The sequence below is a fragment of the Polynucleobacter sp. 30F-ANTBAC genome (genome assembly GCF_018882385.1).
GTDB lineage: Bacteria > Pseudomonadota > Gammaproteobacteria > Burkholderiales > Burkholderiaceae > Polynucleobacter.
The window spans coordinates 853120-910195 of sequence record NZ_JACVON010000001.1 but is presented as its reverse complement, the minus strand read 5'-3'; the positions used below and the strand labels follow the sequence as shown (position 1 = coordinate 910195).

Annotated in this window: 59 protein-coding genes and 1 pseudogene (2 of these 60 running past the window's edge); 39 read left to right on the top strand and 21 right to left on the bottom strand. The window is 43.3% G+C overall.

What is annotated here, in order from left to right; translation table 11 throughout:
• The 3 genes and pseudogenes from ICN28_RS04230 to ICN28_RS04220 form a co-directional block, all read left to right on the top strand.
• Positions 1–2171, top strand: the 3' portion of a protein-coding gene (locus ICN28_RS04230; RefSeq protein WP_216286452.1) for a ribonucleoside-diphosphate reductase subunit alpha. Its footprint begins 781 nt before the window's first position; the window shows 2171 of its 2952 coding nt (coding positions 782–2952); its start codon lies off the left edge, out of view; it ends in the stop codon at positions 2169–2171.
• Between the two features lie 56 nt (positions 2172–2227).
• The gene (locus ICN28_RS04225) at positions 2228–3418 is read left to right on the top strand and encodes a ribonucleotide-diphosphate reductase subunit beta (protein WP_216286450.1); all 1191 of its coding nucleotides are present in this window, start codon (positions 2228–2230) and stop codon (positions 3416–3418) included.
• Positions 3419–3774: 356 nt separating this feature from the next.
• A pseudogene (locus ICN28_RS04220) lies at positions 3775–4250 on the top strand (histone H1-like DNA-binding protein).
• Positions 4251–4384: 134 nt separating this feature from the next.
• Here the strand turns inward: ICN28_RS04220 and ICN28_RS04215 are convergent.
• The 6 genes from ICN28_RS04215 to ICN28_RS04190 are packed head-to-tail and all read right to left on the bottom strand — an operon-like array spanning position 4385 to position 9313.
• Complete coding sequence (locus tag ICN28_RS04215; protein WP_216286448.1) at positions 4385–5344, bottom strand: carbohydrate kinase family protein; 960 nt, start codon at positions 5342–5344, stop codon at positions 4385–4387.
• Positions 5345–5366: 22 nt separating this feature from the next.
• Positions 5367–5987, bottom strand: a complete 621-nt coding sequence (locus tag ICN28_RS04210) for a DUF3426 domain-containing protein (RefSeq protein WP_216286446.1) — start codon at positions 5985–5987, stop codon at positions 5367–5369.
• Positions 5948–6862 (bottom strand): 50S ribosomal protein L11 methyltransferase, encoded by a 915-nt coding sequence (gene prmA / locus ICN28_RS04205; RefSeq protein WP_216286445.1) that lies wholly within the window; start codon positions 6860–6862, stop codon positions 5948–5950. The genes ICN28_RS04210 and prmA overlap by 40 nt, the downstream gene beginning before the upstream one ends.
• 30 nt (positions 6863–6892) lie before the next feature.
• The gene (gene accC, locus ICN28_RS04200; RefSeq protein WP_216286444.1) at positions 6893–8263 is read right to left on the bottom strand and encodes an acetyl-CoA carboxylase biotin carboxylase subunit; all 1371 of its coding nucleotides are present in this window, start codon (positions 8261–8263) and stop codon (positions 6893–6895) included.
• A gap of 24 nt (positions 8264–8287) precedes the next feature.
• The gene (gene accB, locus ICN28_RS04195) at positions 8288–8752 is read right to left on the bottom strand and encodes an acetyl-CoA carboxylase biotin carboxyl carrier protein (protein WP_216286443.1); all 465 of its coding nucleotides are present in this window, start codon (positions 8750–8752) and stop codon (positions 8288–8290) included.
• A 21-nt stretch (positions 8753–8773) separates the two neighbouring features.
• Complete coding sequence (locus tag ICN28_RS04190; protein ID WP_216286442.1) at positions 8774–9313, bottom strand: redoxin family protein; 540 nt, start codon at positions 9311–9313, stop codon at positions 8774–8776.
• Between the two features lie 63 nt (positions 9314–9376).
• Between ICN28_RS04190 and mpl the strand changes: the two genes are divergently transcribed.
• The 6 genes from mpl (at position 9377) to mtgA (ending at position 16299) form a co-directional block, all read left to right on the top strand.
• Positions 9377–10816, top strand: coding sequence for a UDP-N-acetylmuramate:L-alanyl-gamma-D-glutamyl-meso-diaminopimelate ligase (gene mpl / locus ICN28_RS04185; RefSeq protein WP_216286441.1), 1440 nt, complete (start codon positions 9377–9379; stop codon positions 10814–10816).
• Positions 10817–10881: 65 nt separating this feature from the next.
• Positions 10882–11631 carry a 3-oxoacyl-ACP reductase FabG gene (fabG, locus tag ICN28_RS04180; RefSeq protein ID WP_216286903.1) on the top strand — a complete coding sequence of 250 codons (750 nt, stop codon included), beginning with the start codon at positions 10882–10884 and terminating at the stop codon, positions 11629–11631.
• Positions 11631–13799, top strand: a complete 2169-nt coding sequence (locus tag ICN28_RS04175) for a ribonuclease catalytic domain-containing protein (protein ID WP_216286440.1) — start codon at positions 11631–11633, stop codon at positions 13797–13799. The genes fabG and ICN28_RS04175 overlap by 1 nt, the downstream gene beginning before the upstream one ends.
• A complete protein-coding gene (locus ICN28_RS04170; protein WP_216286439.1) occupies positions 13774–14604 on the top strand; it encodes an energy transducer TonB in 831 nt (276 codons plus the stop codon). The genes ICN28_RS04175 and ICN28_RS04170 overlap by 26 nt, the downstream gene beginning before the upstream one ends.
• Before the next feature lie 45 nt (positions 14605–14649).
• Entirely contained in the window at positions 14650–15594 is a 945-nt protein-coding gene (aroE, locus tag ICN28_RS04165; RefSeq protein ID WP_370626438.1) for a shikimate dehydrogenase, read from the top strand.
• 9 nt (positions 15595–15603) lie between these two features.
• Positions 15604–16299: a monofunctional biosynthetic peptidoglycan transglycosylase gene (gene mtgA, locus ICN28_RS04160; protein WP_216286437.1), complete on the top strand. Its 696-nt coding sequence runs from the start codon at positions 15604–15606 to the stop codon at positions 16297–16299.
• 1 nt (position 16300) lies between these two features.
• Here mtgA and ICN28_RS04155 read toward each other — a convergent pair whose 3' ends face one another.
• From ICN28_RS04155 to pyrF, 3 genes are read right to left on the bottom strand one after another with little or no spacing between them, the layout of a single operon-like run.
• Positions 16301–16762, bottom strand: coding sequence for a CinA family protein (locus tag ICN28_RS04155; protein WP_370626457.1), 462 nt, complete (start codon positions 16760–16762; stop codon positions 16301–16303).
• Positions 16763–16802: 40 nt separating this feature from the next.
• A complete protein-coding gene (locus ICN28_RS04150) occupies positions 16803–17348 on the bottom strand; it encodes a phosphatidylglycerophosphatase A (RefSeq protein ID WP_216286435.1) in 546 nt (181 codons plus the stop codon).
• A gap of 17 nt (positions 17349–17365) precedes the next feature.
• Positions 17366–18220, bottom strand: coding sequence for an orotidine-5'-phosphate decarboxylase (gene pyrF, locus ICN28_RS04145; RefSeq protein WP_216286434.1), 855 nt, complete (start codon positions 18218–18220; stop codon positions 17366–17368).
• A gap of 165 nt (positions 18221–18385) precedes the next feature.
• Here pyrF and corA point away from each other — a divergent pair, with 165 nt between their 5' ends.
• The gene (corA, locus tag ICN28_RS04140; RefSeq protein ID WP_216286433.1) at positions 18386–19351 is read left to right on the top strand and encodes a magnesium/cobalt transporter CorA; all 966 of its coding nucleotides are present in this window, start codon (positions 18386–18388) and stop codon (positions 19349–19351) included.
• 11 nt (positions 19352–19362) lie between these two features.
• On the opposite strand, the gene thiL is transcribed toward corA, so the two are convergent.
• On the bottom strand, positions 19363–20391 hold the full coding sequence (gene thiL, locus ICN28_RS04135; protein WP_216286432.1) for a thiamine-phosphate kinase: 1029 nt from the start codon (positions 20389–20391) through the stop codon (positions 19363–19365).
• 236 nt (positions 20392–20627) lie between these two features.
• Here thiL and ICN28_RS04130 point away from each other — a divergent pair, with 236 nt between their 5' ends.
• Positions 20628–22949: an NADP-dependent malic enzyme gene (locus ICN28_RS04130; protein ID WP_216286431.1), complete on the top strand. Its 2322-nt coding sequence runs from the start codon at positions 20628–20630 to the stop codon at positions 22947–22949.
• Between the two features lie 125 nt (positions 22950–23074).
• Positions 23075–23617, top strand: coding sequence for a barstar family protein (locus tag ICN28_RS04125; protein WP_216286430.1), 543 nt, complete (start codon positions 23075–23077; stop codon positions 23615–23617).
• Between the two features lie 81 nt (positions 23618–23698).
• Here ICN28_RS04125 and ICN28_RS04120 read toward each other — a convergent pair whose 3' ends face one another.
• On the bottom strand, positions 23699–24451 hold the full coding sequence (locus tag ICN28_RS04120; protein ID WP_216286429.1) for a 16S rRNA (uracil(1498)-N(3))-methyltransferase: 753 nt from the start codon (positions 24449–24451) through the stop codon (positions 23699–23701).
• A 119-nt stretch (positions 24452–24570) separates the two neighbouring features.
• Here ICN28_RS04120 and tkt point away from each other — a divergent pair, with 119 nt between their 5' ends.
• Both tkt and gap read left to right on the top strand, forming a co-directional pair.
• A complete protein-coding gene (gene tkt, locus ICN28_RS04115; protein WP_216286427.1) occupies positions 24571–26550 on the top strand; it encodes a transketolase in 1980 nt (659 codons plus the stop codon).
• A 71-nt stretch (positions 26551–26621) separates the two neighbouring features.
• Positions 26622–27635 (top strand): type I glyceraldehyde-3-phosphate dehydrogenase, encoded by a 1014-nt coding sequence (gene gap, locus ICN28_RS04110; RefSeq protein WP_216286898.1) that lies wholly within the window; start codon positions 26622–26624, stop codon positions 27633–27635.
• Between the two features lie 94 nt (positions 27636–27729).
• Here gap and fur read toward each other — a convergent pair whose 3' ends face one another.
• Positions 27730–28185 carry a ferric iron uptake transcriptional regulator gene (gene fur, locus ICN28_RS04105; RefSeq protein ID WP_216286425.1) on the bottom strand — a complete coding sequence of 152 codons (456 nt, stop codon included), beginning with the start codon at positions 28183–28185 and terminating at the stop codon, positions 27730–27732.
• 37 nt (positions 28186–28222) lie between these two features.
• On the opposite strand from fur, the gene ICN28_RS04100 reads away from it, so the two are divergent.
• From ICN28_RS04100 to holA, 5 genes are all read left to right on the top strand, one after another.
• A complete protein-coding gene (locus tag ICN28_RS04100; protein ID WP_216286423.1) occupies positions 28223–28795 on the top strand; it encodes an outer membrane protein assembly factor BamE in 573 nt (190 codons plus the stop codon).
• A gap of 77 nt (positions 28796–28872) precedes the next feature.
• Positions 28873–29682 carry a 4-hydroxy-tetrahydrodipicolinate reductase gene (gene dapB, locus ICN28_RS04095; RefSeq protein ID WP_216286897.1) on the top strand — a complete coding sequence of 270 codons (810 nt, stop codon included), beginning with the start codon at positions 28873–28875 and terminating at the stop codon, positions 29680–29682.
• 70 nt (positions 29683–29752) lie between these two features.
• On the top strand, positions 29753–32404 hold the full coding sequence (gene leuS / locus ICN28_RS04090) for a leucine--tRNA ligase (RefSeq protein WP_216862363.1): 2652 nt from the start codon (positions 29753–29755) through the stop codon (positions 32402–32404).
• A 32-nt stretch (positions 32405–32436) separates the two neighbouring features.
• Positions 32437–33069 (top strand): LPS assembly lipoprotein LptE, encoded by a 633-nt coding sequence (lptE, locus tag ICN28_RS04085; protein WP_216286421.1) that lies wholly within the window; start codon positions 32437–32439, stop codon positions 33067–33069.
• A gap of 12 nt (positions 33070–33081) precedes the next feature.
• A complete protein-coding gene (gene holA, locus ICN28_RS04080; RefSeq protein WP_216286419.1) occupies positions 33082–34164 on the top strand; it encodes a DNA polymerase III subunit delta in 1083 nt (360 codons plus the stop codon).
• Positions 34165–34168: 4 nt separating this feature from the next.
• Here holA and ICN28_RS04075 read toward each other — a convergent pair whose 3' ends face one another.
• Positions 34169–35218 carry a Fic family protein gene (locus ICN28_RS04075; protein ID WP_216286417.1) on the bottom strand — a complete coding sequence of 350 codons (1050 nt, stop codon included), beginning with the start codon at positions 35216–35218 and terminating at the stop codon, positions 34169–34171.
• Between the two features lie 212 nt (positions 35219–35430).
• Here ICN28_RS04075 and ICN28_RS04070 point away from each other — a divergent pair, with 212 nt between their 5' ends.
• From ICN28_RS04070 to hemL, 9 genes are all read left to right on the top strand, one after another.
• Positions 35431–36726, top strand: coding sequence for a glutamate-5-semialdehyde dehydrogenase (locus ICN28_RS04070; RefSeq protein WP_255536117.1), 1296 nt, complete (start codon positions 35431–35433; stop codon positions 36724–36726).
• Positions 36727–36816: 90 nt separating this feature from the next.
• On the top strand, positions 36817–37275 hold the full coding sequence (locus tag ICN28_RS04065; protein ID WP_216286416.1) for a CopD family protein: 459 nt from the start codon (positions 36817–36819) through the stop codon (positions 37273–37275).
• Positions 37276–37340: 65 nt separating this feature from the next.
• Positions 37341–38777 (top strand): class I SAM-dependent RNA methyltransferase, encoded by a 1437-nt coding sequence (locus ICN28_RS04060; RefSeq protein ID WP_216286415.1) that lies wholly within the window; start codon positions 37341–37343, stop codon positions 38775–38777.
• Between the two features lie 140 nt (positions 38778–38917).
• Complete coding sequence (locus ICN28_RS04055; RefSeq protein WP_216286414.1) at positions 38918–39379, top strand: coiled-coil domain-containing protein; 462 nt, start codon at positions 38918–38920, stop codon at positions 39377–39379.
• A gap of 95 nt (positions 39380–39474) precedes the next feature.
• On the top strand, positions 39475–39645 hold the full coding sequence (locus tag ICN28_RS04050) for a rubredoxin (protein WP_088812539.1): 171 nt from the start codon (positions 39475–39477) through the stop codon (positions 39643–39645).
• 184 nt (positions 39646–39829) lie between these two features.
• A complete protein-coding gene (locus ICN28_RS04045; RefSeq protein WP_216286413.1) occupies positions 39830–40147 on the top strand; it encodes a hypothetical protein in 318 nt (105 codons plus the stop codon).
• Positions 40148–40237: 90 nt separating this feature from the next.
• Positions 40238–40474, top strand: a complete 237-nt coding sequence (locus ICN28_RS04040; RefSeq protein ID WP_216286412.1) for a CopG family ribbon-helix-helix protein — start codon at positions 40238–40240, stop codon at positions 40472–40474.
• Entirely contained in the window at positions 40431–40748 is a 318-nt protein-coding gene (locus ICN28_RS04035) for a type II toxin-antitoxin system RelE/ParE family toxin (protein WP_216286411.1), read from the top strand. The genes ICN28_RS04040 and ICN28_RS04035 overlap by 44 nt, the downstream gene beginning before the upstream one ends.
• A 33-nt stretch (positions 40749–40781) precedes the next feature.
• Positions 40782–42074: a glutamate-1-semialdehyde 2,1-aminomutase gene (gene hemL, locus ICN28_RS04030; protein ID WP_216286410.1), complete on the top strand. Its 1293-nt coding sequence runs from the start codon at positions 40782–40784 to the stop codon at positions 42072–42074.
• Here the strand turns inward: hemL and ICN28_RS04025 are convergent.
• Both ICN28_RS04025 and ICN28_RS04020 read right to left on the bottom strand, forming a co-directional pair.
• A complete protein-coding gene (locus ICN28_RS04025; protein ID WP_216286409.1) occupies positions 42057–42344 on the bottom strand; it encodes a hypothetical protein in 288 nt (95 codons plus the stop codon). The genes hemL and ICN28_RS04025 overlap by 18 nt on opposite strands.
• Before the next feature lie 11 nt (positions 42345–42355).
• Complete coding sequence (locus ICN28_RS04020; RefSeq protein WP_216286408.1) at positions 42356–42610, bottom strand: hypothetical protein; 255 nt, start codon at positions 42608–42610, stop codon at positions 42356–42358.
• Positions 42611–42703: 93 nt separating this feature from the next.
• Between ICN28_RS04020 and ICN28_RS04015 the strand changes: the two genes are divergently transcribed.
• Complete coding sequence (locus ICN28_RS04015; RefSeq protein WP_216286407.1) at positions 42704–43537, top strand: symmetrical bis(5'-nucleosyl)-tetraphosphatase; 834 nt, start codon at positions 42704–42706, stop codon at positions 43535–43537.
• Between the two features lie 67 nt (positions 43538–43604).
• Here ICN28_RS04015 and ICN28_RS04010 read toward each other — a convergent pair whose 3' ends face one another.
• From ICN28_RS04010 to ICN28_RS03995, 4 genes are all read right to left on the bottom strand, one after another.
• Positions 43605–45113: a deoxyribodipyrimidine photo-lyase gene (locus tag ICN28_RS04010; RefSeq protein WP_216286406.1), complete on the bottom strand. Its 1509-nt coding sequence runs from the start codon at positions 45111–45113 to the stop codon at positions 43605–43607.
• A gap of 133 nt (positions 45114–45246) precedes the next feature.
• Positions 45247–46521: a type II toxin-antitoxin system HipA family toxin gene (locus ICN28_RS04005; RefSeq protein WP_216286405.1), complete on the bottom strand. Its 1275-nt coding sequence runs from the start codon at positions 46519–46521 to the stop codon at positions 45247–45249.
• Positions 46518–46805 carry a helix-turn-helix domain-containing protein gene (locus ICN28_RS04000; RefSeq protein WP_216286404.1) on the bottom strand — a complete coding sequence of 96 codons (288 nt, stop codon included), beginning with the start codon at positions 46803–46805 and terminating at the stop codon, positions 46518–46520. Before ICN28_RS04000 ends, ICN28_RS04005 begins: the two co-directional genes overlap by 4 nt.
• Positions 46806–46971: 166 nt before the next feature.
• Positions 46972–47319 carry a helix-turn-helix domain-containing protein gene (locus tag ICN28_RS03995; protein WP_216286402.1) on the bottom strand — a complete coding sequence of 116 codons (348 nt, stop codon included), beginning with the start codon at positions 47317–47319 and terminating at the stop codon, positions 46972–46974.
• A 261-nt stretch (positions 47320–47580) separates the two neighbouring features.
• Here ICN28_RS03995 and ICN28_RS03990 point away from each other — a divergent pair, with 261 nt between their 5' ends.
• The 5 genes from ICN28_RS03990 to ICN28_RS03970 all read left to right on the top strand — a co-directional run bounded on the left by ICN28_RS03990 (position 47581) and on the right by ICN28_RS03970 (position 51476).
• On the top strand, positions 47581–48183 hold the full coding sequence (locus tag ICN28_RS03990) for a YqgE/AlgH family protein (RefSeq protein WP_216286400.1): 603 nt from the start codon (positions 47581–47583) through the stop codon (positions 48181–48183).
• Entirely contained in the window at positions 48183–48554 is a 372-nt protein-coding gene (gene ruvX, locus ICN28_RS03985; RefSeq protein ID WP_216286398.1) for a Holliday junction resolvase RuvX, read from the top strand. Before ICN28_RS03990 ends, ruvX begins: the two co-directional genes overlap by 1 nt.
• 130 nt (positions 48555–48684) lie before the next feature.
• Positions 48685–49899: an ATP-binding protein gene (locus ICN28_RS03980; RefSeq protein WP_216286396.1), complete on the top strand. Its 1215-nt coding sequence runs from the start codon at positions 48685–48687 to the stop codon at positions 49897–49899.
• A gap of 32 nt (positions 49900–49931) precedes the next feature.
• The gene (gene pyrR, locus ICN28_RS03975; protein WP_216286394.1) at positions 49932–50447 is read left to right on the top strand and encodes a bifunctional pyr operon transcriptional regulator/uracil phosphoribosyltransferase PyrR; all 516 of its coding nucleotides are present in this window, start codon (positions 49932–49934) and stop codon (positions 50445–50447) included.
• 54 nt (positions 50448–50501) lie between these two features.
• Positions 50502–51476: an aspartate carbamoyltransferase catalytic subunit gene (locus tag ICN28_RS03970; protein WP_216286392.1), complete on the top strand. Its 975-nt coding sequence runs from the start codon at positions 50502–50504 to the stop codon at positions 51474–51476.
• Positions 51477–51570: 94 nt separating this feature from the next.
• On the opposite strand, the gene ICN28_RS03965 is transcribed toward ICN28_RS03970, so the two are convergent.
• Complete coding sequence (locus tag ICN28_RS03965; protein ID WP_216286390.1) at positions 51571–51939, bottom strand: hypothetical protein; 369 nt, start codon at positions 51937–51939, stop codon at positions 51571–51573.
• 210 nt (positions 51940–52149) lie between these two features.
• On the opposite strand from ICN28_RS03965, the gene ICN28_RS03960 reads away from it, so the two are divergent.
• From ICN28_RS03960 to ICN28_RS03950, 3 genes are all read left to right on the top strand, one after another.
• Positions 52150–52962, top strand: coding sequence for a YdcF family protein (locus tag ICN28_RS03960; protein ID WP_216286388.1), 813 nt, complete (start codon positions 52150–52152; stop codon positions 52960–52962).
• Between the two features lie 128 nt (positions 52963–53090).
• A complete protein-coding gene (locus tag ICN28_RS03955) occupies positions 53091–53936 on the top strand; it encodes a Wzz/FepE/Etk N-terminal domain-containing protein (protein ID WP_216286386.1) in 846 nt (281 codons plus the stop codon).
• A gap of 114 nt (positions 53937–54050) precedes the next feature.
• Positions 54051–54560 carry a transcriptional activator RfaH gene (locus tag ICN28_RS03950; RefSeq protein ID WP_216286384.1) on the top strand — a complete coding sequence of 170 codons (510 nt, stop codon included), beginning with the start codon at positions 54051–54053 and terminating at the stop codon, positions 54558–54560.
• 193 nt (positions 54561–54753) lie between these two features.
• Here the strand turns inward: ICN28_RS03950 and ICN28_RS03945 are convergent, their stop codons facing one another.
• Positions 54754–55851: a glycosyltransferase gene (locus ICN28_RS03945; protein WP_216286382.1), complete on the bottom strand. Its 1098-nt coding sequence runs from the start codon at positions 55849–55851 to the stop codon at positions 54754–54756.
• A gap of 409 nt (positions 55852–56260) precedes the next feature.
• Between ICN28_RS03945 and ICN28_RS03940 the strand changes: the two genes are divergently transcribed.
• Complete coding sequence (locus tag ICN28_RS03940) at positions 56261–56653, top strand: MarR family EPS-associated transcriptional regulator (protein WP_216286380.1); 393 nt, start codon at positions 56261–56263, stop codon at positions 56651–56653.
• Positions 56654–56724: 71 nt separating this feature from the next.
• Positions 56725–57076: the start of a mannose-1-phosphate guanylyltransferase/mannose-6-phosphate isomerase gene (locus ICN28_RS03935; protein WP_216286378.1), read on the top strand. 1103 nt of this gene lie beyond the right edge of the window; the window shows 352 of its 1455 coding nt (coding positions 1–352); it begins with the start codon at positions 56725–56727; its stop codon lies off the right edge, out of view.

Sequence of the window (57076 nt, the reverse complement as noted above, 5' to 3'; positions counted from 1 at the left end):
CCATGGCAGCTGAATATGTGACTTATTTCCCGCAATACATCAAGCAAGGTGTGGATGCTGAGTTATTGGATCAAAAGTTATTAACATTTGATTTGGTTAAGTTGGGCGCCGCATTGAAGGCCGATCGTGATCTACAGTTCAACTACTTGGGCCTACAAACTTTGTATGACCGTTATTTCTTGCACATTGAAGATCACCGTATCGAAATGCCTCAGGCTTTCTTTATGCGTGTGGCAATGGGCTTGGCTTTAAATGAAGTTAACCGTGAAGAGCGCGCTATCCAGTTCTATGAAATCCTTTCTTCATTCGATTTCATGTCTAGCACGCCAACATTATTTAACTCAGCAACATTACGTTCACAGCTATCAAGCTGCTACCTAACGACTATTCCAGATGACTTGGATGGTATCTACGAGGGTTTGAAAGAAAACGCCTTGTTATCTAAGTTTGCGGGTGGTTTGGGCAATGACTGGACAAGCGTACGTGCTTTGGGCAGTCACATCAAAGGTACTAACGGTAAGTCACAAGGTGTTGTGCCATTCTTGAAGGTGGTGAATGACACGGCTGTTGCTGTGAATCAAGGTGGTAAGCGTAAAGGTGCTGTTTGCGCCTATTTGGAAACATGGCACTTGGATGTGGAAGAGTTCCTAGAGTTGCGTAAGAACACAGGTGATGATCGCCGTCGTACGCATGATATGAACACTGCGAACTGGATTCCTGACTTGTTCATGAAGCGAGTGATGGAAAACGGTGAGTGGACATTATTCACACCATCAACTTGCCCAGACTTGCATGATAAGTTTGGTGCTGACTTTGAAAAAGCCTATATTGCTTACGAGCAAAAGGCAGCCAATGGTGAATTGAAGCCATTTAAGAAAGTTAATGCACTCGATATGTGGCGCAAGATGTTGGGCATGTTGTTTGAAACAGGCCATCCATGGATCACGTTCAAAGATCCATGCAACATTCGTAGCCCACAGCAGCACGTTGGCGTTGTTCACTCATCTAATTTGTGTACAGAGATTACTTTGAATACGAATGAGTCAGAGATCGCGGTTTGTAACTTAGGTTCTGTGAACTTAACAGTTCATATGAAGACAGATGCGAATGGTCAATTGGTTCTGGATCATGAGAAATTACAGAAAACGATCCGTACAGCGATGCGCATGTTGGACAATGTGATTGATATTAACTATTACGCTGTTGCTAAGGCGCGTAATTCAAATATGAAGCACCGTCCAGTGGGTATGGGCATTATGGGCTTCCAGGATTGCTTGCATATGTTGCGTATCCCCTACGCGAGTGATGCAGCTGTTCAGTTTGCTGATGAGTCAATGGAAGCTGTTTGTTACTACGCTTATCTTGCATCAACAGAGTTGGCCGAAGAGCGTGGCACTTACCAGACTTACAAGGGTTCATTATGGGATCAGGGCATCCTTCCACAAGACTCAGTCAAGCTATTGGCGCAAGAGCGCGGTGGCTATGTTGAGGTGGATATGTCTTCTAAGATGGATTGGACAATGGTGCGTAATCGCATCAAACAGTTCGGTATGCGTAACTCCAACTGCGTAGCGATTGCTCCAACAGCCACCATTTCAAACATTATTGGTGTTTCAGCTTGTATTGAGCCAACCTATCAAAACCTTTTTGTGAAATCTAACCTTTCAGGTGAGTTCACAGTGGTTAATGACTATTTGGTGCGCGATCTGAAGGCTCGTGGTCTTTGGGATGAAGTCATGATTGCTGATTTGAAGTATTTTGATGGTTCATTGTCAAAAATTGATCGTATTCCACAAGATTTACGTGCTTTGTATGCCACCGCATTCGAAGTTGAGCCTTTGTGGTTGGTGGAAGCTGCGTCACGTCGTCAAAAATGGATCGATCAGGCTCAGTCACTCAATATTTACATGGCTGGCGCTTCTGGTAAGAAGTTGGACGACACCTACAAGTTGGCTTGGTTGCGTGGATTAAAAACGACTTACTACTTGCGTACGATTTCTGCCACTCACGTTGAGAAGTCAACGGTTAAAGGCGGTGCCTTGAATGCTGTTTCAAACGGTGACCCAACTTTAGCCGCGGCGGCTGCAGCTGCAGCTGCTGAGGCGGATGGTCCGGTTTGTACGATGCGTCCAGGCGATGCTGGCTTTGATGAATGCGAAGCTTGCCAATAAGTCGTATGATTAACGGATAAATAAAAGCAATACACAAAATAAATGGAGAACAAATTATGTTGACCTGGGAAGAAGAAACCCCCGCAGCGGCAACGCTTAATCAACCAGCACCCGTGACAACACCAAGTGCTGCGATGGAAAGCAGTTTATTGCCGAATCGCCCAATGCCGATGCCAATGTCATCTGCTTCTGCACCTTCAGCCACGATTGATCCTGAAGATGCAGTTGCGCGCCGTGTCAACGTGGCGGATAAACGCATCATTAACGGTTCAACGGATGTGAACCAATTGGTGCCATTTAAATACAAATGGGCTTGGGAGAAGTATTTGGCAGGTTGTGCCAATCACTGGATGCCACAAGAGATCAATATGACGCGAGATATCGCTCTTTGGAAGGATCCTAATGGTCTAACCGATGACGAGCGTCGCATCATCATGCGAAATCTAGGTTTCTTTGTAACAGCAGACTCTTTAGCGGCCAACAACATCGTTTTAGGTACCTATCGTCAGATTACAGCTCCAGAATGCCGTCAATATTTGTTGCGTCAGGCGTTTGAAGAGGCGATTCATACTCATGCATACCAATATATTGTGGAATCATTGGGCCTAAACCAGGCTGAAATCTTCAATGCTTATCATGAAGTACCTTCGATTCGCGCTAAAGATGAGTTTTTGATCCCATTCATTGATGTTTTGACAGATCCTTCATTCAAAACAGGCACTTTAGAGAATGATCAGAAGTTGCTTCGCTCATTGATCGTATTTGCTTGCATCATGGAAGGTTTGTTCTTTTATGTTGGTTTTACGCAAATCTTGGCAATGGGTCGTCAAAATAAAATGACCGGTGCTGCTGAGCAGTATCAGTACATCTTGCGTGATGAATCATTGCACTGCAATTTTGGTATCGACATGATCAATCAGATCAAACTTGAGAACCCACAATTGTGGACTGCTGAGTTCAAAGAAGAGTTGCGTAGTTTATTTGAGCAGGCAGTTGAACTTGAGTACCGTTACGCTGAAGACACCATGCCTAGAGGGGTTCTGGGTTTGAACGCTCCAATGTTCAAAGGTTACCTGCGTTACATTTGTAATCGTCGTTGCATGCAAATTGGTTTAGATGCAATGTTCCCGAATGAAGAGAATCCGTTCCCATGGATGAGTGAAATGATCGACTTGAAGAAGGAAAGAAACTTCTTTGAGACTCGCGTTATTGAATATCAAACTGGTGGCGCGTTGAACTGGGAGTAAATTTTTTTAAAATATTTAATGACAACGCTTCTCTTAAGTTGTACTATCACGAAAGTTATAGAAACACTAGGAGAAAAAACTGTTGATAAGTAGTAGCCAACAACGCGTGAATAAATTAAATACTCTGAGTCATCGGAGTAAGTTGTTATCTATTTCTTTTGATAGTTCTAAACGTTCTTCATACGTATTTAAAAAGCCGTCACCTGCAGAGGTCACGGCTTTTTTTCCAAGATTCATTAGCGTGCGACGTGTAGTGAGTGGCGCGCCGATGAATGGCTCGCTCACACGAAATTGGTGTGGTCGGGTTTCTTTAATCAGTAATGTAATTAAATCACTCTCACGTGAAGGAGTTTAATATGGCAATCGCCAAGAAAAAACCTGCTGCAAAGAAACCAGCTGCTAAAAAAGTAGCTGCTAAGAAACCAGCTGCTAAGAAAGTAGCTGCTAAGAAGCCTGCTGCTAAAAAAGTAGCTGCTAAGAAGCCTGCTGCTAAAAAAGTAGCTGCTAAGAAGCCTGCTGCTAAAAAAGTAGCTGCTAAGAAGCCTGCTGCTAAGAAAGTAGCTGCTAAGAAGCCTGCTGCTAAGAAAGTAGCTGCTAAGAAGCCTGCTGCTAAGAAAGTAGCTGCTAAAAAGCCTGCTGCTAAAAAAGTAGCTGCTAAAAAGCCTGCTGCAAAAAAAGCTGCTAAAAAAGTAGTAAAAAAAAAGTAAGTAAGCCTGCTGCTAAAAAACCAGCAGCAAAAAAGCCAGTTGCTAAAGCTGCCTCTGCTTCAACAGCAAAGACAGTATTAAATCCAGCAGCTGCTTGGCCTTTCCCAACAGGTTCACGTCCTTAATCTAATTAGGGACTGATTCCTGAAGGGAATCAAACCCGCTAAAGCTTAATTGCCTTAGCGGGTTTTTTCTTGTCTATATTTTTAGGGGTAGCCTATTGCTAAGTGCCTCCCTTGAGAAAGGCACCACAGATCAATCAATAGCTATAGGCGAAGGCTTGTTTAAATTGTGCTTGAATCTCTGCTTGGCTGGGCTCGTGATTTTGCGGACCTTGGCTGGAAATTTTGATAGAGCCCATCAGACTAGCTAATCTGCCAGTTGTTTCCCAATCAAAACCTTGTTCCAAGCCGAATAATAATCCGCCTCTGAAAGCATCACCACACCCAGTTGGATCTATTGCTTGGTTAACGGGCACTACTGGAATGTCATATTTTTGACCTTTGGCATGAATTTCTGCACCTTGGGCACCTTTGGTGACAATTAAGGCTTCTACACGCTCTGATATTTGTGGGAGTGTTAAGCCTGTCCGTTTTGAGAGCATCTCACCTTCGTAGTCATTTACGGCAACGTAGGTTGCTTGTTCGATGAAGCCTAGAAGTTCTTGACCATCAAACATCGGTAAGCCTTGACCTGGATCGAAGATAAAAGGGATGTGAGCATCGGCTAATTGCTGGCAGTGTTCAACCATACCTTGCCTGCCATCGGGCGCCACAATTGCAATCTTAGGTTGGCTTAAATTCTTAGCCTGTCGATGAGCTAGCACATCAGCCACAATATTCAGGTGTGATTCACCCATGGCACCAGGGTGAAACGCTGTAATTTGGTTATTGTCACGATCCGTGGTGATCATGGCTTGAGCAGTGAAAGCAGTAGGGATCTCACGAATATGATCTGCTGTGATCTTGTATTTAGCCAATTGATCATAATAAGGGCCTGCATCACCGCCGACGGTTGCCATAATCACAGGGTCTCCACCTAATAGTCGGTGGTTATACGCAATGTTGCCGGCACATCCGCCAAACTCTCGGCGCATGCTGGGTACCAAAAATGCCACATTCAGAATATGGATTTGGTCAGCCAAGATTTGATCTTGAAAGCGACCTTCAAAAGACATGATGGTGTCGTAAGCGATTGAGCCGCAAATTAAGCTAGACATAATTTTTCCAAAGGTTAAGTGATTAATGAGGGAGTGTTTTGGGGCTATAGCTTAATCGAACACGATAGCCGGCAGCACTTTCGGGTAAGGAAAGAGGTAGATTGCTCGCTACTTCTTGCAAGGGAGATGCTCTGACTTCTTCCAATGCCGATAGATTGGCGTCCTTCGGCAACCAGTCTTGAGGTTCCAGAAGAATTTCACCAATCAAAGCATCATTGATATCTGTAATCGACAAAATAACAGAGGGCCAGATCACAGGATTATTCAGTTGGTTTCTGATTTGAAGTTTAAGAAGACCTGTGACGGAGGACGTCTCCTTATCTTTTGAAGCGTCAATTTCTAAATGGGCAAACTCAATTGACCATGCTGAAAAATCACGTAGGGCCTCATCATGACAAGGCAATAACTGGCATATGGCTCGATCGATTGTTGAAAATGCCAGTCTAGCGGGCTCTTGGATACTTGGAGGCGCTTTGGCAATTATGTGGTGAATTGTGTTTCTACCAAGATAGCTGATTTGAGCAAATACTAAAAATACCAAAAGAAGAGCTGTTGAAATTTTTAACCAGCGAGAGCTGGCTTTAACCACATGAGAGCTTTGGGTTAATTCAGGAGTTTTTTTTTGAGCTGACCGGTTAGACAAACCCAGCCATCATGCTCTCGCCAAACATGGAGCGTTAGCCACGGTTTATAGGTTTCAATTACTTCTTCTGCTTGTCTTGCCAAAATGCCTGATAACACAATGTGACCTTCAGGCGCGATACGCTGACAAAGAGCGGGGGCTAAAACTTGTAGTGGATTGGCTAGGATATTAGCGACCACAACATCATGTTGGCTGTCAGTTGTGTCTTCTTCAGGTAAATAAAAATCAACCGTCACTTCGTTGCGTATGGCATTGTCTTTAGCGGAGCTAACTGCTTGAGGGTCAATATCAACACCTATGGCAGGACCACAGCCCAAGCGCTTGGCCGCAATAGCTAAGATGCCAGAGCCACATCCGTAATCAAGTAAGGTTTTTTCACTTAAGCCTTCATGCTCTTCTAGCCACTGCATGCATAGTTTGGTGGTTGGATGACTGCCCGTACCAAAAGCTAAACCAGGGTCTACCGCAAGACAAACTGCATTGGGATCTTGAGGAGCATCGTGCCAAGAGGGGACGACCCATAGGCGTTGACCAACCTGAATCGGATCAAATTGAGATTGCGTTAAGCGAACCCAATCTTGCTCTTCAACAGCTCGTTCCGTTGGGATAGTGACCTGAAATCCTTCTTCGCTTAAAGCTAAAGAAATCTCAGCGGCACTTAAAGCATTTTCATCAAAGAGAGCAACTACTTGAGATTGTTCCCAAGCATTTTTTTCGGGGGTTAGACCCGGTTCGCCGTAAAGAGGTTTTTCTTCTTCCGTATCAACAGCTGCATCGCTAACTGAAATAGATAAAGCACCCAATTCCATGAGTGCGTCTCCAAGGTTCTCTGCGAGATCCTCGGAAACAGTAAAGATAAGTTCACGAAATGCCATTAATGCGTTATGAAGTGAAGGGTCTGTTAATTACTTCACATTGCCACGGCGAGATGCCGCTTGTTCTTCAAGTTTGTGCTCAAGGTAATGAATGCTGGTGCCGCCTTCGACAAACTTTGGATCGAGCATCAGTTCGCGGTGCAATGGGATATTGGTCAAGATACCTTCAACAGCTGCTTCTGATAAGGCAATGCTCATGCGGCGAATGGCTTGTTCGCGAGTTGCACCATAAGTAATTAATTTGCCAATCATGGAGTCATAGGTTGGAGGCACAAAATAGCCCGCATACGCATGAGAATCGACACGCACACCTGGGCCGCCTGGCATATGCCATGACAAGATTCGACCTGGGCTTGGCATGAATTTCACAGGATCTTCTGCGTTGATACGGCACTCAATCGCATGACCTCGGAATTCAATATCTTTTTGACGGAATGGTAGTTTTTCACCCGCAGCAATATGAATTTGCTGTTGAACAATATCGATACCCGTAATGAGTTCTGTCACAGGGTGTTCAACCTGAACGCGCGTGTTCATTTCAATGAAATAAAACTCGTCGTTTTCGTATAAGAACTCAAATGTGCCTGCGCCGCGATAACCAATTTTGCGACAAGCTTCTGCACAGCGCTCACCAATTTTTGCAATTAGGCGACGATCAATGCCAGGTGCTGGCGCTTCTTCAATCACCTTTTGGTGGCGACGTTGCATCGAGCAATCACGTTCGCCTAGATAAACTGCATTTTTATGGGTGTCCGCTAAGATTTGGATTTCTACGTGGCGAGGATTCTCTAAGAACTTTTCCATGTAGACCTCTGGATTACCAAAGGCTCGACCAGCTTCTTCGCGAGTCATGTTCACAGCATTGATTAAGTGAGCTTCAGTATGGACCACGCGCATACCGCGACCACCACCACCGCCAGCCGCCTTGATGATGACTGGGTAGCCCACCTTTTTAGCTGTTGCAATAATTTCTTTTGGATTATCAGGAAGTGCGCCTTCTGAACCAGGTACGCACGGTACGCCTGATTTGATCATGGCTTGCTTTGCTGATACTTTATCGCCCATTAAGCGAATCGATTCAGCGGTTGGACCAATAAAAACAAAACCTGATTTTTCTACGCGTTCAGCAAAGTCAGCGTTTTCAGATAAGAAGCCGTAACCTGGGTGAATCGCTTGAGCATCGGTTACTTCAGCCGCAGAAATAATCGCTGGCATATTGAGGTAGCTAAGTGCTGAAGGAGCTGGGCCGATACAAACAGCTTCGTCTGCCAATTTGACATACTTCGCATCGCGGTCAGCTTCAGAGAAAACCACCACAGTTTTAATGCCCATCTCGCGACAGGCTCTTTGAATACGTAGAGCAATTTCGCCACGGTTGGCGATGAGGATCTTTTCAAACATCAGATAACCTTTATAACTCTTGAATTAGCCAATAATGAAAAGAGCCTGACCAAATTCAACACCTTGGCCGTTCTCACATAGGATTTCTTTAACAACGCCTGATTTATCAGATTCGATCTCGTTCAATAACTTCATCGCTTCGATGATGCAAAGAGTTTGACCTTCTTTGACTGAGTCGCCAATTTTTACAAAAGAGTCTGCGCCTGGAGTTGGTGCACGGTAGAAAGTACCGACCATTGGTGATTTAACAGCGTGCCCAGTTGGCTCGGCTGGAGCAGCTACTTCTGCTGGAGCAGCAGCTGCAGCGGCAGGAGCTGGACCGGCAGCTGGTGCGGCTGGAGCAGGAGCATAGTATTGTTGGGTTGGAGCGGCAATCGGAGCTGGATTTTTTACGATACGTACTTTGTCTTCGCCTTCGGTAACCTCTAGTTCAGATACGCCAGATTCAGCTACTAAATCAATCAAAGTTTTAAGTTTTCGTAGATCCATGATGCCCTTCCATATAGTTTTTTACTTGGAGGTGATTATAACGGCATCTAACCATGAACTGAGCTCATCTTCGCTTATTTTTCCAAGTTTGACCTTCTTAATGCTTCCTTTTTCATCAATTAGGACGGTAAATGGCAGCCCAGAGCTTGGATTTCCCATACTTTTTGCCCAATTACTACCCTCTAATCCACCTAAAACGATTGGGTAGTTAACGGGTGTTTTTAAAAGAAATTGACGTAAATTGGATGGTGAATCAACACCAATGCCAACAAATAGCACATTTTTAGAGCGATATTTCTCTTGAACGCGCACTAACTCGGGCATTTCCTCGACACAAGGTGGGCACCAGGGGGCCCAAAAGTTCAAAACCAAGGTTTTTCCTCTCCAACTCGCGCTCGGCAGAACCTCACCATCAGGTGATCTCAACTCTTGCTTTAGAAAAGTCTCAATAGCGGCATCTTTTGCAAGAGTTGTCCTGAATTGATAGCTGGCAACGCCCATACCTAAAGCGCCTGCTAAAAAACCGATTGCGAGGATGAAGATCCACTGACGTTTATTCACTTTATTTCTTTCTATTTCAGTTATTTGCCTTATTTTGCACTGATGTTTGGATAAAATCTTGCCATGCATCTTCATATTCTCGGTATTTGCGGTACTTTTATGGGCGGTATTGCCGCCATCGCACGTCAAGCTGGTCATCAAGTGACTGGATGCGACGCTAATGTCTACCCTCCCATGAGTACTCAGTTAGAGGCTCAAGGTATCCAGTTGATCGAGGGTTTCTCGCCCGATCAACTAGCTCTTAAACCGGACTTGTTCATTATTGGCAATGTAGTTTCTAGAGGCAATCCTCTGATGGAAGCGATTTTGGAGCAGGGCTTGCCTTATCAGTCCGGTCCTCAGTGGTTAGGGGAGCAAGTATTAAGAGGTAAGCATGTTTTAGCGGTGGCGGGGACTCATGGCAAAACCACCACGACAGCGATGTTGACCTGGATCCTTCAAGCCAATGGTTTGGAGCCGGGTTACTTAATTGGTGGAGTACCCAATAATTTTGATGTTTCAGCACGATTAGGTGAATCAACCCCTAAGTCTAAGGAGTTATCTCAAGGCGCGTCAGAATCTCATTACTTTGTGATTGAAGCGGATGAATATGACACCGCTTTTTTTGATAAGCGCAGCAAGTTTGTGCACTATCGACCACGCACAGCCATTTTGAATAATTTAGAGTTTGATCACGCTGATATTTTTGCTGACATTACTGCGATTGAAACGCAATTTCATCATTTGGTCAGAACAGTGCCAGGAAGTGGTTGTTTGGTTGTGAATGCAGCTGAAGAGAGTTTGGATCGAGTTATCAAGCGAGGTTGTTGGTCGACGCTTGAGCGTTTTGGTGATGGTCATGCATCAGCTGTGGCAGCGCCTGATTGGACGCTTCAAGATACTCAAGCAGATGGCTTTAAAGTCTTTTTCCAATCCAAAGAAGTTGCAGAGGTTACATGGGATCAAGATGCTTCTGTGACAGGTCGACATAACCAATTGAATGCATTGGCGGCTATTGCAGCAGCACATCACATTGGGATTTCTCCTAAAGATGCTGCGCAAGCATTGGGCACATTTAAGAATGTAAAGCGCCGTATGGAAATCATCGGGCGTGTGAACGGCATCACCATTTATGATGATTTTGCCCATCACCCAACAGCCATCACAACAACGGTAGATGGTTTGCGTCGTCGTATTGAAAATCAGCCGAACGCAAGAATTTTGGCCGTATTAGAGCCACGCTCCAATACGATGAAGTTGGGCGTTATGAAAAGCCAATTGCCAGATAGTTTGAAAGATGCCGATTTAGTATTCGGTTATGGCGCTTCATCCGGTAAAGATGCTTTAGGCTGGGATCTCAAAGAGTCACTGGCACCATTGGGACCCAAGGCACAAGCCTTTGATGATTTAGAAAAGTTAATGGCAGCCGTTAAAAAAGAAGCACGCACTGGCGATTACATTCTAGTGATGAGTAATGGCGGATTTGGTGGCGTACACAGAAAATTATTAGAGATGCTTAAGTAAGTGATATTAAAAACACAAATAAATAAAGTTAACTAAATATGTCTCAAAGTTCGAATCAACAAGCTCTGCGCTTGCATCAAAAAATAGCCATCATTACAGGTGCTGCCAATGGCATTGGTTTTGCAACAGCAGAAAAATTTATAAATGAAGGTGCTATTGCTATCGTTTGTGACATAAATGCTGATCAAGTCAATCAAGCGGTTGCAAAACTTCAAGAAAAGACTGCGACGACCAATCAAGTCGAGGGTTATGTCATGAATGTGACCGATCGAGTGGGCATTGATGCTGTTGTTGAATCCGTTATGGCGAAGCATGGGCGTATCGATGTGCTGATCAACAATGCCGGTATTACCAAAGATGCTCGCTTGGTTAATATGACGGAAGAACAATTTGATGCTGTTATTGATGTCAATTTAAAGGGTGTTTTTAATTGCACTCAAGCTGTTGTTCCGCACATGTTGAAGGCAGGTAAGGGTGCTATTGTGAGTGCCTCTAGTGTGGTGGGGCTTTATGGTAATTTTGGACAAACCAATTACGCTGCAACTAAATTTGGGGTGATTGGGTTAACCATGACTTGGGCTCGTGAGTTGGGACCTAAAGGCATTCGGGTGAATGCTGTTTGCCCCGGTTTTGTGGAGACTGGGATCTTGTCATCCATGCCTGAAGATGTATTAAAAGGCATGAAGGATCGTTCTTGGTTGCGCCGTTTAGGGCAGCCCGAAGAGTTAGCCAATGTGTATGCCTTTTTAGCCAGTGATGAATCTAGTTATATCAACGGTATTGCACTTGAAGCCAGTGGCGGAATTTCTCTTTAATGCATTTGCTTCATGAAGAAGGTGGCGATATCAAGATCGCCACATTAATAACAGCGGCGGGTGCAGAGACTGACCCCTTGGCCGTTGAAAGTTTGGGTGGTAAGCGTGGCAAACTTAAATCAAAAGATGTTTGGTTGCGTTTTCAATGCCCTTCATCCATGGCGATCGCTGACTTTTTACCTCAAGCAAAAATTATTTCTGATGAGATTGATTTAGATTTCGTTTGGGAATGTGCTGGTCCTGGCGAGTTTCAATTTTTAGATCTAGCCAAGGAGTATTTTGGCGAAACGGCCTCACCGTTGCAGCAAACCGCGTTAGCCATCGCCTTGCAAGCGGCTCCAATTTACTTTCGACGCAAAGGGCGTGGGCAGTTTATGCGCGCGCCAGAGGATCAGCTTAAAGCTGCTCTCTTAGCTGTTGAAAAAAAGAAAGTAGAGTTGGCTAAGCAAGCGTCTTGGGAAACCGAGTTGCGAGCTGGTCAGTTGCCAGAAGAGATTTATCCGCAGGTTAATGCGTTGTTGTTTGCGCCCGATAAAAACACAACCGCCTACAAAGCTGTGCATGCGGCATCTCAGGGATTAAAGGGTGGTATTGCTGAATTGTTTTTGAAGTGCGGTGTCTTGGGGTCTGCGTTAGCCTATCACGAAGGTAAATTTTTAAAAGAGCATTTTCCTAAGGGTGTTGGTTTTAATGTGACCATGCAGCCTAATGAAGAGGCTGATTGGCAGGCTGCGCTAAATCAATTGCCTGAAGCAGCGGTGCGTGCTTTTTCAATTGATGATGCGAGCACCACAGAGATTGATGATGCATTTTCTGTGACGCAGATAACAGGGTTGTCTAACTGTTACCGTATTGGTGTGCATATTGCAGCGCCAGCATTGGCGATTGGGCGAGGTGGCGCGCTAGATCAAATTGCGCGACAAAGACTTTCGACGGTTTATTACCCGGGCGGGAAGATCACAATGCTGCCAGATCAAGTGATTGATGTATTTTCATTGCATGCTGCTGTTAGCGGCATCAAGGATCAAGAAAATGACATCAACGATACGGATGAGTTACCGCTACGCCCAGCAGTTTCTTTGTATGTCACGATTGATGCTGAGGGCTTACCAATTTTAGAAGGTGAGCATGCCCCCAAGACAAAAGTGGAGCGTGTGCCAATGGCGCATAACCTTCGCTTAGATGATTTGGAAGATTTGGTAACGGAGGAGTCTTTAGCGGATACCTCTAATGCTGCTCAGTTGCCTTATCAACAAGAGTTGGCAGTGTTATGGCGATCAGCCAAACAACTTCATGCTCTTCGCCAAGCGCAACGGGTTGCTAATGGCTTGCGTGCTGAAGTATTAGGTTTGCCGGACCCTCAAGCACTCGCTAGAGACTTTAACTTTACGGTAATCGATGGCATAGTGGAGATTAAGCCGCGCCAACGAGGCTCTGTTTTGGATTCAATCGTTGCGGAGTGGATGATCTATTGCAACAGTACATGGGGTAATCAACTTGCCAACCACAGTGTGCCGGGCATTTATCGTGTCCAAAAAGGTTGGGGTCCACAACGTACCAGGATGCAAACCATGCCGGGCCCTCATGAAGGTCTGGGTGTTGAAAACTATTCATGGTGCACCTCACCATTACGTCGGTATGTCGACTTAGTGAACCAATGGCAATTAATTGCCATGGCGCAACACGGCGTTACGGCCAAGTTGGTTGCGCCGTTTAAACCCAAAGATGCTGATTTGATGGCGATTGCTGCTGACTTTGATGGCACTTATGCTGCTTATGGTGAACATCAAAATCAAATGGAACGTTATTGGTGTTTGATGTACTTAAAGCAATTGGGCTTACCTTGGAAGGGTGTGGTGAGACACCTCAAAGAGGGGCAGGCCAGGGTTGAAGAGGTTCCTTTGCGTTTGAATGTTCCAGAATTGGCAGAGCAGGCAAGAGGTGCTCGTGCCGAGATAGAGGTCTTAGAGGTTGACTATTTGGCATTGGAAGCCAGTGTTCGTTATTTGGGCCTGATTGATTCCGGTGTTGATGCAGAAATGATTTTCCAAAATGAGATAGATGCTGAAGTTGAGTCTCAATCAAAAGAGGAATCTGAAGCTCAACCTGAACAGAAAACAGACGAACAAGATATATCACCCGATGCGCACTCCGGCACTCCTCAGTAAATATATCGATCTTGATTGGAAGAATTGGAAACGACCAATGGCTTATGCCATTGCTGCATCGATTTTTTTGCACATTATTTTCTTGGCATTTAAGTGGCATGAGGATAGTGAAAAAACCAAGCGCTTGAAAACGCCGCTCAGTGTGGTGTTAGTAAATGCTAGAAGTGCTACGCCCCCAGTGAATCCAAGGCGTTTGGCTCAAGCAGATTTAAATGGAGGCGGAGAACTAAAAGAGGCGACAGCCAGTGCCTTGCGTCGAGCTGATCCTAATTTGGCAGAAAAGCTTGAAAAAATGGAAGCGGAGCAAAAGCGCTTGTTGTCTCAAATGACAGCAGAAAGAGCCAATAGCGCTAGTACAACCCAGGGTAAGAAAGCGATAGAACAGAGTGAGTCGAACCCTCTAGAGGCGGAGTTGAGCAAACGTTTGCAAAAGAACGGTCAGACCCCACGACGCGCAGTGGTCACTGCGACAAGTGCTAAAGCGGTTATTTTTGCTAACTATTACGATGCTATGCGGAAGCAAATTGAAGCCTACGGTACGACGCACTTTCCGAGGGTAAAAGGTCAAGCGCTTTACGGTAGTCTGGTGGTTATGGTGAGCGTTGATCAACAGGGTCGACTAGCTAAAGAGGGTATTGAAGTCATGAAGTCTTCTGGTAATCAAGAGTTAGACCGTCAAGCGCTTGCCATCATTCGATCTTCAGCTCCCTTTGGTCGATTTACAGATCGCATGCGACAACAAATTGATGTCTTGGATTGGGTTTCTACTTTTGAATTTACCCGAGATGGTGCAGAATTGAAGTGACCTCAATAAAAAGTTTAAATTCATTAAAGGTGATGAGGGGCTTGAGTGTCATCAACAGAAAGAGATAAGAAGTTAATCATGGATGCTTTAAAACCACAATTGAACCCGCAGGATCACCCAGGGAAAGATGTTTATGGGGTGGTTGGGCATCCTATTGCGCATAGTCAGTCGCCTGTGATTCATCAATTTTTTGCTGAACAAACCCAGCAAGCAATTTATTACGGCAGAATTTTTTCAGAGCTTGATGCATTCAAAGAAACTGTTCAACAGTTTTTTGAACGTGGTGGCAAAGGCTTGAATGTGACGGTGCCATTTAAGTTAGAAGCATTTGAGTTGGCTCAACATCGAACAGCTCGTGCTGAAAAAGCAGGCGCTGCGAATGTTCTATGGTTGCAAGAGGGTGAGTTGTGGTGTGACAACACGGACGGCATTGGTTTTGTGAAAGACCTAGAAAGACTCTTGCAGCAGCAAAACATTTCAGCCAAACAAGCCAAGGTTTTAATTTTGGGTGCAGGCGGTGCGGCGCAAGGCGTGATTGATCCTTTAATGAGTTTAGGTGTTCTTGATATATCTATAGTTAATCGCACGCATGCAAAAGCAGAAGCGTTGGCCGAACAGTTTGACGGTTTAAAAGCAGTTTCTTTGGAGGCGTTAAAGAATTCATCTTCTCGGTTTGATCTGATACTCAATGCAACTGCCACAGGCTTGGGAGACATGTCCCCGATGGATGTGGAGTTGCTAAAGCAGATCTCTCAACCTAAAGCTATTGCCTATGACATGGTCTACGGTAAAGAAACAAAATTTTTAAAAGATGCAGCCTGTTTGGGTTTATTGGCTGTTGATGGTTTAGGAATGTTGGTTGAGCAAGCGGCTGATGCGTTCATGACTTGGAGAAAACCCTCTCAAGCGTTGGATATCGAAGGGGCTTTGAATGCTGCTAGGGCGTGTTATAAAAATATGTCAAAGCCATCATTAAAGTCAGTCGACTGATTTCTTGACATGAAATTTCTTCGTTATTTCTTCACTGCCATCGTATTAAGCATTCTGTCATTGCAGCTATTTTTCTTTATTCAAATTTTGGCTTGGCGGTGGGTTAACCCCAGTGTGACTTCTTTTCAGTTGGCTGAGCGCCATCGCATTTGCGGTTGGAGTATTCCCTACATTCACGACTGTGGCATCAAGCGTGAGTGGATGGAGTTTAAAAAGATATCGCCTTACCTCAAGCGCACCATTACGATCAGTGAAGACAGTGACTTTTATCGCCACATGGGTTTTGAGCCTCAGGCGATGAAGGATGCTTGGAATCGAAATCAGAAAAACACCAAGCATTTACGTGGCGGATCGACGATTACGCAGCAGTTAGCCAAAAACTTATTTCTATCGGGTGAGAAAAATTACATTCGCAAAGCCCAAGAGTTTGTGATTACGGCAATGTTAGAAATTACTTTACCTAAAGAACGTATTTTTGAGATATATCTCAATCATGTGGAGTGGGGTGAAGGTGTTTTTGGCGTTAGCGCAGCAGCGCAGCATTATTTTTCAGTTAAACCTCATCAGCTATCCATTGAAGAGGCAGCATCCTTAGCGGCAGCCCTGCCTGCACCCAAGTGTTATGACAAGGTGAAGTATTGCTCAAGGGCTAGAGTTAATTTTCCAGCGAGGATTGATTTCATTCTTGAGAGAATGAATAAGTAAGTTAACTTAAAAGTAGAATCAAATTTTTAATTGCAAACTCACTTGCTTGAGCTCTGATCTCTGAGCGATCACCGCTAAATAGTCTTGTTTCCGAAATTACTTGATCGTTATTTAAGATCCAAGCGAAGCAAACGGTACCAACTGGTTTTTCTTCGCTCCCACCTGTGGGGCCAGCAATACCTGTGATAGACAAGGCAATGTTTGAGTTGCTTGATTGTTTCGCTCCAATGGCCATGGCTTTGGCTACTTGATCGCTGACTGCGCCATGATCTTGAATGAGATGCGTATCAACGCCAATATCTTCTGATTTAGCATCATTGCTATAAGTAACATAGCCGCGCTCAAACCATTCGCTTGAGCCAGCTAAGTTGGTCAAACTCGCCGCAACTAATCCACCCGTGCAAGATTCTGCCGCACTTAAGCGCCAGTGATGCTTTAAAAGAATGCCCGCTAATCTTTCAATAAGAGGTAGTTCGACAAGATGGCTCAAAGTAGTTATCTCATCACCAGATACGAGAGCCAATCGCAATCACTAAAAGAGTAGCTAGTGCAGCAGCAACGTCATCAATCATCACACCAAATCCTCTGATTACCCACGAAGGCATTCTTCTGGGCTGATCTAAGCGCTCAACAGTAGGCTGCCACTTTTTAAAATACTGATCGATTGATTTAATGGGTCCTGGTTTGGCAGCATCAAAAAATCGAAACAACAAGAATGCAACAATTTGTCCGCCGATGCCGGTTGGCATGATGATGAATAGGATGAACCAAAAGGCCACAAACTCATCCCAAACAATACCGCCATGATCGGGTACGCCTAATTCTTCGCCCACTTTGCCGCAAATCCAAATACCTCCGATGGCACTAACAGTAATGACAGTCGCAATGGTTGTGTTGGCTAAAAAAGCATCCATCAATAAATAGATGGCCCATGCATAGAGCGTACCAACTGTGCCGGGTGCTTTGAGAGATAAACCGGAGCCAAAACCAAAGGCGAGAGCACGCTCTGGTTTAGACCAAATCCAGGCAGTTTGAGGAATAATTTTCATGGGTTTTACGCTCTTATCTAGATTGATTTTGCAGCGCGCAGCGCATCACGCGTGGCGATCGCTACCTTTCTGGCAGCATCAGCAAAGTCACGATCTTTACTGGCATACAAAATGGCTCTAGAAGAGTTGATGATCATGCCAGTTCCTGGAGCGTGTTGAATGGCACCGGCACGAACTGTGGCAGGGATGTCGCCACCTTGAGCGCCAATTCCGGGGATCAATAAAGGCATCTCACCCACAAGAGATCGGACCTTGGCGATTTCCTCTGGAAAGGTGGCGCCAACCACAAGGCCCAATTGGCCTGTTTTATTCCACTGGCTCGCAGCTAAGCGCGCCACACGTTGGTAAAGTAATTCTTTAGCAGGGTTATTTTGTTCATTCACTTCTAAAAACTGAAGATCTGAACCCCCTGGATTGGAAGTTCGGCACAACACAATCACGCCCCTATCCGAGTATTGCAGGTAGGGCTCAATTGAATCAAATCCCATGTAGGGGTTAACCGTGACAGCATCAGCGTTGTAGCGCTCAAACGCTTCAATGGCGTATTGCTGGGCAGTGCTGCCAATATCCCCCCTTTTGGAGTCCAAAATAACAGGCACTTGCGGGTGTTCACGATGAATGTAGTCAATTAATTGAACCAATTGGTCTTCAGCACCCTGAGATGCGAAATACGCAATTTGTGGCTTAAATGCACATGCGACATCCGCTGTTGCATCCACAATGGCACGACAGAAAGACAAGATGGCGCCGCCTTCGCCCTTTAATGAGGCTGGGAGTTGCTTCGGGTCTGGATCAAGACCCACACAGAGCATGCTGTCTTGTGAGGACCAAGCAGCGTTCAATTGTTCAGTAAAAAGAGGGCGGTTTTTCATGGGTATTTCATCAATCTTTCATGCAATCTCATTAATATCTCATGGAAATCTAAAGAGAATTTAAAAAGGATGCTTTAGTTTTCGCAGACTATAGGATAAACTCCGCGAACCCCTGTGGCTAACTCCTCAACATAAATAGTTGAAAAATAAGATCGGAGCCCCGGCATGATCAACCTATTCGTACTACAAAAAGGTCGCCTCGCGCAGGAACAGGTCGATGATCGTCAAGAATTACTCAAACACCACAACCCAATATGGATTGATGTTGTAGATCCTGAAGAAGAAGAGCTTCAGTGGATTAAAGAGGCTTTTGGCGTTTCTCTTCCTGAACTCGAAGATTTAGGTGACTTGGAAGCTTCTGCTCGTTATTTCGAGGCAGAAGACGGCCATTTACACATTCGTACCGATTTCATTTTGGACGATGATGAAAACCCACGCAACGTGCGTGTGGCGTTTGTTTTAACCGATAACATTTTATTTTCGATTCATGAGCAGGATTTACCAGTTTTCCGTTTGGTTAGACTGCGTGCTCGCTTGCGCCCTGGATCAGTTAGAAACGCTAAAGATGTTTTATTGGATCTATATTCAACAGATGCTGAATATTCTGCTGATGCTTTGGAAGAGGTTTATGAGAACCTGGAAGAAGCCGGTAAGCGTGTTTTGTCACATGATGTGACGGATACCGATGCAGCAGGTGTTTTGGAAACGATTGCAAAAGAGGAAGACTTGAACGGGCGCATTCGACGCAATGTGATGGATACGCGTCGTGCCTTGTCATTCTTAATGCGCAGCAAGTTGTTGTCCGATGAGCAACAAGAAGAAGCTCGTCAGATTTTGCGAGACATTGATTCCTTAGAGAACCATACGGCTTTCTTGTTCGATAAGATTAACTTCTTGATGGATGCCACAGTTGGTTTTATTAACATTAACCAGAATAAGATTATTAAGATCTTCTCGGTGGTTTCTGTTGCATTGATGCCGCCAACGCTCTTGGCTAGTATCTGGGGAATGAACTTTGCGCACATGCCAGAGCTTCGTTCAACGATAGGTTACCCATTTGCCATTGGCATAATGTTGATCTCAGCCTTGATCCCTTTGATCTATTTCCGCAAAAAAGGTTGGATGAAGTAGTTGTTCGGCGCTTATGTGGCGGTCTTGAAGTGATCAAAAGAATTGAGATAGTGCTGGCTCTCTTCGGCAGGCAAGATCTGACCGCTGTCATCTAACAAGATCATCAAGCTTGGAGTGGGTGGCGTAATAACGCCAATCTTTGTTAGATTTAAATCCAACTCTTTGGCAAGACTTTGAATAGTTTTACGATGAACTCTTGGTGCTGTGAAACAAAGTTCATAGTCATCCCCTCCCATCAATGTGCATAAGCGCTGGCGTTCAAGAGCTTGCTCGCTTAAGGTGTCAGAACGGGGTATCTGATCAATCTCTATTTCTGCGCCGACTTGTGACATTTTTAAGATGTGGGAAAGATCTCCCAGTAAGCCATCGGATACATCAACAGCAGCATGAGCTATGCCAAGCAGTTTTTGTCCGAGTACGATTCGTGGAGTAGGGGCGTGCATGCGAGGGGCAACTAAAGCCATTTCTGCTGGGGTCAAAAGCCATTCTTGTCGAATGGCTCCTAGTGCCAAGCGAGCATCACCCACCGTGCCGGAGATCCAAATATCATCACCCAACTGAGCGTTTGACCGTTGGAGTGCTTGGGTGTGATTGACTCGACCAAACACCGTAATGCTGATCGTGAGTGGCCCTGCTGTTGTGTCACCGCCAATGAGAGGGCAGTGATAGTGGTTGGCTATCTTTAACAAACCATTCGAAAAATCTTCCAGCCATTCTGCTTTAGCTTCCGGCATGGCAATCGCTAAGGTGAAGGCGGTGGGTGTTGCACCCATGGCAGCCAGATCAGATAAATTGACTGCTAGTGCTTTATGACCTAAAAGACCAGGATCTGCGCCTGGTAAAAAGTGGCGACCTTCAATCAACATATCGGTGCTAATAGCTAGCGCACCCGGTTGATCTTTTGCGCTGCATGAAATCAGGGCGCAGTCGTCACCAATTCCCAAAAGAATCTGAGGGTTGGAGTTGCTAAGGGGGCGCTTAAAAAAACGCTCAATCAAGTCAAATTCACCAAGCGGGTTCGTTTCGGGTCTTTCGTTCATGGCTTTATTGTAGGGTTAAATCCTCATGCGTGACTCAGGAGATCCCACAAGAAATAAGAATACTTTCCTGAAGAGGAATAGAATCTGGTAATAAGTAAAAAATATTAAAAATATTAGATTAATTTTTATTAAAAAATAAGAACTTGAACGAGACAAGCAACAAATAATCAGTAATCAGAAAAATAGACAAACAACAATCATCATCTTGATTGATGAGTATTGAGAGACTAATAAAAATGACCACAGAAAAAAATTCTAAAAACTCAAACGAGCAACAAAAAGCAGATTTTCGTAAAGCAGCGCTTGAGTACCATGAGTTCCCAACACCAGGCAAGATTGCGATTGCCCCAACCAAGCAGTTGATGAATCAGCGCGACTTGGCGCTTGCTTATTCGCCGGGTGTTGCTGCGGCTTGTGAAGAGATTGTGAAAGACTCTGCTAATGCCTTCCGTTATACATCCCGTGGCAACCTCGTGGGCGTGGTGACTAACGGTACAGCAGTCTTGGGTCTTGGAGATATTGGACCATTGGCAAGTAAGCCGGTGATGGAAGGTAAGGGCGTTCTATTTAAAAAGTTTGCGGGCATTGATGTGTTTGACATCGAGATCAATGAAAAAGATCCGGACAAGTTAATTGAAATCATCGCTTCAATGGAGCCAACTTTTGGCGGTATTAACTTAGAAGATATTAAAGCTCCAGATTGCTTCTACATTGAGCGTAAATTGCGTGAGCGCATGAATATTCCGGTCTTCCATGATGATCAGCATGGCACAGCGATTGTGGTGGGTGCTGCGATCATGAATGGCTTAAAAGTCGTTGGTAAAGATCTTAAGAAAGTGAAGCTGGTTACATCAGGTGCTGGTGCGGCAGCTTTAGCTTGTTTGGATCTTTTGGTGGATCTGGGTATGCCGATTGAAAATATTTGGGTCACCGACTTAGCGGGTGTTGTTTACAAAGGCCGTAAAGAATTAATGGATCCAGATAAGGATCCATTTGCTAAAGAAACAAATCAGCGAACCTTGGCTGAGATCATTGAAGGTGCGGATGTTTTCTTAGGCTTATCAGCGGGCGGTGTTTTAAAGCCAGAGATGGTGGCAAAGATGGCTGCGAAGCCATTGGTTTTTGCATTGGCTAACCCAACGCCTGAGATCCTTCCGGAAGAGGTTAAGGCAGTGCGTGATGACGCCATTATTGCAACAGGCCGTACAGATTATCCAAACCAAGTGAATAATGTTCTTTGTTTCCCATTTATTTTCCGTGGTGCTTTGGATGTGGGTGCAACCACGATTACACGCGAAATGGAAATTGCTGCCGTGACTGCTGTGGCAGAGTTGGCGCAGGTTGAGCAAAGTGATGTAGTGGCTTCTGCTTATGGCGCTAGCAATCTTTCATTTGGTCCTGAGTATTTAATTCCTAAACCATTTGACCCACGTTTAATTACGATTATTGCGCCAGCGGTAGCCAAGGCTGCGATGGATTCAGGTGTGGCAACACGGCCTATTAAGGACTTCATAGCCTACAAAGATCAGTTGCAGCAATTTGTTTACCACTCAGGCACTTTAATGAAGCCTTTATTTTCTGTGGCTAAAAAAGTACCGATGGCTAAGAAGCGCATTGTGTTCTCTGAGGGTGAGGATGAGCGTGTATTGCGTGCTGTTCAAGTCCTAATTGACGAAAAGATTGCTAACCCGATTTTGATTGGTCGCCCATCAGTGATCGCGCGTCGTATTGAGCGCTTTGGTCTACGCATGGTGCCAGGCGTTGATGTGGAGATTTGTAATCCAGAGCAAGATGATCGCTACCGCGATTATTGGCAAACTTACCATCGCCTCACAGAGCGTGCTGGTGTTACCGAGTCTTATGCTCGTCTAGAAGTTCGCCGCCGTAATACCTTGATTGGCTCTTTAATGGTTCACAAAGGTCAGGCCGATGGTTTGATTTGCGGTACGATCGGGCAAACAGGTGCTCATCTTCATTACATCAACCAAGTCATTGGCCATGAGCCGGGTGCAAAGGTTTATGGTGCTATGAATGGGCTTGTGTTGCCAGGTCGTCAATTATTCTTAGTAGATACGCATATCAATATTGATCCAAGTGCTCAGGAATTGGCGGAATTAACTATTTTGGCTGCTCAAGAGTTGCGCTCTCTAGGAATCATTCCCAAAGTTGCCTTGTTGTCACACTCTAATTTTGGTTCTAGCCAGGCGGCTTCTGCACAAAAAATGCGCGACACTTTGGCAATCCTAAAAGATCAGGCTCCTGAATTACAGGTTGATGGAGAAATGCATGGTGATTGCGCATTAGATGCTGATTTACGCAAAACCATCATGCCAGATTCAACTTTGGTGGGAGATGCCAACTTATTGGTCTTGCCAAACATTGATGCCGCTAATATTGCTTATAACTTATTGAAGGTTGCAGCTGGTAATGGGGTAGCTATTGGGCCAATCTTATTGGGCGCCGCTAAGCCAGTGCACATTTTGACGCCCTCAGCTACTTCTAGAAGGATTGTGAATATGACAACCTTAGCTGTCGTAGAGGCTGCACAGCAGAAATAGGCAGAAATTTTAATAGTGAGCGTGCGCTCACATATTTAAATTTATATAAAAAACAATGGCTTATTTAAAATAAGCCATTCCGTCACTTGTTTTTGGGGCTCAAAAAGGGTACTCTACTCCCCATCATGATGACGAATATTTCAGAAAACAACCTCTATGGCCAGTCCGTTCTGGGTGGTTCTGTATCGTCTGCAACAGCACCAGTTAGCACGGCTATCAAGCCAACCTCCACTTGGAGAGCCGCATTAGCAGCTCGCGAAGCTGGACCTACTGCTGCTTTACGTGCTGTTCGCACCAATATTGTTCAATCCATTCGCGCTTTTCGTACGGAAGACTTGATGGAAGCGGCTGGCGAGTTAGGTCAGCACTTTATTTACGCGAATTGTTCTCATGCGCTGACCAAATCAGAGGTTTTGGAATCGATTGCAAATGGTTTGCACTTCCCTAGACAGCAAGCCAAGAATTTTGATAATTTATTGAATTCTTTGACAACTTTGGTGGATCGCTCTGGTCCTCAGCCGGGATTCGTGATTGTTTTAGAGGGTTTGCCTTGTACGCACAAGTTTGACAAGGAAGCTCGTGAGACTTTATTGGACGTATTCCGTGATGCGGTTGATTTTTGGGCTGATCGTCGTGTATCTTGCCGTATCTTTTACTCTTTTTCTTAAAAAAGACTTTAAAAGATCTTAACTAAATAAAAAAGCCGCTCAATCAGCGGCTTTTTTCATGGATCGTCGGTTAAGTAGTCGTTAAAACTGATTCCAAACCGTATGAATCGTTGATAAAGCTACGATTCCAGCGGTTTCTGTTCTTAAAATACGATAACCCATCGATACAGGAGTAAAGCCTGCACGCTTCGCCTGTTCTTCCTCAGCATCACTTAAACCACCTTCGGGGCCAATCAGAAGAGTTAGCGCTTGAGGTGTGCATCGTTTAAGAACGCTCAATAAGTTGGAGTCGGCTCTAGGGGATAGCATCAAACGTAAACTTGGCTCATGAGGGTTCAGGCTGGATAACCATAAAGGCAAATTTTGGATGGGGCCTAGGGTTGGAATGACAGTTCGCCCCGACTGTTCAGATCCTGCAACCAAAATACCTTGCCAATGAGTGGCTTTCTTAGAGGATCTTTCTCCATCTAGGCGGACCACAGAGCGTTCTGTATGCAGGGGAATGACATGAGAAATCCCCAATTCCACCGATTTTTCGATCAACCAGTCCATTTTGTCACTGCTGGCCATGCCTTGTGCCAGGGTAATAGGAGTTTTGGTTTCAGAGCGACGGTTTTCTTGGATTTCAGATAAGCGAACTGCTGCCGACTTTTTATCCATGGCTGTGAGTACCGCATTGGCACTTAAGCCTTGCCCATCAAAGACCTTGAAGCTTTCTCCAACCTGGATTCTGCGAACCCTTAAATGGTGAGCCAGTTTGACATCGAGGATCAGTTCATCCGTGAGATCAACGCCTTGTTGGGGCCATGGGCCGGGTAGATAAAAATGTGACATAAAACAATCATAAGGTATCTGGCTCCAATGATAAAATGTTGATCTTTGAAGGATTGGGACTTTTCTTCTGTTTTTCGGTGGAAATGTGACTGATTCGAACACACGCCGCAGGGAAAATAATGTCTTCTAAGCAAACCAACATGGCTAACGCAATTCGCGCACTAGCAATGGATGCAGTTCAACAAGCTAACTCTGGTCACCCTGGTATGCCCATGGGTATGGCCGAAATTGCAGTAGGTCTTTGGGGAGAGCATCTCCAACACAACCCTAAAAATCCACTTTGGATGAATCGCGATCGTTTTGTTTTATCCAATGGTCACGGCTCGATGTTGCTTTATGCGCTGTTGCACTTAACCGGCTACGATTTACCGATGCAGGAGTTAAAGAACTTCCGTCAGTTGCATAGTAAAACAGCGGGTCATCCGGAGTACGGTATTACGCCAGGTGTCGAGACAACAACAGGTCCTCTAGGTCAAGGTATTACCAATGCAGTGGGTATGGCTTTGGCGGAAAAATTATTAGCTCAAGAATTTAACAAGCCAGGCTTGGATATTGTGGATCATCACACTTATGTATTTATGGGTGATGGTTGTTTGATGGAAGGCATTAGCCACGAAGCTTGCTCTTTAGCTGGTACGTTGAAATTAAACAAGCTCATTGCTTTGTGGGATGACAACGGTATCTCGATTGATGGTAAGGTGGTTAACTGGTTTGCAGAAGACACGCCTAAGCGTTTTGAGGCTTATGGTTGGAATGTGATTCGCAATGTCAATGGTCATGATGCGGATGCTGTGGCCAGTGCAATTGCTAAAGCTAAGAAAAGTGACAAGCCAACTTTCATTTGTTGTAAGACATCGATTGGTCAAGGATCACCGAATTTAGCCGGTACCGATAAAGTACACGGCGCGCCATTGGGTGCTGCTGAAATCGCTGCCACACGAGCAGCGATTGGTTGGAATCACCCTCCATTTGAAATTCCTCAAGATGTTTATGATGCTTGGGATGCGAAGCGCAAAGGCGCTGCTACTGAGGCGGAGTGGAATAGTAAATTTGGAGCTTACCGCTCTAAATACCCACAAGAAGCAAAAGAGTTTGAGCGACGTATGGCAGGTGAGTTGCCAGCTAACTTTGATAAAACAGTAGAAGCTTATTTAGCTAGCTGCGCCACCAAAGCAGAGACCATTGCCACGCGTAAGGCCAGCCAAAATGCAATTGAAGCATTGGCGCCAGCTCTTCCTGAATTCATGGGTGGTTCAGCAGACTTAACAGGATCCAACTTAACCAATTGGTCAACATGCAAAGCAGTTCGTGGTGATCAATGGGGTAATCACATTAACTACGGCGTGCGCGAATTTGGTATGAGTGCCATCATGAATGGTATAGCTCTTCATGGCGGATACATTCCATTTGGCGCAACATTCTTAACATTCTCTGACTACAGCCGTAATGCTTTGCGTATGGCTGCGTTAATGAAGATTCGTAGCATCTTTGTGTTTACACATGATTCGATTGGTTTGGGGGAAGATGGTCCAACGCATCAATCTGTCGAGCATGTGGCTAGTTTACGTTTGATTCCTCATATGGATGTTTGGCGTCCATGTGACACCACCGAGAGTGCAGTGGCTTGGGCGTCTGCGGTGAAGCGTCACAATGGCCCATCCAGCCTCATTTTTAGCCGTCAGAATTGCCCATTTGTGAAGCGTGATGCAAAACAAACTCAAGCCATTTATAAGGGCGGTTATGTGATGCGCGATGATAAAAATGCGCAAGCTGTATTAATAGCTACGGGTTCTGAAGTGGCGATCGCATTAGAAACAGCGGAACTTCTAAAGAAGGAAGGCATTGCCGTACGAATCGTTTCAATGCCATCAACTAGCGTTTTTGATAAACAAAGCAAAGCTTATAAAGATTCAGTGCTGCCAGCGGGACTGCCACGCATTGCGATTGAGGCCGGCGTCACAGATTACTGGTGGAAGTATGCATGTTCGGCTGTGCATGGTGTGGATACCTTTGGTGAGTCTGCACCGGCTGGCGTGCTTTACAAACACTTTGGTTTAACCGCAGAAGCTGTTGCTAAAACAGTTCGTCAATGCATTTAAATCGATGATAACAATGCATAGTCAGTTGATTTAAAAATAGTGAAACAGAATTTAATTAGAGGGAGTTGGTGATGACAATTAAGGTTGCTATTAACGGTTATGGTCGTATTGGTCGTATGGTGGTTCGTGCTATCTATGAAGAGAAGCGCGATGACATCAAAGTAGTTGCGATCAACGGTTTGGGTGGTATTGATATTAATGCACACTTAACTCAGTACGACTCTGCTCATGGTCGCTTCCCTGGCACAGTGACTGTTGATGGTGATCATTTGATTATCAATGGTGATCGTGTGAAGATGTTCTCAACACGTAACCCTTTAGAAACCAATTGGGGTGATTTAGGTGTTGACGTCGTTTTGGAATGCTCAGGTGCTTTTACTTCTAAAGAAAAAGCCATGGTTCACATTCAACAGGGCGCCAAGAAAGTGATTATTTCTGCTCCAGGTGGTAAGGATGTGGATGCAACGATTGTGTATGGCGTGAATCATCAAGTTCTTAAATCAACGGATCAAGTGATTTCCAATGCTAGCTGCACGACCAACTGTTTGGCACCTGTTGTGAAGCCGCTCCTAGAATCGATTGGTATTGAGTCCGGTTTGATGACTACCATTCATGCGTATACCAATGACCAAGTATTAACCGATGTGTATCACAGCGATATGCGCCGTGCTCGCTCAGCCACAATGAGCATGATTCCTACAAAGACGGGCGCCGCTGCAGCGGTTGGTTTGGTATTGCCAGAGTTACAAGGCAAGTTTGATGGTTTTGCGATGCGCGTACCAACAATTAACGTATCGGTAGTTGATTTAACTTTCACACCAAGCAAAGCTACAACGGTTGAAGCTGTAAATGACATCATCAAAAAGGCGAGCGAAGGTCAACTCAAAGGTATTTTGGGTTATAACACCTTGCCTTTGGTTTCTATCGACTTCAATCATGATCCCCGCCCAAGTATTTTTGACAGCACGCAAACACGCGTATCAAAAGACGGTAAGTTGGTGAAGATTCTTTCTTGGTATGACAACGAGTGGGGCTATAGCTGCCAGATGTTGAATGCGACAAAAGCATTGATGGAAGCCAAATAAGTCTAAAAACTCAACATGAGCCTTATTTAACGAAAAAGCCCGCTGAAATGCGGGCTTTTTACTAGGAAGGTCAAAAAATATTGATTTATGGGCTTTATTTGGCTTTTTTCTTGTTAGGGCAGCTTTTCTTGTTACAACTGCCATAAATCGCTAAAGCATGGTCAACGATCTCAAAACCTAGGTTTTTGGCAATTTCGTGCTGCCTTTTCTCAATGGCAGGGTCTACAAACTCCTCAACGTGGCCACAGTCGACGCAAACGAGGTGGTCGTGGTGATCCCCTTCATTGAGCTCAAAAATCGCCTTACCCTCTGCCTTGCCGGATTCAAAATGATTGCGTAAAAGTATCCCAGCTTGCTCAAATTGGGTCAGAACACGGTAGACTGTTGCTAGTCCGACATCCATACCATCTGCAACCATGGCAAGATAGATGTCTTCGGCGCTGAAGTGCTTGTGGCGGTTCTGATGAAAGAACTCCAGTATCTTCATCCGAGGTACAGTTACCTTGAGACCCATGTCTCTTAAATTATTTGGAGATGTTGTGTTTGTCATAGCGCTAAAATCAATTTTTCTTATGATACGGCTTACCATGCAAATCTGCTTAAAAAACATTAAAAACACCACAGTATTCAAGGGCTTAGTTATAAGTGCCCTAGTCATTATGGGGTCCGGCTTAACAGCTTGTAGTGGTCTAACGACCATTTCTGAGGGCAGTAAAAGCAAAATTGGTCAGGTTTTTAAGCCTTATCGCCCTGATATGGTTCAAGGTAACTTTATTTCTAAAGAACAGCTTGAACGCGTCAAAATAGGTATGGATCGTGAAGAAATCAAAGTCATCCTAGGAACACCTTTATTGAATAGTGCGATGCACGCAAATCGTTGGGACTATGTATTTGCTTTCAAACGCGGAGATACCCAATTGGTTGATCAACGACAAGTCACCTTGTTCTTTGAAAAAGACTTGCTTACCCAAGTTAAAGCCGATGCTTTGCCGACTGAGTATGAGTTGATTGCTGAGATTGATGGTATTAAAGGTGAGCGTCGACCACAGCGTAAAGCGGTGACGAGAGATTTAGAAAGTGATCATCGAGCGCCAACTGTAGAAACAGTGCCTAACCCAACTCAGGGTGTTGGTATCCCACGAGGCGACACTAGAAATTAAGAATGGACTTAAAGCGATGATTAATCGCTTTAAGTAGTAGGAATAACTAAAAATATAGAGATAGAACAATGTCTACTTTGAAATTTGCTGTAGCTGGTGCATCAGGTCGAATGGGCCGTATGTTAATTGAAACAATTTTGAATACTCCGGATGCAAAACTCGTGGGTGCTTTAGACATGCCGGCGAGTCCAGCCTTGGGTCAAGATCCAGCTGCTTTTTTGGGTAAAGATACCGGCATTAAAATAACAGCAGACCTCAAAGAAGGAATGAAGGACGCTGACTTCTTGATTGATTTCACAAGACCTGAGGGCACGTTAAAGCATTTGGCTGTTGCTCAAGAGTTGGGTGTGCAAATGATCATTGGTACAACTGGTTTTACGGATGAGCAAAAGGCTACGCTAAAAAAGGCTAGTGAAAAAGTAGCGATCGTTTTTGCGCCTAATATGAGTGTTGGTGTGAATGCCACGTTGAAGTTGTTAGAAGTAGCTGCCAAAATTTTGAATCAAGGTTATGACATTGAGATCGTAGAAGCCCATCACAAACATAAAGTGGATGCGCCATCTGGTACCGCCATTGGTATGGGTGAAGTGATTGCGAAGGCTTTAGGAAAAGAACTCAAAGATTGCGCCGTGTATGCACGCGAAGGTCATACCGGTGAGCGCGAGGCTGGCACGATAGGTTTTGCAACAATTCGTGGTGGTGACATTGTCGGTGATCACACCGTCATGTTCTGTGGTGAAGGCGAGCGCATTGAGGTGACGCATAAATCTGCCTCCCGCATGTCATACGCTCAGGGCGCGGTCAGAGCGGGACGCTTTTTAGCCAATCAGAAAAATGGCTTATTTGATATGCAAGATGTATTGGGTCTTAAGGCACTCAAGATCTAAAGCAGTCATAAGAAATAAAAAGTAATAAGAAAAAGTAAATAATAAAAATTAAAATGTAAGGGTGTGTGTTTTGAGTTCAGAAGTTAATCAAGCCAGTAAAGACTACGATCATCGCGCCATTGAGGCGGCTGCAAATGCGCAGTGGAAAGCCGGTGATGTTTATCGCGTAGAAGAAAACGCTAAAGACAAAAACGGTCAACCCAAGAAAAAATATTATGCTTGCAGCATGTTGCCTTACCCATCGGGTAAGTTGCACATGGGGCACGTTCGTAACTACACGATCAATGACGTGATGACGCGTCAATTGCGCATGCAGGGTTACAACGTTTTAATGCCAATGGGCTGGGATGCTTTTGGTATGCCGGCTGAAAATGCTGCACTTAACAACAATGTGCCACCGGCGGCATGGACCTACGACAACATTGCTTATATGAAAAAGCAAATGGATGCGATGGGTTTGGCCATTGATTGGTCAAGAGAAGTTACAACCTGCAAACCGGATTACTACCGTTGGAACCAATGGATCTTTTTAAAGATGTTGGAAAAGGGTGTGGCTTATCGCAAGACTCAAGTGGTGAACTGGGATCCAATTGATCAAACGGTATTGGCTAATGAGCAAGTGATCGATGGTCGTGGTTGGCGTTCTGGTGCTTTAGTAGAGAAGCGCGAGATCCCTGGTTACTACTTGAATATCACTTCTTATGCTGAAGAGCTTTTAAGCGGTTTAGAGGGCTTAGGTTGGCCTGAGCGAGTGAAGCTCATGCAGCAGAACTGGATTGGTAAGAGTTTTGGTGTGCGTTTTGCTTTTGCTCACAACATCAAAGATGATGCAGGGCAATTGATTCAAGATGGCAAGATGTATGTGTTTACAACCCGTGCTGATACCGTCATGGGTGTGACATTCTGCGCGGTGGCAGCAGAGCATCCAATTGCAACACAAGCCGCTAAAAATAACCCAGCCTTGGCAGCTTTCATTGAGAAATGCAAACAAGGCAGTGTGATAGAGGCTGATTTAGCGACACAAGAAAAAGAAGGTATGCCAACGGGCTTAACGGTCAAGCATCCTTTGACAGGTCAAGATGTCGACGTGTGGGTTGGTAACTATGTGTTGATGAGTTATGGTGATGGCGCTGTGATGGGTGTTCCTGCTCACGATGAACGTGATTTTGCCTTTGCACTCAAATATAAGATTGCTATCAAGCAAGTGATGGAAGTAGAAGGTCAAACTTTCGATGGTCAATCTTGGCAAGAGTGGTATGCCGATAAAGAAAAAGTTAAAGCTGTTAATAGTGGCAAATACGATGGCTTGAGTCATGCTGATGCGGTTAATGCGGTGGCAGCTGATTTGCAACATTTGGGTGTTGGTGAAAAGAAAACAACCTACCGTTTACGTGACTGGGGTATTTCTCGTCAGCGCTACTGGGGTACGCCGATTCCAATCATCCACTGCGATTCTTGTGGTGAAGTGCCAGTACCAGAAAAAGATTTACCCGTGGTGTTGCCAGAGGACTGTGTGCCAGATGGCTCTGGTAATCCACTGAATAAGCGCGATGACTTTTTGAAGTGCAGCTGTCCTCAATGTGGTAAGCCTGCTAGACGTGAAACCGACACAATGGATACTTTTGTGGATTCCAGTTGGTACTTCATGCGCTACACCTGTTCTGATGCAACGAGCATGGTGGATGCACGCAATGACTATTGGATGCCAATGGATCAATACATTGGTGGTATTGAGCATGCGATTCTTCACTTGTTGTATGCGCGCTTCTGGACCAAAGTCATGCGTGATTTAGGTTTAGTGAAGTTTGATGAGCCATTTAATAACTTGTTAACGCAAGGCATGGTTCTCAATGATACGTATTACATGGATGAGCCGAATGGTCGCAAAACATGGATTAATCCAGATGATGTGATCGTGGAAACGGACGACAAAGGTCGTCCAGTCTCAGCCAAACATAAAACAAGTGGCAAAGTTGTTCAAATTGGTGGTGTTGAAAAAATGGCCAAGAGTAAGAACAACGGTATTGACCCACAATCATTGATCGATCAGTACGGCGCGGATACGGCGCGTTTGTTCACGATGTTTGCCGCACCCCCTGAGCAGCAACTGGAGTGGTCTAGCTCAGGCGTAGAAGGTGCGTCACGCTTCTTGCGTCGACTATGGGTATACGGTTCTCATCATGCAGCAACTATTCAATCGGCAGCAGCACAATTACCAGCTAATTTATCTGAAGCTGATCAAGCCTTGCGCTTGGAACTCTATACAGTTTTAAAACAAGCTAACTTTGACTATCAACGCAAGCAATACAACACGGTTGTATCGGCAACGATGAAAATGTTGAATGCGGTTGAGCAAGCCAAAGATGTGAGCCCTGAAGTACGCCGTGAGACTTTAGGTATTTTGCTGAGAGTTTTATACCCGGTAGTGCCACACATCACCTTTACGCTGTGGAACTTGGCAGGCTTTAAAGATCAATTGGGCGATTTATTAGATGCCCCGTGGCCTGAAGTCGATGAATCTGCCTTGGTTCAAAATGAAATTACCTTGATGATTCAAGTCAATGGCAAGTTACGCGGTCAAGTACTTGTTCCAGTGGATGCGGATAAGGCTATGATTGAGTCGCTCGCATTGGCCAGTGAGTCTGCGGTTAAAGCCATGGCTGGTGCGCCAGCGAAGAAGGTGATTATTGTTCCAGGTCGTTTGGTCAATATCGTTATCTGAGCTTAGATATTAATAGGTAGAATAGACACCATATGAAAAAAACCACCAGCATTCATTCAGCAAGCCGTCGTTTATGGCTCGGTGGTGGTTTGTCCTATTTGGCATTGGCATCGCTCGCCACCACGTTGGGTGCTTGCGGTTGGCGTCTGCGCGGTAAAGTCAATTTGCCATACAAGTCTTTATTGCTGGCTGGCACCATTACACCAGAGCTCAAAGATGATATTGAGATGTTGTTGCGCGTGAATGATATTGAATTGGCTAAAACAGCCAAAGACGCTGAGTTGGTGCTTGAGATCATCAGTGAGCAGAATGCCCGTCAGGTTTTATCCTACAACACGGCTGGTCAGATCACGGCTTATCGCATTATTTCAAGGGTGGTTTTCAGAGCGTTTGACCCTGTTTCTGGTTTAGAGGCGATGCCTGAGTCAGATATTTTCTTAACTCGGGATATTGACTTTAATCAGTCAAATATTCAAGCGTTTGATCAACAGGTAGCCGAATATGTCAAAGTCATGCGCATTGATATCGTGACACAGCTCATGCGCCGTTTAGCATCGATTAAAAAATTGCCAACAGAGGCTGATCTGTTGAAGAAAGGTTCTTCAACAGTGCCCTCCAATCCATCTTCTCCATCATCTGTTAAACCTTCTGACTCTAAGAAGTAAGTCGAGTTCCCTATGCTAAAAGCAGATGCTTTTGATGCGCACTTAGCAGTAGCTAAAAAAAATGGTCCTCATCCTCTTTATGTTTTAACAGGTGATGAGCCACTTCTAGTGATGGAGTTGCAAGACCAGTTACGAGCCATGGTTCAGATGCATGGGCATACTGAACGAGAGATCATGATGCACGAGAAGGGCTTCGATTGGTCAGCCCTTATGAATGCTGGTCAGACCATGTCTTTGTTCGGTGATAAGCGCTATGTTGAATTGCGCATTCCTACAGGTAAGCCAGGTCGTGATGGCGCTGATGCCATTAAACAGTTTTGCTCTCAAATACAAGCGCAAGTGAAAGCTAAAGATCCAGTGGATACGGTCACTTGTATTTTTCTACCTCGAGTAGATTTCCAGACACAAAAATCTGCATGGTTCACAGCCTTAGATGACGCCGCGGTAGCGGTCAGGATTGATCCGATTGAGCGGGCTCATTTACCTAATTGGATTGCTGCTCGCTTAAAGAAACAAAATCAACAAGTTGAAGCTGGTGAACTAGGGCAGCGCGCTTTGCAATTTATGGCCAATCAGGTAGAGGGCAATTTAATTGCAGCTCATCAAGAGATCCAAAAGTTAGGTTTGCTCTATCCTGAGGGCATGCTCACAGAAGAGAATATCCGTGATGCGGTTCTTAATGTGGCTAGATACGATGTTTTCCAATTAACAGAATCGTTACTTGCAGGTGATCTTGCTAGATTTAACCGCATGGTTGATGGCTTGCAAGGTGAGGGTGAGCCTCTGGTGTTGATCTTGTGGACGGTGACGGAAGAGGTTCGGTTATTAAATCGTTTGCGACAAGGTCTTGATCGTGGCGATAACTTGCAGATGATGATGAAGATGAATCGTATCTGGGGCAATAAAGAACGCTTGATTCCTCAAGCGATGCAACGATTGAATGCAGACCGGTTACAAAAAGCACTCACGGTCATTGGTGGTTTAGATAAACAATCAAAAGGCTTGCAGCTCAATAAAGGCTCTGGTCCCATCCTGGAAAAACTTCCAAATGATCCTTGGGATGGTCTTAGGATGCTGGGTCGGTTGTTTGTTTAAGTTATTACGCCAAGGTATACCAAACACCCCTACCTTTGCCATGCTGTCGTAATTTGCCATCATGGATTAATTTCCTGAGATGTTCTTTAATCGTGTTTCGATTTGAATCAGTCGCAAGAATTATTTCTGCCATGGTGACTTGACCGCGCTCTCTTGCCAAATCAATAATTTCAAGTGAATATCCTTTGAGGGTTCCCAAAACAAGTCGCTCTTTTTCAACTTTTTTCTCAAGACGTCGAACTTGTTCTGCCATGGACTTCATAAAGAACATCAACCAGGGTTCCCAGTCGGGTTTAGTTGTCCTTATTGTTCCCTGAGTTTGGCGCAGTGCTAGGTAATACGCCTCTTTATTGATCTCAATAATGCTTTCAAGTGAGCTATAAGGGACGTACGCATATCCAGATTGCAAAAGTAGTAGTGTCGTTAATGCACGGCTGAGTCTGCCATTGCCATCTTGAAATGGATGAATTTCTAAAAATACAACGACAAATATGGCAATAACTAGCAATGGATGAAGTTCTTTAGACTCCCTCATTTCTTGTAGCCAAGTGACTAACTCGTTCATGAGGCGTGGCGTATCGAATGGCGTTGCTGTTTCAAAAATAACAGCGATTTGTCGACCCTCTTCATCAAAAGCGGCAACGCTATTGCTATTAGTCTTGTACTGTCCTCTATGCCTTACATCTTTTTCACTATGTCGTAAAAGTATTTGATGTAACTGTTTGATGTGGTTTTCAGTAAATGGGATATTCATCCAAGAACTAAAAACCAAATTCATGAGTTCAGCGTATCCCGCTACTTCTTGCGTATCGCGGGTTTCAAAAGATTTGATTTCTAAATTTGAAAGTAGTTCCTCAACTTGACGATCGGTTAACTTACTTCCTTCAATACGTGTGGATGAGCCAATGCTTTCAATCGTAGCGACCTTGCGCAGAGCTAATAGTCTTTCGGGAGCCAAGCTTCCGAGGGCTCGCCAAGCCCCTTTAAACTCATCAATCTGGGCGATCAGTGATAGCAGTTCATTTTTAATAGTAAGGGCATCTGTATTGAGCATTTAGTCATTATACACCCAATAAAACACCCATTTACACCCATAAAATTGATTTACACCCAATAAAACACCCATTTACACCCATAAAATTGATTTTGGCAGATAAAAATGGGTTGGATGAGATTAAATTAAGGTTAGGAAGGCTTATTTCTCATATCCCTTTGAAAATCCTGAAGATTAATTAGAAGGCCACTAGATCAGTTAAAGTAACGTCTATGAGTACTCAAAACAATACGAATTCCGATGCCATTGCTCTCATGAAGGCGATTGGTCAAAAAGCAAGAGCAGCTTCGCGTGCGATGGCTCGTGCAACTACAGCCTCTAAAAATGAAGCATTGCTCCATTTGGCAGGTTTAGTTAGAAAAAATGCAGCGGCTCTAAAAACAGTCAATGCACAAGATGTGGAGCGTGCAAAAGCAAACGGGCAAGATGCTGCTTTTATTGATCGCCTAACGCTGACAGATAAGACGATTGCCACAATGGCTGAAGGCTTGGAGCAAATCGCTAAGCTTTCTGACCCTATTGGAGAAATGAGCAATATTCGAAGAATGCCATCAGGTATCCAGGTGGGGCAAATGCGTGTGCCATTGGGTGTGATTGGCATCATTTATGAATCTCGTCCTAATGTGACGATTGATGCGGCAGCTCTTTGCCTGAAGTCTGGTAATGCCACAATTTTGCGTGGTGGGTCTGAGGCTATTGACTCGAATACAGCTTTGGCAAAATTGATTCAGGAAAGTTTGTCATTAGCAGGCTTACCTTCTGATGCCGTTCAGGTTGTTGAAACCACGGACCGTGCTGCAGTAGGCGCCATGATCACCATGAATGAATACATCGATGTGATCGTGCCACGCGGTGGCAAGAGTTTGATCGAGCGTTTGATGGCGGATGCCCGTGTGCCAATGATTAAACACTTGGATGGTATTTGTCACACCTATATTGATGTCTTGGCAGACCCTGCCAAAGCCATCAAGGTTTGTGATAACGCAAAGACGCAGCGCTATGCGCCATGCAACACGATGGAAACCTTGTTGGTGCATGAGTCAAAGATCAATGATTCTTTATTGCCTTTATGCAAAATTTACCAAGATAAAGGGGTGGAGCTTCGTGTTTGCAAGAAAACCAAACAAGCTCTTGAAGCAGTCGGCGTTAAAAATTTAGTGGATGCGACGGAAGAAGACTGGTCAACTGAATACTTGGCTCCGATCTTATCCATCAAGACCGTGGGTCATATGGATGAAGCAATGGATCACATTAATCAGTATGGCAGTCATCATACGGATTGCATCATCACGGAAGATTACTCGGCAGGTATGCGTTTTTTACGGGAAGTGGATAGCGCCAGTGTGATGATCAATGCCAGCTCGCGTTTTGCTGATGGTTTTGAGTATGGCTTAGGCGCTGAGATCGGCATCTCCAATGACAAGTTACATGCCAGAGGGCCTGTGGGTCTTGAGGGGTTGACGTCAATGAAGTACATCGTATTTGGTCAAGGTGAAATACGAACTTAAGTTGGCTGTATGAGTTGTTAAATAGGCCTCATCATTCAGCATGAATGGTGAGGAGTTGGTCAGAAATGTAAACCTAAAAGGATGGTTGAGATGAGTGATTCAGTAAATGTGGTGTTGGGTGGTGCTTATTTATATGTGAAAGCGTTTCACATTTTGTTTGTGGCATCTTGGTTTGCTGGGTTATTTTATTTGCCGCGCATTTATGTGAACATGGCGCAAGAAACAAACCCTCAAGTATTAGAGCGTTTATTGGGTATGTCACATCGTTTGTATCGTTTTATGACGATCTTGATGATTCCTGCGGTTGTCTTAGGTTTGATTCTTTGGTTGTATTACGGGATAGGTAAAGGTCCAGGTTCTGGCTGGATGCACGCGAAATTATTATTGGTCTTTATCTTATTGGGCTATCACCATGCTTGTGGTTCTCTTTATAAGAAATTTAGAGCAGGTAACAACAAGCGCTCTCATGTTTGGTACCGTTGGTTCAATGAAGTGCCCGTTGTGATCTTTTTGATCATCAGTATTTTGGTTGTGGTGAAACCTTTCTAATTAGTTAGTAAAAGTTAAAAATAACAAAAATAAATAAAACATAACTAAATAAAAAAGGTTTTTCTATGAAGTTTTTTATCGTTTGCCCTCGTGGCTTGGAGATTCCTTTAGCAGAAGAGCTAAAGGAAATCTCGGAGCGTCCTGAAGTGAAATCTCTGGGTGCATGGGTCATCGATCCTCCGCCACTCAACAACACGGGTGGTTTGGGTGTTGCGGGGCCTATGTCAGTGGCTTTGGCTATCAACTTGCATTCTCGTATCGCCAGCCGTTGTTTGTTGCAAATGACCCATGTGGCTTACCGCAAAGAAGATGATATTTACAAAGCGACGAGATCGTTGTCTTGGGAAGATTGGTTAACGCCTGATCAAACCATGAGAGTGGACTTAACAGCTCATCGTTCACCACTGACCAGTTTGAACTTTGTGACCCTGCGAATCAAAGATGCGGTTTGTGATCGCTTAAGAGAAGTCAAAGGTGCTCGCCCTAATATTGATACTGAGTTGCCAGATATCCGTGTGCAAGCTCACCTAACAGCCACACATGCCAGTATTTATTTGGATACCAGTGGTCAATCATTGTTCAAGCGTGGTTGGCGCGATGACAAAGGTGCTGCACCGCTTAAAGAAAATCTTGCTGCTGGTATTTTGGCTTTAACAGGCTGGAAGCCTGAGCAACCCCTGTTTGATCCAATGTGCGGTAGTGGTACGTTTTTAATTGAAGCGGCTTACCGTGGTTTAGGGATTCCGTCAGGATCGATCCGTGCAGGCTTGATGAACCCTCAACAAGAAGCTGTGCAAGCTGCACAAGCGCACAACCAGGCGGTCAAGTCGGCAGATAAATCGGAGCCTTCTAAATTTACCCGTTATCGCCCAACGCGAGTCGATCTCGTGGGTGCGGATCAAGGATTTGGCTTTCAGAGATTAAAACCTTTCAATACACCTGATCTTAAAAAGCAATGGGATGGTTTATGTGAGGTTGCTAAGAAAAATATTGAGATTGGCTTAGCGAATGCCAATAAGCTCAAAATGGCAGCATGTGACATTAATGAAAACATGATCACGATTGTTAAAAATAATTGGAAGCGTGCTGGCTTGCCAGCACAATCAGGTGTGTTATCCAACGTTCGACAGATTGATGCATTGGTGGCTAAGTCACCTTTTGCAGATCCGGGCGTAATGCTGTTTAACCCACCCTATGGCGAGCGTTTGGAGATTCAAGGTGGTCGTGATGGCAGTGAACGTGTCAAAGGTCGAGGTGCACGTGATGCTTTGCCAAAGAACAATAACTCACCAGAGTTCATGGAGTTTTTAAATCAGTTCGGTAAGCATCTCAAAGATAACTTCCAAGGTTGGCAAGTGGATGTCTTAACAGCCGATATGGGTTTACCAGGTCAAGTGCGCATGAAAGAGTCTAAGCGTACGCCTTTATTTAATGGCCCCTTAGAGTGTCGCTTGTTCAGGTTTGATATGAAAAAGCCGGATGCATCATCAGGATCTCATTAAAACTAAATCTCGGTCTTAGACTCAATAACTTATTTTCAGTAAGCCCAATTATTAGCAGATTTGTTGATTTGATTTGCCACTCTTTTATTTATAAAATTCATAATTAATTTATCTTTTCAATCAATAAAGAGGAGAGAGTTTTGTCATATTTTGATACCTATGTTTTTATAAAAAATTTAGAAAATTCTGGCATTCCAGAGCATCAAGCAAAGGCTATTTGCGATGGTCTCAAAGAGTGCCATGAGGCTTCTGATCATGTCAGTAAATCTGATTTCATAGCATTTGGATCAGAAATTAAATCTGAAATGTCTGACTTTAAGACAGAGATAAAAACAGAGATGGCTGAATTTAAATCTGAAATCAGGTCCGATATGGCTGAATTCAAAGCTGATATTAAGGCAGATATGAGCGAGTTCAAGGTGAGTATGAAAGCTGATATGGATTGCTTAGAGAGTAGATTGGATAAGAAAATCTCTGATACAGCTCATCGCCAAACAAAGGTCATCGGCGCCATGGTTGTAGGCTCAATAACTTTGTTGTCATTATTTGACCGATATTTACCTACTAATATTGCAATCCTGGCTCAAAATTTATGGTCTTAGTTGACGTATCTCAAACAATATAAGAACCAATAAAACATAAACATGCCTGATTTCTTAAGCCCTAGTAGAATAGTGAAAAATTTAGGAAAGAGATCATGGAATTTAAAACTTATATGTGTTTGATTTGTGGTTGGGTCTACGATGAAGAGGCTGGCTTGCCTGATGAGGGTATTGCTCCTGGTACATTATGGAAAGACGTGCCAATGAACTGGACGTGTCCTGAGTGCGGTGCACGCAAGGAAGATTTTGAGATGACTGTTATTTAAGTCGATCATTTCGTGTTTTTTGATTAGCGCTTTTAATGCTGAATCTTTAAACAAAGGTATTTTTAAGAACCACTTTTTATAAGTGGTTTTTTTGACGGTTATTACTTATATTAAATATAAGTAATTTGCTAATTAAATCTTTTAAAGGGAGGTTGTATGTAATTAATAATTACTAAGGAAAGATATGTCTAGAAGTTTTAGAAGAAAGAATGCTACTTACGAATACTACTGGGTTTTAAGAGATGACAGAATTGATATGTCTCGACAAAGAGTTACCCTGCTTGACCAAGGTTCAAAAGAGGGAAGAAGGGCGATTAGAAAATTTCATTCAGATAGTCAGCAAACAATGTTCAGTGGCGCACCTACTTGGTTCAGGAAAATTTTTAAGAAGAAAAGTAGCTCTCACAATTTAAGGCAAATGCATCAATGGATTAAAAATTCTGATTATGAGCCAGTATTAAACATAAGGCACAAGTATTCAGCCACTTACGCTTGGTGGTAATGGAATTAATACTTATTGAACAAATGTAGATAGTCAACAAGGAGTGATATAAATACAATGTATACATTAAATATCAATCAAAGGTTCTGGATGCCTGATACAGAATTAACTCTTAAACTCGCGAAAGAAATTAAAGAGAAGCTAGATAAGCTCTCGCTTATCCGTAAAAAGTCATCTGAAGGTTTGGCGGAGGAAGCAATCAGTCAATATTTAGACTTGGAACTCTGGCGTCATGAGCAAATTATTCAGGGTGTTAATGAGTCCATGAATAATGATTATGCTGATGAAGAAACTATCAAAAGAGTGTTTAAAAAAAATGTGGGTTAATTGGACTAAGAGTGCATTAAAAGATATTGAAAACGAAGCAAATTATCTAAATAAAATAAGTCCATCAATCGAAGATGCCTTTTTACATGAAGTTGAAAAAAGTATTGATCTGGTAAAAAAATATCCAGAGCTAGGGCGAATCGGTAGAGTCAGCGAGACAAGAGAATTTATTCTTAAAAAATTCCAATACATTCTTGTTTATTTAATTAAAGAAAGCTGCTTAGATATCATCAGATTGCTTCATACATCAAGAAAATGGCCAAATTCGTTATAGTGTTGGTAGTCCAAAATAATTAAAGATCAAATCATGAGCAAAAACGAAGAACTTTTCCTAAGAGCCCAAAAAACCACACCTGGTGGCGTGAACTCTCCAGTTAGAGCGTTCCGTCAGGTGGGTGGCGTGCCACGCTTTATCAAGCGTGCGCAAGGCGCTTATTTTTGGGATGCAGACGATAAGCGATATATCGACTGTATTGGCTCATGGGGTCCGATGATTGTTGGTCATGCTCATCCAGAGGTTGTGAAGGCTCTGCAAGAGGCTGCAGTTCATAGTTTTAGTTATGGTGCTCCAACTGAAGGTGAAATTGTGATGGCAGAGCGTATCTGTCAATTGGTTCCGAGTATTGAGCAAGTGCGTTTGGTTTCCAGCGGTACAGAAGCCACGATGAGTGCTTTGCGTTTAGCGCGCGGTTTTACTGGCCGCGATCTGATCATTAAATTTGAAGGTTGCTACCATGGTCATGCTGATAGCTTATTGGTCAAAGCTGGTTCAGGTATGTTGACTTTTGCTGATAGCACACAAAATGCACCATCATCAGGTGGGGTTCCACAAGATTTAGTGAAGCACACATTGGTGCTGCCATTCAATGATGTGGAAGCGCTTGAGGTGGCTTTCAAGCAGAATGCTGGCAAGATTGCAGCACTGATTGTTGAACCAATAGCAGGCAATATGAATTTGATTCAGCCAAGCTCTGCCTTTGTTAAAGCAATGCGTGATCTCACGACCAAAGAAGGTGCGGTTCTCATTTATGACGAAGTGATGACTGGTTTTAGAGTGGCTTTGGGTGGTGCACAAAGTTTGCATGGCATCAAACCAGATTTAACTTGCTTAGGTAAGGTCATGGGCGGTGGTATGCCAATGGCTGCCTTTGGTGGCCGTGCTGACATCATGAATAAATTAGCCCCTTTAGGTAATGTTTATCAAGCAGGTACTTTGTCCGGTAATCCATTGGCAGTTGCTGCTGGATTAGCCAACCTAGATATCATTACTCGACCAGGCTTTTTTGATTGTTTGACCGCTCAAACTAAAAAGTTTGTGAATGGTATGCAAGAACGAGCTAATCAGGCAGGAGTTCCATTCTCAGTGGATAGCGTGGGTGGTATGTTTGGTTTGTATTTCTCTAAAGAGGTACCAACTTCTTATGCTGCAGTCACTGCCAGTGATATTGAAGCGTTCAAGAAATTCTTCCATTTGATGCTAGACAATGGTGTGTATTTAGCCCCATCTGCCTATGAAGCTGGTTTCTTATCAATTGCACACGATGATGCAGTTCTTGATGAAATGTTCAAAGCAGCAGAAAAATCATTTGCCGCTATGTAAAAACATCATAAAAGCCAGCAAGATTGTCATGACTGAGAATGAGCTGGCGCAAATGAAAGTCGTTAGTTTCGTGCCAAGATCTGCGATTGATTTTTCAAGACGAATTTCTACCACATCTATTTTCTTATCTAATTGAACGAGATCGCTTTTCTTGGCTACTTCTTGGTAAGAGATGTGCTCGTGAAAGCCCTCAGCCAATATTTCTGATTGGTTTTCGTTAAAGCCGGCAAGGCGTAATTTTTTAGAGTATTTTAAAGAATTAAATTTCATTTAGTTTTGATTTATCGATGTAAGAAAAACATCAGGCCAATCATCACTGTTTGCACTCCAATGATGACGCCTAATAGTTGCATGAACAAAGTGTGGATAGATCTTGCGAGATCTTCTTTTGTAGCTAGATGCTTTATTTCATCTTTTGTTGCTAGTTTTTCTATGTCAAAGCACTCAAAAGCACCGTAAGCAATACCTTTTGCTTGTTCTACAGAAAAACCCTTTTGTTCGAGGGGGTCTGAAAAGAGTAAAGAATTAAATTTCATGAGAATGGGCGGTGTTGATAAGACAATATCTTATACTTTTTATAATGAAAAAATCAAATCATCAAAATCATCACCCATTAAACTGAGAGGTATATGAACGATATATTTGCCATAGGTGATGTCCAAGGCTGCAATCAGCAGCTGAAGCAGCTCATCAAAAAATTACCCAAAGACTCAAAAATCATTTGTGTGGGTGATTTGGTGAATCGCGGTCCAGACTCTTTGGGTGCATTGCGAACTCTTAAGGCATTGCAAGAGGCAGGACAAGCAGAATGTATCTTGGGTAATCATGACTTACATTTGCTCGCGAGAGATGCAGGTATCAGAGGGCCGAAGTCTTTGGATACTCTGGATGACATTCTCAAAGCACCGGATAGAAAAGAATTGATTGAGTGGTTAAGGCATCGCCCGATGGCTTTGTACAGTGGTAAAGAAAACTTAAATACTCTTTTTGTGCACGCAGGCATCTTGCCGCAGTGGAGTGTCACTAAAGCTCTTGAGCTCGCTCATGAGTTAGAAAAAGTCTTGCGCCATAAAAATTATGCCAAGTCGTTGATAGACATGTATGGCAACACACCGAATCAATGGAATGACAAACTCAAAGGCGCAGAGCGCTTAAGAGTCATTATTAATTCTTTAACCAGATTGCGTTTTTGCACCACTAAAGGTGTGATGGAGTTTGAGAGTAAAGAGGGCGCTGGTGATGCGCCTAAAGGATACATGCCTTGGTTTGAAGTTCCGAATAGAAAAACTCAAGACGCCAAAATTATTTTTGGGCACTGGTCTACCTTAGGCCTTTTAAAGAAAAAGAATGTGGTGGGATTGGATACAGGTTGTGTATGGGGTGGTCAACTTACCGCCATGTCTTTGGGGAAAAAGCCACTGTTCATTCAGGTGCAGGGATTAAAAAAGCCAGTTGGCCTCTGATCCAAAATGCGAGGCAAAATCTAAAGGCTGAGAGCTATAGAAACTGCCTCACATAAAGCTATATAGCTTATTCGGCAGCTTCTTTTTTCACAACCGCATATCTGATTAACGTGTTTTTTCTGGCTTCATCATGCTGCACGATAGGCATTGGATAATCTCTACCCATACGAATTTGAGCCATCTCTAATTCAATCTCACCGGCAGTCCATGGGGCATGGATTGTTTTCTTAGATAACTTAGATAACTGCGGTAAATACTTTTTAATAAATTTACCTTCCGCATCAAATTTTTCAGATTGAGTAATTGGATTAAAGATGCGGAAATAAGGTTGTGCATCACAACCACTAGAAGATGCCCATTGCCAGCCACCGTTATTCGCCGCAAAATCAAAGTCATTGAGGTGGTCAGCAAAGTATTGCTCACCCCAACGCCAGTCAATTCCAAGATCTTTAATTAAAAAACAAGCGACGACCATTCTTAAGCGGTTATGCATATAACCGCTTTGGTTAAGTTGATGCATGGCTGCATCCACTAATGGGTAACCTGTTTTACCTTCGCACCAAGCCTTGAATAGTTTCTGTGCTTTGGCGCCACTCTCCCAAGAAATCTTGTCGTAGTCTGGTTTAAATGATTCATGACCAGCCGTGCTGTGCAGGAGTGCTTTCTTACCAATGGCTGGAGCTAGTCTTGGATGGTTGCTGAGAATCATGAAATAGAAGTCGCGCCAAATAAGTTCAGATAACCAAATGGTGGCACCCATGCTGCCCGCTAACATGCGTTGATGTGCTTCACGAACTAAAGCTCGAATTGAAATGGTGCCAAAGCGTGAGTGCACGGATAAGTAGCTAGGGCCTTTAACCGATGGGAAGTCTCTGGTGGCGTGGTACTGATCCATGCGATCTAAGAATTGCTCAAATAACTCGGATGCGCCTGACATACCGGTTGGTATATTTGATTCAATACCCGTGGGTTCAAAGCCCATGGACTCAAGTGATGGAAATGGCAAATCTAATTTTTTAGGAATTGGAGAAAACTTCCCACTCTCTAAATCAACAGCATGTGCATCTAAATCCGTTGCTTGCAACTTCCTTAGCCAAGCATTTTTAAAGGGTGTAAAAACAGAGAACACTCCACCTTGACCGGTGAGCACTTCTTTGTGCTCAAAGATCACTTGATCTTTGTAGCTATGAAAAGCAATCTCTTGATCTTCAAGAGTCAATGACACCAAACGATCTCGTTCTATAGCAGCTGGCTCATAGTCTTTATTGGTAAAAACAGCATGAACACCTAATTCAGTAGCAAGCTGAGGGATGATCTCTGTAGCTTTACCGTGGCGAACAATGAGACCGCCCCCCTTAGCTCGAAGCTCCGTGTCGATTTCTTGAAGTGACTGCCAAATGAAGTCAATGCGACGGTCTTTTTTAAGGCCTCTATCTAAGAGATAAGACAAAATATCTGTGTCAAAGACAAAGACAACCCAAACGTGTTGGCACGCTTTAAGCGCCATGCGCATGGCATGGTGATCATGAAGTCTTAAATCGCGGCGGAGCCAAACTAAACCAGAATTAGATGGCATAGGATTGGTTGCAAATAGTCAATGTTGTTTTCATCCTTTAAATGATAGCCATCTTTATAGAAAGGTGCAGGACTCTATTGAACTTAAGTAAAGATTCAATTTTGGTAAATTTTATGTTTGTTGGTGGGGTGCTTTAGAAAATACCTTTTAGTTCTTTAAAGCACGGGCCCTCAAAAATTGCTTTCTTATATTCGCTGATAATTTTTTTGCTGACGTTGACTTCTAACGCAATTATTTCCCACTGTGAAACTGCCTCGTAAACTTCATGAATGATTTCATTGGATTTTTTAATAGCCATCGCCTTGGCGACTTTTTGAATGGATGCGGCGCTTGGTAGTCCTAAGCCCATAACAGCCGTTGTGTGTTGATTGTTCATGCCAGAACTAAAAGTTAAATCATAGGCAGGGGTCATTTTCCAAAAGCCATCACTATAGATAAAAGAAAAGTTTTTGGAGTGATCATCTTTGTTGTGAGCAAGCACATTAAAAACCATCAGCCTAAAGGCTTTTTCCAGCTCTAAATCACTATTAGTCACAAATTGAACAGCTTTTAAAAGGTCTAAGTAGTCGATGCTGGGGCTTCGATGTGAGATCTCTAACATTCCTGCTAAAGAGACAATATGTTTCTTGCTATTGCCAACCCTATCAAATCTTTGAACAGCAAAGAATTCCTCTTTTTTGCCTTGTACTTGAGCGCTGATTAATTTTGTTTCGGGCATCTCAACTTTGGCTAATTTAGCCATTTTGGAATATGCCAATTCAATTCTGCCCATGCAAAGTGGATCTAATAACTGAGTTCTGAACTTAATAATCCAGTGATCATAGTTATCAGGAATGGATGAGAAACCTGAAATACAAGAGTCACCGTCTCTCTCCAAAGCCACAGTGACCTTAGGCCTTGCTCCTCCGGGAGAGCCTCCATAGATAGCTAATGAATTCAGAACTTCCTCTTGAGTATTTTTTTGTATCAATACTGATTCGGTTGCTAAATCATTGATGGATGGCAAATCAATATCTTCAATAATGGTGATGGGTTCTCTAAATTCAAGCGCGCCCATAGCTCTATTGCCTATATAAGCCAATCTATCCAGTGCAGTAATTTCGTGTGGGTCCCAATTGAAATACTTTTTAAATGTTCTATCCATTAATAAAAGGCCCCAGCCATCTGGAAGGGCGTCATTGAAAACACCATGCAAACCATTAAATGGATTTTGCTGATCTGTTATGAATGCACCAGCCTTTAGTGCAAAACGATCAAGGGGAGATAGTGGGAATCCAGTTTTTATCCACAGAGGGTCGTACTCAAACCAGATTTCACCACGCTCGCTTTCACCTAATAGACCCACCCGATTGGATGCAATCCACACTTCCAATCGTTTGACATGTTTTATGAGTCCTGGTGCGGTCATGAGCGACCCCTTGATCTTTTTTTCGCAAGGACCTGTTCAATGCTAATCACTCCCTGTTGTGTAAAGGTTTCTTCGAATTGATTGATGTGACCCAGTGCCTTGGCTATTTTTAGTAAAGAAATGATCGAGATTTCTCCGCTCATCTCGAATCGCTTGATTGAAGACTCGGCGACACCTGACATCTTGCTAAGTGTTTTACGCGATAAGTTTTGTGACAGGCGCGCCTCTTGAGCTCTTTTGGCGATGGATAGAGCAACATCAGGGACAGTTTTAAAAGATAACATATTACCTTTTGAGATGAAATTTAACTTATTAAAGGCAATATATTATACTTTATTTAATCTAGTTAATGAGCTTATCGACCCATTTAATTTGAGCCATAGTTTCATACTCAGTTATAAAAAATTAACTCAATGCAAGGCATGTGAGCATCCGTTCAGGATAGTACTTTTAAGCAGAGATTAGGTAACGTTCTGCATTTGCTATTGGGCGTAAGTAGCGCTCATGTTTTTCCATGGTGACAAGGCCGTAACGTGACATTGTTTTTAAAGTGCGTGAGAGATTACTTTGTTTTCGACCTGTCATATCCGCTAATTCGCTAATAGAGGCTGGACGTGCCGTTCTAATTACTTCCAGGAGAGCTCTGTTTTCATCGCTGAGAACTTGTGATAGTGAACGCATGGAAGTAAACCAAATTTTAGGATCTGTTGACTTGGGTTTTAATTCGCCTTTTGCAATAGCTAGCATGCGCTCACGTATTTTCGCTTGTGGTGCTATACCAATTTTAATTACTTTCATTTACTCCTCACTTCCTGAAGCACAAGGTCAACCTCTATAAAAATCACGTAACAGTTGATGTGCATCTTTGAACTCATAATGGATGCCTAAATCATTAGCATGGCGATGTTTATGATCAAAAGTGTATCAGCGAGCGATAAGTTTATACTCTAATTTATTTGATAACCCTTTGAAATTAATGAGTAATTTTATGTTTAATTTATTAATTTAAATATTTTTATGATTTTAATTTACACCTTCTCCTTCGAATAAAATACACAAATGACTCAAAACACTGAAGATGCCAAGCATCTCGCTAACCAGTTCTTAATAGCTATGCCAGGCATGGTTGATGATAACTTTGCCGGAACCGTGATTTATCTCTGTGATCACACACCTAATGGCGCTATGGGTTTAGTTATAAATAAACCAACCGATGTTGACTTGGCCACAGTTTTTGACAAGGTGGATCTCAAGTTAGAAATCCAGCCTAGAGCTGCAGAACCGGTTTACTTTGGTGGACCTGTGCAAACCGATCGTGGGTTTGTCTTGCATGAACAAAAGCAGGGTGAACATACAACCCATTACAACTCCTCCCTTAGGATCCCTGGTGGATTAGCTATGACCACATCCAAGGATGTATTAGAAGAGGTTGCTGCTGGTCATGGACCAGCACGCTTTTTAATGACTTTAGGCTATGCAGGTTGGAGTGCGGGTCAGCTTGAAGATGAGATCGCGCGGAATGGCTGGCTCAATGTGCCTGCTCCCGCAGAAGAAATGGCCCACATCATCTTTGATACCCCCGATGAATACAAGTACCAAAACGTTTTAGGATTATTGGGTATTGATCTTGGTTTTCTGTCGAGTGAAGCTGGGCACGCTTGATGACGAAAACCATCTTGTCTTTTGATTTTGGAGAAAAGCGCATCGGTGTGGCTGTTGGTAACACCATCACCAAAACGGCTGAAGCTTTGAAGATCATTCAAGAAAAAAATCAAGACGAAAAATTTAAAGCAATAGAGAGACTTATCCAAGAATGGCAGCCTCAACTATTGGTGGTGGGGTTGCCGACCCATCCCGATGGTGCCGAGCATGAGATGACGCAAAAAGCCAAGCGCTTTGGTAACCAGCTCCATGGCCGCTTCCAAAAAGAAGTGGTTTGGGTGGATGAGCGTTATACCTCTGTCTCGGTTAAAGACGGTAACGATGCCTTGGCTGCCCAACTGATATTGCAGCAATATTTAGACCAAGCATGAGCTCACTAGGTAAAGATTGATTAGAAGATCATTTTTTTATTTTTATTGATTTATAAAGATATTTTTAGTTGTTTTTGTGTAAATCCTCTTTTAAAAAGTGGATTTACACATTTTATGTTTATAATAGGTCATGATTCCACGATTAATGGCACCGACCTTACTGAGACTTTCTAAAACTTTTCCAGTTTTAGGGGTCACTGGTCCGCGTCAATCTGGAAAAACCACGCTCGTCAGACAGTTGTTTAAAGACAAGCCTTATGTGTCTCTTGAAGATCCTCAGGAAAGAGCATTTGCAGAAGAAGATCCCAAAGGATTTTTAAAGAGATTTGAGAAAGGCGCTATCTTTGATGAAGCTCAAAGATGGCCGGATTTATTTTCTCATTTACAAGGTATGGTGGATCAAGATCGTGTACCCGGTCGGTTCATTGTCACAGGATCTCAGCAGTTCAGTTTGCTAGCGGGTATTACTCAATCTTTGGCTGGACGTATTGGCATGACTCGTTTATTGCCTTTGCAAGGATTGGAGTTGGCTCAAGATCATCAAAGCAAATTAGATCAACGTCTTTATGTCGGCTCATATCCAGCCATTCACACCACGCACCAAAATTCTCCTGAATTACCTCATGCATCACAAGATTGGTTTGCCAGTTATGTGCTCACATACATCGAGAGAGACGTTCGGCAACTCATCAATGTGCAAGAGCTTGGGGTGTTCCAACGATTCATTCAATTATGTGCTGCAAGAACTGGGCAATTGCTCAATATTGCATCGTTGGCTAATGAAGCCGGCATCAGCGAATCAACAACCAGATCTTGGCTATCTGTATTAGAAAGTAGTGATCTGGTGTATTTATTGAGACCTTATCATCGTAACTTCGGTAAACGTCTGGTGAAGTCCCCTAAGCTCTATTTTGTGGATACAGGTTTAGCTGCTTGGTTATTGGGTATTCGGGACGAAGCGATGCTGAATCTGCATCCTATGCGCGGAGCTCTTTTTGAGACTTATGTTGTCATGGAGCACATTAAGCACCGATATAACCAAGGATTGCCTGCTGATATTTATTTTTGGCGAGACAGTCATGGCGTGGAAGCTGATTTGGTATACGAAGTTCCGGTAAAGGAAGATGGTCAAATAGTACAAAAGTTACAAACCATTGAAATTAAATCAGGTTCAACGATTACGACTGACTTTGTTAAACAAGGTAAAAAATCAAGCCAATTTGCAGGTTTAGACGCTATGGAGCCTATTTTGATTTATGGTGGTGATGAATCCTTAACTCGTTCAGGTATTCACTTTCAGTCTTGGCAAGATTTGTTTCAGTCACATCAAATAACAAAAGAGTAATATCAAAACAATACGCACACAGTGAGATAGTCATGTCATCCATACCTAACGCAGAAGACCTTTACCAAATTCTTTTAAATCAATTAAAAGAACAAAAAAAGACGAGCTCTGATTTCCAATTGGCTGGTTTAGCCAGCGGTGGGGCTTGGGTCGCTGAGCGTTTGGCTAAAGATCTAGGCCTTACTAGCCATGGTGTGATTAACGTCTCTTTCCACAGAGATGATTATTCAGAAAAAGGTGTCAAAGCTCTTAATAGTTCAGACGGGATGTCGACTAAATTACCCTTTGATGTAGAGGGGGCTCACATCATCTTGGTTGATGACGTCTTGGATACGGGTAGAACCGTTAGAGCCGCTCTGAATGAGTTGTTTGATTATGGGCGTCCGGCTAAGGTCGATTTGGCCGTATTGGCAGATCGTCATAGAAGACAGTTGCCCGTGGATGCTACCTTTAAGGGCGCCAAGGTCAGCCTGGCTGATGATCAGATCTTGGTTCTAGAGCAATCTGATGATGGGCAATTTGCCTTTACCACTGAGATCAAAGACTGAAGCTCAAAAAGAAGCTAGTAAACGACCTAGAAAAGCATAAAATACTGACCTAAGATGCCTAAAACCTCTCAGACTGCCAGCCAACTCCAGCTAAACGATCAAGGTGAGCTGACTCATTTGCTCACTTTAGAGGGCTTATCTAAAGAACATATTCTTCATATCCTCGATACAGCACAACAGTTCGTGGCTGTCAGCGACTCAGATCGAGAAGTAAAAAAAGTACCATTACTTAGAGGGAAGAACGTTTTCAATCTCTTCTTTGAAAACTCGACCCGTACCAGAACCACTTTTGAGTTGGCTGCTAAACGCTTATCAGCCGATGTTGTGAACTTGGATATCCAAACCTCATCAACGGCTAAAGGCGAGACCTTACTCGACACCATTGATAACTTGGTGGCGATGCAAGCCGATATCTTTGTGGTGCGTCATAAAACAACCGGTGCTGCTGTCGAAGTAGCGCAACACTTACCACCACACGTGCATGTCATCAATGCAGGTGACGGTACCAACCAACACCCAACGCAAGGTCTACTCGATATGTACACCATGCGTCATTACAAGCAAGATTTCTCCAAGATCAAAGTCGCCATCATTGGTGACATCGTTCACAGTCGTGTCGCTAAATCAAACATCCATGCGCTGACTACTTTGGGTTGCCCAGAAATCAGAGCCATTGGTCCTGAGAGCTTATTGCCTAAAGATCTCAATATGATGGGTGTCAAAATCTTCAACAACATCGAAGAAGGTTTAAAGGGTGTGGACGTGGTGATGACTCTTCGCATCCAAAAAGAACGCATGGAAGCTGGGCAAGTGCCTGAGGGTGATGCATTCTTCAAACAGTGGGGTCTTACTAAAGAAAGACTTAAGTTGGCTAAACCGGATGCCATCGTGATGCACCCAGGTCCCATGAACCGAGAGGTTGAGATTGCTAGTGATGTAGCCGACGGCCCTCAAGCGGTGATCCTAAAGCAAGTGACCTTTGGCATTGCCGTGCGTATGGCAGTGATGTCGATTGTGGCGGGTAACTAATTATTGGTAATATTTCATAAAAGAGAACAAGTAACCATAAGAGCCAAGTAGTCCTACTTGGCTCTTATTTTTTGTAAGTGGCTAAGACACCTAATTAGTTGCATCCATCAAAAATGATTTCACCAAACGGCTTGTCGGAACGGCGTATGCAGATGGTGACGTCATAACCAATGACAGTAATGGCATAGAGCAGTCTTAAAAATTCCACATGCTTGTGCTCACCATTAAAGAACTGCATCGACTTTTGAGAACTTAAACCAAGAGTAGTCATACAACTGATATGGTTGTGGTTTCTGAGTTTGGCATTCTGGATAAAAAATTCGCAAGCTCGGTTCTTTGCCACAATAATCGAAGCAGGTTTGGCCTCCATCTCCAATTCACTCATGAGGGCTGCATTAACTGCAGCAGCTTGCTCTGGATTGGCACCATTTTTAGTGGGGAAGTACTTCAAATTGATATTCATTACGTCATCACTTTCTAAAAAAATTAAAGGAACTGAGAGAGTGACAAGAATTTTGTGTTTTGTATGTCAGACAATTCGGAAACTCCTGACATTGCTAAAGACTTTTCCTACAGGGTGTACATAACTATCAAGAATTAAAAAAGTACTTTAAAAATCGAATAATTTGGATCAATCAACTTTCAATTAATCTAAAAGAGTAATATCAAACCTATGGAAAATTGGTCGTTAACGTGGGCGTTACGCAACCTTATTGCTGAGTTGTTAATGCCGCCTGGTTTTTGGGTGATGTGGGTGCTGCTCATGCTTTTTTTGATCAAAAAGCATGAGCTTATTAAAAAAGCTCTCATCACTTTGGGTCTTGTCATGATCTGGGTGTCGAGTACCAATTACTTTGCAGTTCATTTCACCAACGTTGCTGGGTATTGGCTCAAGTGGCCAGCACCCATTAGCCTTGAGGCTAATGAAATAATAAATTCAAAAAGCCCAGAAGCGATAGTCATTCTTGGTGGTGGGCGCCGTAAGGGTGCTTTAGAAGTACCTAAAGAGTATCAGCAGCAAGACCTCACCTCTAACTCGATGGAAAGACTCAGGCACGGTGCAAGGCTAGCCAAACAAACTCAATTACCTATCTTGGTAAGCGGTGGGGCTCCAGATAGAAGCAGCCCACAGGAGTTAGCTGAAGGGCAAGTGATGCAGAAGGTATTGGAGCAAGAGCTTGCTGTAAGTCCCCGGTGGATAGAGGCTCAATCGAATACCACCGAAGAAAATGCCAAGCTTTCAGCTCAGATCTTAAAAAAAGAAGGTATACACACTATCTATCTAGTTACTCACTTTTGGCACATGCCTAGAGCACAGACTTATTTTGAAAAAGAGGGGCTAAATGTTGTTCCAGCCCCGATGGGCTTTTATCAAAAAACCGTATTTACTCCCTTGGATTTTTATCCGAGTAGTGAGGGCTTCCAACGAACCCGTTGGGTATGGCATGAGATTTTGGGTTTAGCTTGGAATCAGTTAAAATTATGATAATTAGAAATTGATTGAAATTTGCTTCTTTAAAGAGGTTTTCTCAGAGAAGCTATGCATCAATTGCAACAATGGCTCACGATTGAGCGAACTTGTAACAACACATACTTAAGATAGGTTAATGCCTCATGTCAGAACAATCCTTTAACCCAGCATTAGAAGATGAAATTTCATTAAAAGACATCATTGATTTTTTAGTGGAGTCTTGGAAATCCATTCTTGTGACTGGTGTACTGGGGATTCTTGGCGCAATAACTTACATTACTGTCACACCTAATATGTATCAAGCAACCGCCAACATACAAATGGCTAAAGTTGCCGGCACAGATGTTGAGTTGCCAGCCATCTTGATTGAAAAGCTGAAGATGCCGATGTATTACTCACAAAAAACATATTCAGCTTGTAATGTGATGGATAAGGTCGCCCCAGGAGAGGCAATTGCTAAAAGTCTAATGCCAACTCTTTCAAAGACGGCGCCTATCATTACTTTCTCATACAAAGAGGAAAGTCCTGAAGCTGCTCAACAATGTTTGGAGAGTGTTTTAGAAGATGTGCGTACTAATCAAAAATTATTAGCAAAGCCCATTTTTGATGCCAAGTCATATCAACTGGTTAATTTGAAGCAAAAACTTGAGGCAGCTGAAAAGACTTTAAAGATACTACCTAATAAAAATTCTAATTTTGATTTTACTGATTCCAAGTTTTCTGCCTCAACTTTACTATTGGCTACAACCTTAAACAAAGAAAATGAAATTAAAGATTTGCGCACTCAAGTCAATGATTTAGAGGTTTCTCTGACAGAGCCTCAGACTAGAGAGACTTTCTTAGCTGCACCCATCTATGCGCCACAACAAAAAGTTTCACCCAAGAGAGGCATTGCCTTAATCGCTGGTTTGATGGGCGGCTTATTCTTAGGTCTTGTATTGGTATTAGGTCAACGCGCTTATCGTTCTTACAAGGCTTCTAGCAAATAATCTTAGTGAGCCAGTCAGACATTACATAATAGATAAGCATTAAGTCTTAAGTAACGTAACAACTTAAAAAGCAATAGCAAAAGTAAAAGAAAAATAGAAACGGTTAAATCTCCTATGAAATGGCATGTGATTCATACCAAAGTGAGAGAAGAGTTTAGAGCTCTTGAAAATCTTCAGAATCAAGGTTTTGAAGTTTTTCTTCCCACTTGCCAAGTTCAAAAGAAATCACAAGGAAAAATCAAACTAGCGACTGAACCTTTGTTTAGTCGCTATCTATTTATTCGTTTATCTGATGTGAGTAGTAACTGGTTCCCCATTCGATCTACCCGAGGAGTGAGTCAGTTGCTTAAATTTGGTCAAGCAACTGAACCAGTAGTGATACCAGACCCTATTGTGGATTGTTTAAAGCAACGATGTTCTCAAGAAGAGCCTTTGCATGAGCTCTTTGAACCTGGTGAGATGCTGGAAATTACCAGCGGCCCATTTAAGGGCTTCTTTGGCTTTTTTGAAAAACTACAAACTCTTCCGGATGGCTTGTCTCGAGCAATGCTCTTGGTTGAAATATTAGGATCGGTACAGAAGTTACAAATTCAACTGCCGCAACTTAAAAAGTTAGGCGCTTAGCAAGTGAACCTTAAGATAAGCTATCCATCAAGAGTCAACAAAACTTAAAGTTTTAAATTTAAAGGCTAAGCCAAAGTATTAAACCATTAAGCCTAAAGAGCTAAAGCCTAGACTCGAGCAGGTTTAATGCTCTAAATTTTTTAACTATTAGGTCATCATTGAATGATGACTAGTGCTTCAATTTGTTGAAGTTCTACTTAAACAAATTAAAGAAACTTGGAGTTTTGAACTTCACCACCGCGTTATAAGCCCAAACGTAAGAGATGCAGAATAGTAATGCAAATGCTTGTAGCACCCAGGTGGTTTGCCACCAAATAATGGCAGGGAACACTGCTAAGCTTGATAAAAGCCAAAGGTAAGGTGAGGTCTTGGCATTTTTTGCATAAGATGCTGTATCTTTGGATTCATGCACCTCAGCCCAACGAATCAAGCGACGATAAATCAGCGAATGAAAATGGGCGCCATCGGGTAGGCCTGGATTTTTTCCTTGGTGAACTTTTCTTCTCCAAATGGTGAAGAGGGTTTCAAAGATAGGGTAAGCATTGACTAAAAGCGCAAACCAAGGCGAGACAGTGGGATTACGCTGCACCAATAAAATAGACAGGCAAGCTATTAAGAACCCTATTAAATACGCACCACCATCCCCTAAGAAAATCAAACCTCGTGGATAGTTCCAGATAAAGAAACCTCCAATTGCTCCCAGAACAATTAAACAGGTGGAAGCTAAAACAGGGTCATTGGCTTTAAAGGCCACGTAACCAATGGCTAGTAAACTGATCATAGCGACCATACTGGCTAAGCCATTGAATCCATCAATAATGTTATAGGCATTAGCCAAGCCAGTGATACCAATTACTGTAAAAATTATTGAAATTGCCCCAATCCCTAGCAACCAATCAATGCCGGGCACCTGTATTGAGGTTATCCAAGCGTTTAAAAAGTAACCCACTAAGCCTGCTGAGACTGCGGTTGCGATTAATCTAGTTTTAACGCCAATTTTTTTGGTGACATCTTCCAATAAACCCACTAAGAAAGCAGGAAGAGCGCAAGTAACTAATTGCAAAACTAAATACCCCCTGTCTAGCTTAAAGCCCCAAAAGGTTAATAATCCTGCGAATAGGATGCCCAAGAAAATGCCGATACCACCTATTCTAGGAACGGCTAATGTGTGGAACTTCTGTGGGCCTGATAAATCATGATCGCTTGAGATCTTTTCATGAAGGTGTTGGTAGCGAACCAAGCCCAATGTCACGAGCAAACTTATAAAGAAGGCAAAAATCAAAAATTCCATATGCTTATTATAAATTTTGCACTGCATAAATGCACCAATTAACAGCATCTATAGTTATAATGTTCATAACTGAACGCAATAAGATAGCTATATAATTTGTAGCTAAATCAGCTAGTAAGTGATTAATAAATATAGAATAATTTAAGATTGCCTGGGTATTGGTAGGGCGGTAGCGTACTTAAATAATTGCTAAATAAACTTAAAATCCAATTAAATACCTCTAAAAACTATTAATTGTTGTTAAGGCTGAAATTAAGAAGCTGTGCTGATTTTTTGAAAAAAATCAGAAAAAGCTAGAAAACTGAAAATCTGCCAAAAACTACGTAATACCTAATGGCAAAAAGTTAATCAGCAATGAGTAGTAATGAAGAGCAATAAACAGCAATAAACAGCAAGTAACAAACATTAAATGCCCACTGAATTGCAATTCCGAGTTTTAAGACTCTTAGAATCTAACCCTCATTTAAGTCAGCGTGAGCTGTCTAAGTCTTTGGGGGTGAGTTTGGGCGGAGTTAACTATTGTTTAAATGCATTAATTGCCAAAGGTTCAATCAAGATCCAAAACTTTAGAAACAATCAAAATAAGTGGGTGTACGCTTACTTGTTAACACCACAAGGGTTGGCTGAAAAAACTGCATTAACTGGAGCATTCTTGAAACGTAAGATGCAAGAGTATCAAGAGCTTAAATCAGAAATAGATTCTTTAAGTAGGGAGCTAAGTCCTTCCAACCTTAATAATCTTGATATGAACGGGGATATCTCAAGCCGAGGGCAGGATGAAGAGGTTGGGATCGGGAATTAGCAGGCTTAACTATCTAAAGTAGATTCATTTAGAAGACTTTTTTTGAAAAACAATCAATTTTTATCAAACCTATGAGCCAAACCATTCAAGTGACCCCTGTTATTTTGTGTGGTGGTTCTGGTACACGTTTATGGCCCTTGTCTCGTGCTGGATTTCCTAAGCAATTTTTAGTTTTATCAGGAACAACGAGTTTGTTCCAGCAAGCGGTTGATCGTGTGAATGGCTTAGCTACTTCTGATATTGCTTTGGGCGAGACTTTAGTGGTGACCAATGAAGAACATCGTTTCTTGGCACTCGATCAATTGCGAGAAATGAATGATGTGGCAGCTATTTTATTGCTAGAACCCGTGGGTCGTAATACAGCCCCTGCGTTAACGATTGCTGCCTTACAAGCGATAGAAGATGGTCGCGATCCAGTTTTAG

Excerpts from the sequence above, each read along its gene's own strand:
- ICN28_RS04225 (WP_216286450.1), top strand. The coding sequence starts at position 2,228 with ATGTTGACCTGGGAAGAAGAAACCCCCGCAGCGGCAACGCTTAATCAA.
- ICN28_RS04215 (WP_216286448.1), bottom strand. The coding sequence starts at position 5,344 with ATGTCTAGCTTAATTTGCGGCTCAATCGCTTACGACACCATCATGTCT.
- prmA (WP_216286445.1), bottom strand. The coding sequence starts at position 6,862 with ATGGCATTTCGTGAACTTATCTTTACTGTTTCCGAGGATCTCGCAGAG.
- accC (WP_216286444.1), bottom strand. The coding sequence starts at position 8,263 with ATGTTTGAAAAGATCCTCATCGCCAACCGTGGCGAAATTGCTCTACGT.
- accB (WP_216286443.1), bottom strand. The coding sequence starts at position 8,752 with ATGGATCTACGAAAACTTAAAACTTTGATTGATTTAGTAGCTGAATCT.
- mpl (WP_216286441.1), top strand. The coding sequence starts at position 9,377 with ATGCATCTTCATATTCTCGGTATTTGCGGTACTTTTATGGGCGGTATT.
- ICN28_RS04175 (WP_216286440.1), top strand. The coding sequence starts at position 11,631 with ATGCATTTGCTTCATGAAGAAGGTGGCGATATCAAGATCGCCACATTA.
- ICN28_RS04170 (WP_216286439.1), top strand. The coding sequence starts at position 13,774 with ATGCGCACTCCGGCACTCCTCAGTAAATATATCGATCTTGATTGGAAG.
- mtgA (WP_216286437.1), top strand. The coding sequence starts at position 15,604 with ATGAAATTTCTTCGTTATTTCTTCACTGCCATCGTATTAAGCATTCTG.
- ICN28_RS04150 (WP_216286435.1), bottom strand. The coding sequence starts at position 17,348 with ATGAAAATTATTCCTCAAACTGCCTGGATTTGGTCTAAACCAGAGCGT.
- pyrF (WP_216286434.1), bottom strand. The coding sequence starts at position 18,220 with ATGAAAAACCGCCCTCTTTTTACTGAACAATTGAACGCTGCTTGGTCC.
- corA (WP_216286433.1), top strand. The coding sequence starts at position 18,386 with ATGATCAACCTATTCGTACTACAAAAAGGTCGCCTCGCGCAGGAACAG.
- thiL (WP_216286432.1), bottom strand. The coding sequence starts at position 20,391 with ATGAACGAAAGACCCGAAACGAACCCGCTTGGTGAATTTGACTTGATT.
- ICN28_RS04130 (WP_216286431.1), top strand. The coding sequence starts at position 20,628 with ATGACCACAGAAAAAAATTCTAAAAACTCAAACGAGCAACAAAAAGCA.
- ICN28_RS04125 (WP_216286430.1), top strand. The coding sequence starts at position 23,075 with ATGATGACGAATATTTCAGAAAACAACCTCTATGGCCAGTCCGTTCTG.
- ICN28_RS04120 (WP_216286429.1), bottom strand. The coding sequence starts at position 24,451 with ATGTCACATTTTTATCTACCCGGCCCATGGCCCCAACAAGGCGTTGAT.
- tkt (WP_216286427.1), top strand. The coding sequence starts at position 24,571 with ATGTCTTCTAAGCAAACCAACATGGCTAACGCAATTCGCGCACTAGCA.
- gap (WP_216286898.1), top strand. The coding sequence starts at position 26,622 with ATGACAATTAAGGTTGCTATTAACGGTTATGGTCGTATTGGTCGTATG.
- fur (WP_216286425.1), bottom strand. The coding sequence starts at position 28,185 with ATGACAAACACAACATCTCCAAATAATTTAAGAGACATGGGTCTCAAG.
- ICN28_RS04100 (WP_216286423.1), top strand. The coding sequence starts at position 28,223 with ATGCAAATCTGCTTAAAAAACATTAAAAACACCACAGTATTCAAGGGC.
- lptE (WP_216286421.1), top strand. The coding sequence starts at position 32,437 with ATGAAAAAAACCACCAGCATTCATTCAGCAAGCCGTCGTTTATGGCTC.
- holA (WP_216286419.1), top strand. The coding sequence starts at position 33,082 with ATGCTAAAAGCAGATGCTTTTGATGCGCACTTAGCAGTAGCTAAAAAA.
- ICN28_RS04075 (WP_216286417.1), bottom strand. The coding sequence starts at position 35,218 with ATGCTCAATACAGATGCCCTTACTATTAAAAATGAACTGCTATCACTG.
- ICN28_RS04070 (WP_255536117.1), top strand. The coding sequence starts at position 35,431 with ATGAGTACTCAAAACAATACGAATTCCGATGCCATTGCTCTCATGAAG.
- ICN28_RS04065 (WP_216286416.1), top strand. The coding sequence starts at position 36,817 with ATGAGTGATTCAGTAAATGTGGTGTTGGGTGGTGCTTATTTATATGTG.
- ICN28_RS04060 (WP_216286415.1), top strand. The coding sequence starts at position 37,341 with ATGAAGTTTTTTATCGTTTGCCCTCGTGGCTTGGAGATTCCTTTAGCA.
- ICN28_RS04050 (WP_088812539.1), top strand. The coding sequence starts at position 39,475 with ATGGAATTTAAAACTTATATGTGTTTGATTTGTGGTTGGGTCTACGAT.
- ICN28_RS04045 (WP_216286413.1), top strand. The coding sequence starts at position 39,830 with ATGTCTAGAAGTTTTAGAAGAAAGAATGCTACTTACGAATACTACTGG.
- ICN28_RS04040 (WP_216286412.1), top strand. The coding sequence starts at position 40,238 with ATGCCTGATACAGAATTAACTCTTAAACTCGCGAAAGAAATTAAAGAG.
- ICN28_RS04035 (WP_216286411.1), top strand. The coding sequence starts at position 40,431 with ATGAAGAAACTATCAAAAGAGTGTTTAAAAAAAATGTGGGTTAATTGG.
- hemL (WP_216286410.1), top strand. The coding sequence starts at position 40,782 with ATGAGCAAAAACGAAGAACTTTTCCTAAGAGCCCAAAAAACCACACCT.
- ICN28_RS04025 (WP_216286409.1), bottom strand. The coding sequence starts at position 42,344 with ATGAAATTTAATTCTTTAAAATACTCTAAAAAATTACGCCTTGCCGGC.
- ICN28_RS04020 (WP_216286408.1), bottom strand. The coding sequence starts at position 42,610 with ATGAAATTTAATTCTTTACTCTTTTCAGACCCCCTCGAACAAAAGGGT.
- ICN28_RS04015 (WP_216286407.1), top strand. The coding sequence starts at position 42,704 with ATGAACGATATATTTGCCATAGGTGATGTCCAAGGCTGCAATCAGCAG.
- ICN28_RS04010 (WP_216286406.1), bottom strand. The coding sequence starts at position 45,113 with ATGCCATCTAATTCTGGTTTAGTTTGGCTCCGCCGCGATTTAAGACTT.
- ICN28_RS04005 (WP_216286405.1), bottom strand. The coding sequence starts at position 46,521 with ATGACCGCACCAGGACTCATAAAACATGTCAAACGATTGGAAGTGTGG.
- ICN28_RS04000 (WP_216286404.1), bottom strand. The coding sequence starts at position 46,805 with ATGTTATCTTTTAAAACTGTCCCTGATGTTGCTCTATCCATCGCCAAA.
- ICN28_RS03995 (WP_216286402.1), bottom strand. The coding sequence starts at position 47,319 with ATGAAAGTAATTAAAATTGGTATAGCACCACAAGCGAAAATACGTGAG.
- ICN28_RS03990 (WP_216286400.1), top strand. The coding sequence starts at position 47,581 with ATGACTCAAAACACTGAAGATGCCAAGCATCTCGCTAACCAGTTCTTA.
- ruvX (WP_216286398.1), top strand. The coding sequence starts at position 48,183 with ATGACGAAAACCATCTTGTCTTTTGATTTTGGAGAAAAGCGCATCGGT.
- ICN28_RS03980 (WP_216286396.1), top strand. The coding sequence starts at position 48,685 with ATGATTCCACGATTAATGGCACCGACCTTACTGAGACTTTCTAAAACT.
- pyrR (WP_216286394.1), top strand. The coding sequence starts at position 49,932 with ATGTCATCCATACCTAACGCAGAAGACCTTTACCAAATTCTTTTAAAT.
- ICN28_RS03970 (WP_216286392.1), top strand. The coding sequence starts at position 50,502 with ATGCCTAAAACCTCTCAGACTGCCAGCCAACTCCAGCTAAACGATCAA.
- ICN28_RS03965 (WP_216286390.1), bottom strand. The coding sequence starts at position 51,939 with ATGAATATCAATTTGAAGTACTTCCCCACTAAAAATGGTGCCAATCCA.
- ICN28_RS03960 (WP_216286388.1), top strand. The coding sequence starts at position 52,150 with ATGGAAAATTGGTCGTTAACGTGGGCGTTACGCAACCTTATTGCTGAG.
- ICN28_RS03955 (WP_216286386.1), top strand. The coding sequence starts at position 53,091 with ATGTCAGAACAATCCTTTAACCCAGCATTAGAAGATGAAATTTCATTA.
- ICN28_RS03950 (WP_216286384.1), top strand. The coding sequence starts at position 54,051 with ATGAAATGGCATGTGATTCATACCAAAGTGAGAGAAGAGTTTAGAGCT.
- ICN28_RS03945 (WP_216286382.1), bottom strand. The coding sequence starts at position 55,851 with ATGGAATTTTTGATTTTTGCCTTCTTTATAAGTTTGCTCGTGACATTG.
- ICN28_RS03940 (WP_216286380.1), top strand. The coding sequence starts at position 56,261 with ATGCCCACTGAATTGCAATTCCGAGTTTTAAGACTCTTAGAATCTAAC.